We start from the raw sequence: 55972 nt of genomic DNA, 5'->3' as shown, positions 1-55972 counted from the left end.
CGGTCTCTCCCAACGGCGCGGCTTCGCCCGCTTCGAGACGGTGCAGGCCTATTATTCCATCGCCGGCCGCGATCTCGAACGCGACATCGTGCCGATGATGCAGGAGGAAAAGCTCGGCCTGATGGTCTGGTCGCCGCTCGCCGGCGGTCTCTTGTCCGGCAAATATGGTCCCGGCGCGCCCGGTAATGGCGAGGGTCGCCGCGCCAGTTTCGATTTCCCGCCGGTCGACCGGGACAGGGCCTGGGCCTGCGTCGCCGTCATGCGCGAGATCGCCGAAAAGCATGGCGCCGGCGTCGCCACCGTCGCGCTCGCCTATATTCTCGCCAAGCCTTTCGTCACTACTGTCATCATCGGCGCCAAGCGTGTCGATCAGCTCGACCAGAACCTCGCCGCCGTCAGGCTGAAGCTCGACGACGAGGATATGAAGCGGCTCGACGAGGCGAGCGCCCTTGCCCCCGAATATCCGGGCTGGATGCTGTCGCGACAGGCCGCCGGCCGCCGGCCCGCCGATTTCGAGCCGAAGGGCTGAGCAAAATTGTTGCAGAACGCCGGGTATCCCCGGCGTTCTCAGTTTGTTTGGAAACCTTGCTCCTGCGGTCTGGTGTCTCACCATGCGGCAATGACCTTATGCTCGATCCGGTAATCCCGGCTTTCCTCGCCGAGCGGCGCGACCGGCCATGTCCAGGTGGCTTTCGCCGGCGGCGGCAAGACGCCGTGCAGCAGGTCGGCCTCCTCATGCGTCCTGCCGTTGCGGTCGATGACGGCATAGGTGATGTCGGTCACCAGGCAGCTGCGGCAGGGAAGTTCCGAAAGCCCGCCAGATGCGCTCCGATCAGCCTTTCCACCGTGTCGGCAGGCATTCCGGCCTCGTAGCGCCGTTTCACGCCCCGGCCGATCTGCGACAGGAGATTGGCCGAAACCACGAAATCGAGATAGGGCACCGAGCGCAGGAAGCCGAGCGGCTCCGGCTCTCTGCCGGCGGCGAGCTCGTCATAGCCGGAAAGATCGCGCTCGATCAGCCGGATATTGCGATAGGCCTTGGCCGATAGCCGCACCGAGGCGAGATGGACGAGATCGACCAGTACGACGGTGTCGAACGCTCGCGCCAGTTCCGCGATCGGCACGTCGCGCAGCAGGCCGGAGCCGAGCACGACGGCGGTCCGCTTCTGCCTGAGATCGGCCGTCGCCGCACGGATCGCATTGCGGCTCATCTCTTCATGTTCGGCCCATTCGGCGGCGCAACGACCGGCGCGCGACCAGAGATTGACGGAATAGCGGACGAACTTTCGATGCGCCTTGCCGGTCAGCGGCCATGTTGCGGCATAGAGAAGCGCTTCAGCGATCATGATGCATATCCCGCGTTTCGGATGGATACCCTCGTTCCATCGATTCTTGCAGCGACATCAAGACCCCTGCGCCCTTGCCGCTCCCCGCCCAATCCGCTAGGACACCGCCACTGTCACAGTCAGCGGAATTCCCGGAAATGAACGACAAGCAGAAGAAACCGCAAAAGCTCAAGGCCCGCCTGCCGCGCGGCTTCGTCGACCGCACGGCCGGCGATATCCGCGCCGTCAACGAGATGACGGCAAAGATCCGGGAAGTCTATGAGCATTATGGTTTCGACCCCGTGGAAACGCCGCTGTTCGAATATACCGATGCGCTCGGCAAGTTCCTGCCCGACAGTGACCGGCCGAACGAGGGCGTCTTCTCGCTGCAGGATGACGACGAGCAGTGGATGTCGCTGCGTTACGACCTGACGGCGCCGCTTGCCCGCCATGTCGCCGAGAATTTCAACGAGATCCAGCTTCCCTATCGCACCTATCGCGCCGGTTACGTCTTCCGCAACGAGAAGCCAGGCCCCGGCCGCTTCCGCCAGTTCATGCAGTTCGATGCCGACACCGTCGGCGCGCCGGGCGTCCAGGCCGATGCGGAAATGTGCATGATGATGGCCGATACGCTTGAGGCCCTCGGCATCAGGCGGGGCGACTACGTCATCCGCGTCAACAACCGCAAGGTCCTCGACGGCGTGCTCGAGGCGATCGGCCTCGGCGGCGACGACAAGGCCGGCCAGCGGCTCAACGTGCTGCGCGCCATCGACAAGCTCGACAAGTTCGGCCCCGAAGGTGTCGCCCTGCTGCTCGGCCCCGGCCGCAAGGATGAATCCGGCGACTTCACCAAGGGCGCCGGCCTTGACCAGGCGCAGATCGACAAGGTCCTGTTCTTCGTCGGCATCGAGGACTATGCCGAAAGTGCTGCCCAGCTCGCCGACCTCGTTGCAGGAACGTCGAAGGGTGGCGAAGGCGTCGAAGAACTGAATTTCATCGGCGCGCTGGTTAAGAGCGCCGACTACCAGTCCGACCGCATCAAGATCGATCCCTCCGTCGTGCGCGGCCTCGAATATTATACCGGCCCGGTCTATGAGGCCGAGCTGAGCTTCGACGTCACCAACGAGAAGGGCGAGAAGGTCGTCTTCGGCTCGGTCGGCGGCGGCGGCCGTTATGATGGCCTGGTCTCGCGTTTCATGGGCCAGCCGGTTCCGGCGACGGGCTTTTCGATCGGAGTCTCCAGGTTGATGACGGCGCTGAAGAACCTCGGCAAGCTCGGCGCCAGCGAAGTGATCGAGCCGGTGCTGGTGACCGTCATGGACGGCGATGTCGAGGCGATGGGCCGCTATCAGAAGATGACCCAGGAACTGCGCGCCGCCGGCATCCGCGCCGAGATGTTCCAGGGCAACTGGAAGAAATTCGGCAACCAGCTGAAATACGCCGATCGCCGCGGCTGCCCCGTCGCCATCATCCAGGGCGGCGACGAACGCGCAACCGGCGTCGTGCAGATCAAGGATCTGATCGAGGGCAAACGGCTTTCCGGCGAGATCGAGGACAATGCCAGCTGGCGCGAAGCCCGCGTGGCGCAGGAGACGGTCCCGGAAGCCGACCTCGTCGTCAAGGTGAGGGAGATCCTTGCCGCGCAGGCGGAAGATCGGAAGAGGGCGGGCGATGCGCAATAAACCCCTCCCCAACCCCTCCCCACAAGGGGGAGGCGCTTCAAGTGGCGCCGCTGTGCCCAGCTCGAGGTTCGTTTCGCCGACGCCGCTCTCGATTTATATCGACGCTGGCCGCCGGTTAGTCCCTCCCCCTTGTGGGGAGGGGTTGGGGAGGGGACTTTTCCCAGGAGCTACACCATGCCCCTGATCAACCTCCCCGAATTCTCCGCCGAGCTGCTTGCCGAATTCGACGCCCGCAAGGCCGAGCGCATCGATACGCCGGTCATCCAGCCGGCCGAGCCGTTCCTCGATATCGCCGGCGAGGATCTGCGTCGCCGCATCTTCATGACCGAGAGCGAAACCGGCGCCAGCCTCTGCCTGCGTCCCGAATTCACCATTCCGGTCTGTCTGCGCCACATCGAAACGGCGACCGGCACGCCGAAGCGTTACGCCTATCTCGGCGAGGTCTTCCGCCAGCGCCGCGACGGCGCCAATGAATTCTACCAGGCCGGCATCGAGGATCTCGGCGATATCAACATACCGAGCGCTGACGCCCGGGCCATCGGCGATGCCACCGGCATTCTCGCCCGCCTGCTGCCGGGCCGGCGCCTGTCGGTGACGCTGGGCGACCAGGCGGTGTTCGAGGCGGTCGTTCAGGCGCTCGGCCTGCCGCTCGGCTGGCAGAAGCGGCTGATCCATGCCTTCGGCAACATGACGCAGCTGGAAGCGCTGCTGGCCGGTCTCGTCAGCCCGCAATTCGTCACCGGGCTGGACGACGATATCGCCAGGCTTATCGCATCAGGCGACGAACAGGCGCTGATCGCCCATATCGAGCAGGAAATGCAGGCGACCGGCTATTCGACCAATGCCAGCCGCTCGCCGCTGGAGATTGCCCGGCGGCTCAAGGAAAAGCTCATTCTGTCCGAGACGCGCCTCGACGATGCGGCCTTCCATGTGCTGGAAGAGTTCCTGTCGCTCGACGTCCCGCTCGTCAATGCGTCCGCGGCGCTGGCCGGTTTTGCCGATGCCGCCGGCCTGAAACTCGGCAATGCGCTCTCCCGCTTCAATGGCCGCGTCGGCGCCCTTGCCGATGCCGGCGTCGATCTGTCCTGCCTGGATTACCGCGCCGCCTTCGGACGGCCGCTCGATTATTACACCGGTCTCGTCTTCGAGGTGACGGTAGAGGGATCGAGCGCGGTTCTGGCCGGCGGCGGCCGCTTCGATAAACTGCTGACCTTCCTCGGCGCCACGGACCGCATTCCGGCCGTCGGCTTCTCCTTCTGGCTCGACCGCATCGAAACCGAAAGGGCAGCCGCATGACCATCACCATCGCGCTTCCCTCCAAGGGCCGGATGAAGGACGATGCTTCGGCGATCTTCGAGCGGGCCGGCATGACAATTACGGCCGTCGGCAACGGCCGCTCCTACCGGGGCCGCGTGGAAGGCTGGGATGATGTCGAAGTGGCCTTCCTTTCGGCCTCCGAAATCTCCCGCGAACTTGGCAACGGCACCGTTGATTTCGGCGTCACCGGCGAGGATCTGATGCGGGAAGGTTTTGCCGAGGTCGACAAACGCGTCGAATTCTGCGCCCGCCTCGGCTTCGGCCATGCCGATGTCGTCGTCGCGGTGCCGGAGATCTGGCTGGATGTCGAGACCATGGCCGATCTCGGCGACGTCGCCGCCGATTTCCGCGCCCGCCACGGCCGCCGCCTTGCCATCGCTACCAAATACTGGCGCCTGACCCAGCAGTTCTTTTCGAGCCAGCACGGCATCCAGCTTTACCGCATCGTCGAGAGCCTCGGCGCCACCGAGGGCGCGCCGGCCGCCGGCTCGGCCGATATCATCGTCGATATCACCTCCACCGGCTCGACGCTGCGCGCCAACCATCTGAAGGTGCTTCAGGACGGCGTCATCCTGCATTCGCAGGCCTGCCTTGTGCGCGCCCGCAAGGAAAGCCATGCCGACGAACCAGTCGTGCAGGCGATTATCGAAGCGGTGCGCGCCGCCCTCTGATCTCCGCCAGCAATGCACACGAAAACCCGCCGTCAATTCAATGACGGCGGGTTCTGCATGTCTGGGAGGATGTCTGCTGGATCAGGCAGCCGCATAGGCGCCGCGGCGGGCGTCAATCGAATAGGCACCGGCACCGACGGTTGCGAGCAAGATGTACGCGCCCGCAAGCGTGATGTTCTTCATGACCATGATCTGGTTGAGAATATTCACGAGTTCCGCGCCACTTGCATAGGGCAGATGGAAGGCAACGGCCGTGAAGACACAGAAGCCCGCGAGCAGCCAGCCAGCAATACGGACCTGGAAGCCTGTGAGAACCGCAAGGCCGGCGAGCAGTTCGAAAAGGCCTGCGGCATAGGCCAACAGGGATGCTGCCGGCAGGCCGGCACCGGCGATCATGCCCGCAGTACCGGCAGGATCGGTTAGCTTCATGAAGCCGGAAAGGACGAACATGAAAGACAGGAGAATGCGGGCAATCAGGATAAAGGCGTTCGACATGGATGTTGCTCCGTTGAATGGCTCTGGAGATCTTGGTGCCCCCGGGCACGCTGTGGATCTCTGATATCCCTATCTCGCCTATTTCCTTCGTTATGCAAAGGGTGACGAAAGGGGACGCTTCGTTCAATAATATGAAACGATGCCTCGCTTGCGTTTCCGCAGCCTCGTCTCCTATGGTCGGCGCCCAACATGGAGAATCCGATGGCAGATCTTTCCGCTTTTCCGATCACGAGGCGATGGCCGGCGAAAAATCCCGACATCATCCAGCTCTATTCGCTGCAGACGCCGAACGGGGTGAAGGTCTCCGTCGCCCTCGAAGAGCTCGGTCTCGACTATGAGCCGCATTATGTTTCCTTCGCCGCCAACGAACAGAAGTCACCGGAATTTGAATCTCTCAATCCGAACGGCCGCATTCCGGCGATCATCGATCCGAACGGGCCGGGCGGCAAGCCGATCGGCCTTTTCGAATCCGGCGCCATCCTGCTCTATCTCGCGGAGAAGACCGGCAAGCTCATCCCCGCGGATGCCGCCGGCCGCTACGAATGCATTCAGTGGGTGTTTTTCCAGATGGCCGGCATCGGCCCGATGTTCGGCCAGTTCGGCCATTTCTACAAATTCGCGGCCGACAAGGTCGCCAATAATTCCTATCCGGTGGAACGCTATCGCGACGAATCCAAACGGTTGCTCGGCGTGCTCGAAGGCCGGCTGAAGGGTCGGCAGTGGATCATGGGCGATCAGTATACGATCGCCGACATCACCACCTTCTCCTGGGTCCGCGGCGCAGATATCTTCTATGGCGGCCGCGAGGTCCTCGACTATGCAAGTTTCCCAGCCGTTTCCGATTGGCTGGAACGCTGCATCGCCCGCCCGGCCAGCGCCAGGGGGCTCAATATTCCGGTCAAGCCGGAGGAGTTGATGGTTCCGGAAAGCGCAAAGGCCGCTCTCAGGAGCGGCCTCAATATATGACATCCCTCGGCTTCCCCCCGCCAACGTCATCCTCGGCCTTGTGCCGAGGATCTGCTGCCCTATCGGCCCGAGGCAGATACTCGGGACAAGCCCGAGTATGACGAAAGAGAAGTTGGCCGGCTTTTTCAGCAGTCTGACCACTTTCAGCGGAGACCGTTATTTCGCCCGCCCGCCTCTATAGCCGGCTTGCAGTCTGCCTTGCACCTTCGAGCTTGAAGCGCGGAAAGACGAAAACGCCGGCCATGCTGCCGCTGTATTTCTCTTCGAGCCCGTTCAATTCGCCCATGCAGAACAGCGGCTGGCGCAAGCCGTTCGGCATGATGATCGTCGTCGAAAAGCAGAAGGAGGAGCAATGTGTTGCCGCCTGTTCGAACAGTTCCAGCACGTGACTGCGATCTCCGGAATCGTAGCATCGTATCAGGTTCAGCAGTCCGCATTCCTCTGCGGAGAGGCCGTGCAGCATGGCGCTCCACTTGCCGAGACGGAGCACGCCGCTCGACAGATCCCCGGTCCAGCTTTCGGAAACGGAAAACTGCGCCAGCATCTCGTGCAGTTGGTTGTTGTCGTTCATCGAGCCGGGCAGCAACGGCACGGCTGCATTGGCTTTGGCAATCTTGAACACGGGCGTTCCCTCGTTCGCATGCGGCTCCTCCGCCGCACGCTCGGCAAACACTAGACACAGGCTTATGCAGCAGCGGGCATAATGCCCGCGCCCATACCGGCGACAATGCCGCGGCATCCGAGCCTCCGAACCGGAGCCCTTCGAAACCGGCTATTCTGGCATTGCCTTCCCGCGCTCGTCTGACAGCGAAAATGCTCGCCGGGCGCGCCTCAATTGCAGCGCGGATTTATAGGAGCTTTTGCACAAACGGCAACGGCTTTTTAAGGGGCGTTCGCATCGAGATCCTTGGTCGGAGATGTCGGATCTCCGCGCCGTTGGCGAGAATGGAGCCCAATTTTCAGCGCTTTTCCCCGTTTCACCCCACTTGGCGGGAGATATATCGCCGCAAGACGACGATCTTCCGCAGGTTGCGTGGAGAGAAAAACAAGCAGGGGCGCAAGCCTCGGGAAAGCTTGGCCCGCCGGCAAATGCGATGCACGGCACAAAATCGCGCGCAACGGATCGAATCGTTTCGAGCAAGCTCGCGGCAAAGAAAAAGGGCGACCCGAGGGCCGCCCTTCCTGTTCCGGATGCCGGAATGAGTGCAGGCTTTCGCCTATCACATCATGTCCATTCCGCCCATTCCGCCCATGCCGCCCGGCATAGCCGGAGCGTCCTTCTTCGGCAGCTCGGCGATCATGGCTTCGGTGGTGATCAGCAGTGATGCGACGGAAGCGGCATCCTGCAGGGCGGTGCGAACGACCTTGACCGGGTCGATAATGCCCATGCCGATCATGTCGCCATATTCGCCGGTCTGGGCGTTGTAGCCCCAGTTGTCCTGATCCTTGTCGAGGATCTTGCCGACAACGATCGAGGCTTCGTCGCCTGCGTTCTCAGCGATCTGGCGGGCCGGAGCCTGCAGCGCGCGGCGAACGATGTTGACGCCGGCTTCCTGGTCGTCGTTGACACCCTTGGAGGTGATCTTGACGGAGGAGCGCAGCAGGGCAACGCCGCCGCCCGGTACGATGCCTTCCTGAACGGCAGCGCGCGTCGCGTTGAGGGCGTCGTCGATGCGGTCCTTCTTTTCCTTCACTTCGACTTCCGTCGAGCCGCCGACGCGGATGACGGCAACGCCGCCGGCGAGCTTGGCAAGGCGTTCCTGCAGCTTCTCGCGGTCGTAGTCGGAGGTGGTTTCTTCGATCTGGGCCTTGATCTGGGCAACACGGCCTTCGATGTCGGACTTGGCGCCCGAACCGTCGACGATCGTGGTGTTTTCCTTGGAGATCGAAACCTTCTTCGCACGGCCGAGCATGTCGAGCGTGACGCTCTCGAGCTTGATGCCGAGGTCTTCGGAGATAACCGTACCGCCGGTCAGGATCGCGATGTCTTCGAGCATGGCCTTGCGGCGGTCGCCGAAGCCGGGAGCCTTGACGGCAGCGATTTTGAGGCCACCGCGCAGCTTGTTGACGACGAGCGTTGCAAGAGCTTCGCCTTCGACGTCTTCAGCGATGATGAGGAGCGGCTTGCCGGTCTGGACGACGGCTTCGAGAACCGGCAGCATCGACTGCAGGTTCGAGAGCTTCTTCTCGTGGAGGAGAATGAAGACGTCTTCGAGGTCGGCGATCATCTTTTCCGGGTTGGTCACGAAGTAGGGGCTGAGGTAGCCGCGGTCGAACTGCATGCCTTCGACGACTTCGAGTTCGGTTTCGGCGGTCTTGGCTTCTTCAACCGTGATGACGCCTTCGTTGCCGACCTTCTGCATGGCTTCGGCAATGTCGAGACCGACCTGACGTTCGCCGTTTGCGGAGATCGTGCCGACCTGGGCAACTTCTTCCGAGGTGTTGATCTTCTTGGCCTTGGCCTGGAGATCCTTGACGACTTCGGCAACGGCGAGATCGATGCCGCGCTTCAGGTCCATCGGGTTCATGCCGGCAGCAACGGCCTTGGCGCCTTCGCGAACGATCGCCTGGGCAAGAACGGTTGCAGTCGTCGTGCCGTCGCCGGCGATGTCGTTGGTCTTCGAAGCAACTTCGCGGACCATCTGGGCGCCCATGTTTTCGAACTTGTCTTCGAGTTCGATTTCCTTGGCGACCGAAACGCCATCCTTGGTGATGCGCGGCGCGCCGAAGGACTTGTCGATGATGACGTTACGGCCCTTCGGGCCGAGCGTGACCTTGACTGCATCGGCGAGAATGTCGACGCCGCGCAGCATCTTTTCGCGCGCGGTGCGGCCAAACTTGATTTCTTTAGCTGCCATGTTTGTAACTCCTGAATTCGAATTGTTCGGGCAAAAGCCCGTCAGTCATTTCGGGAAAGCGGATCGGCCAATCAGCCGATGATGCCCATGATGTCGGCTTCCTTCATGATCAGAAGGTCTTCGCCGTTGATCTTGACTTCGGTGCCGGACCACTTGCCGAACAGCACGCGGTCGCCAGCCTTGACGTCGAGTGCGACGACCTTGCCGGAACTCGTCACGAGCGCCGGAACCGACGGCGACGATTTCGCCTTCCTGCGGCTTTTCCTTGGCGGTGTCGGGAATGATGATCCCGCCCTTGGTCTTCTCTTCGGAACTCGACGCGACGAACGACGACGCGGTCGTGAAGCGGACGGAAATTGGTGCTTGCCATTGTCTAATCCCTCGATCGAATGACATTCGCGGACCGGAGCGGCCCACATGGATAGGTGTTAGCACTCCCTTGCGGTGAGTGCTAGCGACGTGCATTTAGGGATGGCTCCGAAAGGAGTCAATGAGAGCAATCACGAATTTTTGTGCCGGAATTGTGAAGAGACCGGAGAAATGCCGGAGATTTCGGCCGAACCCTCTATCGCGGCCGAGCCTTGCCGATCACGCGCCCGATTGTCGCGACTGAGCTTTGCGGTGGCTGATGGCGAAGAAAATGCCTTGCCATCCTCCTGCGCCTTTGCAATGTCACCGGTGACTGCAGCAACTCGGGATATTGGAATGGCCAAGCGGATAGAAACCTTCTCTGAGATCACGGATCGCTATGATGTGGTGCTCTGTGATGTCTGGGGCGTCGTTCACAACGGCGTCGATCCGTTCCCCAAGGCTGCCGCGGCCCTTCAGGCCGCCCGCGAGAGCGGCCTCGCCGTCGTCCTCATCACCAACTCGCCGCGCCTTTCCTGGCAGGTCGTCGAGCAGCTGCGTCATATCGGCGTGCCCGACAGCACCTATGACAGGATCGTCACCTCGGGCGACGTCACACGCGGTCTGATTTCCGAAGGGCCGAAGACGGTCTTTCTGCTCGGCCCCGAGCGCGACAAGGCGCTTCTCGAAGGCATCGGCGTCGAGCGGGTGCCGGCCGGCGAAGCGCAATCGCTCGTCTGCACCGGCTTTTTCGACGATGAGACCGAGAAGCCCGAGGATTACACCGACATGCTTCTGGATTTTCAGACGCGCGAAGTGCCGATGATCTGCGCCAATCCCGACCTCGTCGTCGAGCGCGGCCACCGCATCATTCCCTGCGCCGGCGCCATGGCCGCCTATTACGAGCAGCTCGGCGGCAAAACCCGCATCGCCGGCAAACCGCACCGGCCGATCTACGAGGCGACGCTGGCCGCAGCCCGCGAGCTTCGCGGGGACGTCCCCGCCGGGCGCGTGCTGGCGATCGGTGACGGCATGCCGACCGATGTCCGCGGCGCCTTGAATTTTGGCCTCGACCTTCTCTACATCAGCGGCGGGATCCACGCCAACGAATACACCTTGAACGGCGAAACCGACGAGGCAATCCTCAACGCCTATCTCGAACGGGAAAACGCCGCGCCGAAGTGGTGGATGCCGCGCCTTGCATAAAGAGAAGCCAGCCGATGACCGTCTTCCACCGCAATGAAACCCGCGATCCCTTGCCCGCCCATCTCAAGGGCGGGGTGATTGCCATCGGCAATTTCGACGGTGTGCATCGTGGTCATCAATCGGTGCTGAACCGCGCGCTTGAGATCGCAAGAGCGCGCGGCATTCCCGCCTTAGTGCTGACCTTCGAGCCGCATCCGCGCACGGTCTTCCGGCCGCGGACGCCGGTGTTTCGCCTGACACCTGCGCCGCTCAAGGCCCGCATCCTGGAAACGCTGGGGTTCAACGCCGTCATCGAATATCCCTTCGACTACGAATTCTCGCAGCGCTCGGCCGATGACTTCATCCATTCGATCCTGAAGGATTGGCTCGGCGCCTCCGAAGTCGTCACCGGCTTCGATTTCCACTTCGGCCGCAACCGAGAAGGCGGCCCCGCCTTCCTGATGAATGCTGGCCAGACCTACGGCTTCGGTGTCACCCTGATCGATGCCTTCCGTGACGAAAACGCCGACGTCGTCTCGTCGAGCCATATCCGCACGCTGCTGAAGAATGGCAATGTCAGCGAAGTCGCCGGCATGCTCGGCTATCGCTATACCGTCGAAGCAGAGGTGATCGACGGCGAAAAACTAGGCCGCCAGCTTGGCTTCCCCACCGCCAACATGCGCCTGCCGCCGGAGGCCGAGCTTGCCGCCGGCATCTATGCCGTCCACTTCCGCCGCCAGGACGGAACGCTTCATGATGCGGTCGCAAGCTACGGCCGCCGTCCGACGGTGACGGAAAACGGCGCGCCGCTGCTCGAAACCTATCTCTTCGATTTCAGTGGCGATCTCTATGGCCAGCTCTGCGCCGTCTCCTTCTTCGGTTTTCTCCGACCCGAACTGAAATTCGATGGTCTCGATCCGCTCGTCGCCCAGATCAGACGCGACGAGGAAGAGGCGAGGGCGCTGCTTGCAGGCGTTCGCCCGCTCAGCCCGCTCGATGCGAAACTGTGCTTTTCCTGATGCCGTGGTAAGCGCGGCGTCTTTCGGGCGCAAAAACCTCGGCGCCCCGGCGATCGCATCGCAGAATTCTTCTCTTCCTTTTCCGCCGAAAAACGCCTATGAACCGGCCCGATGAGAAAATTTCGGCTGGCGATCACGATGCGAATTATCGGCCCGGCCTTCCGCGCGCGCTAAGCGGCCGGGAGGTCCGGGTTTTCGGCGCTTGGATACGAGCGCTTCCGTCACCAGCTTTTTCATACCCGTTGCGCCCCTTTCTGGGCCGCCAGAAACGATTGTCCCGATATGACCGACACAGCCGAAAAGATCGATTACTCGAAGACCCTCTATCTGCCCGAAACCGATTTCCCGATGCGCGCCGGCCTGCCGCAGAAGGAGCCGGAGCTCGTCAAGCGCTGGCAGGAGATGGATCTCTACAAGAAACTGCGCGCCTCTGCCGCCGGCCGCGAAAAATTCGTCCTGCATGACGGCCCGCCCTATGCCAACGGCAATATCCATATCGGCCACGCGCTGAACAAGATCCTCAAGGACGTCATCAATCGTTCGTTCCAGATGCGCGGCTACGACGCCAACTACGTGCCCGGCTGGGATTGCCACGGCCTGCCGATCGAATGGAAGATCGAGGAGGAGAACTACCGCGCCAAGGGCAAGGCCAAGCCGGATCTCAAGGAACCGGCGGCGATGATAGAGTTCCGCCGCGAGTGCCGCGCCTATGCCGAAAAATGGATCAAGGTCCAGGGCGACGAATTCCAGCGCCTCGGCATCGTCGGCGATTTCGACAACCCGTATCTGACGATGAATTTTCACGCGGAAAGCCGCATCGCCGGCGAGTTGTTGAAGATCGCCGCAAGCGGCCAGCTCTATCGCGGCTCGAAACCAATCATGTGGTCTGTCGTCGAGCGCACCGCGCTCGCTGAAGCCGAAGTCGAGTACCACGACTACGAAAGCGATACGATCTGGGTGAAATTCCCTGTCGGGAAAGGTCCCGATGGCGTGAAGGATGCCTTCGTCGTCATCTGGACGACCACGCCCTGGACGATCCCCGGCAACCGGGCGATCGCCTATTCCTCGCGGGTTGCCTACGGCCTCTATCAAGTCACGGCTGCCGAGAATGATTTTGGCCCGCGCCCGGGCGAGAAGCTGATCTTCGCTGACAAGCTGGCCGAGGAATCCTTCGCCAAGGCGAAGCTGCAGTACAAGCGCCTTGCCGACGTCACGGCTACCGATCTTGCTGCCGTTACCTGCGCCCACCCGCTCAACGGTCTCGGCGGCGGTTATGAATTTGCCGTCCCGCTGCTCGAAGGCGACCATGTCACCGACGATGCCGGTACCGGCTTCGTTCATACCGCACCCAGCCACGGCCGCGAAGACTTCGACGTCTGGACGGCGCATGCCCGCGAGATCGAGGCGCGCGGCATCGAGACCAAGATCCCGTTCCCGGTCGATGACGGCGGCTTCTACACATCGGATGCCCCGGGCCTTGAAGGCGGACGTGTCATCGACGACAACGGCAAGAAGGGCGATGCCAACGACCGCGTCATCAAGTCGCTGATCGAGCGCAGCGCGCTCTTTGCCCGCGGCCGCCTGAAGCACCAGTATCCGCATTCCTGGCGTTCCAAGAAGCCGGTCATCTTCCGCAACACGCCGCAGTGGTTCGTCTATATGGACAAGACGCTGCCGGATGGAACGACGCTGCGCAGCCGTGCGCTCACGGCGATCGACGATACCCGCTTCGTGCCGGCTGCCGGCCAGAACCGCCTGCGCGCCATGATCGAGCAGCGCCCGGACTGGGTGCTTTCCCGGCAGCGCGCCTGGGGCGTGCCGATCTGCGTCTTCGTCGACGAGCACGGCGCCGTGCTGCAGGACGAGGCCGTCAACCGGCGCATCCTCGAAGCCTTCGACGCCGAAGGCGCCGACGCCTGGTTTGCCGAAGGCGCCAAGGAGCGCTTCCTCGGCAACGAGCATGACCCGGCCAAGTGGTCGCAGGTCATGGATATCCTCGACGTCTGGTTCGATTCGGGTTCGACGCACACCTTCACGCTGGAGGACCGCCCGGACCTGAAGTGGCCGGCCGACCTCTATCTGGAAGGCTCCGACCAGCATCGCGGCTGGTTCCATTCCTCGCTCCTGGAATCGGCTGCCACCCGCGGCCGCGCGCCTTACGACACCGTCCTCACCCATGGCTTCACCATGGACGAGAAGGGCGAGAAGATGTCGAAGTCGAAGGGCAACGTCACCGCTCCGCAGGAGGTGATGAAGGACGCCGGTGCCGATATCCTGCGCCTCTGGGTGATGACCTCCGACTATGCCGACGACCTGCGCGTCGGCAAGACGATCATCCAGACCAATGTCGACGCCTATCGCAAACTGCGCAACACCATCCGCTGGATGCTCGGCACGCTGGCGCACGACAACGGCGAGGAGATCGCGCTTGCCGATCTGCCGGAGTTGGAGCAGCTCATGCTGCATCGGCTTGCCGAGCTCGATCAGCTGGTACGCGAAAACTACGACGCGTTCGATTTCAAGAAGATCGCCCGCGCGTTGATCGATTTCGCCAATGTCGAGCTTTCGGCCTTCTATTTCGATGTCCGCAAGGATGCGCTCTATTGCGACGCGCCGTCGAGCCTGCGCCGGCGCGCCAGCCTGCACGTCATCCGCCAGATCTTCGATTGCATGGTGACCTGGCTTGCCCCGATGCTGCCCTTCACCACCGAGGAGGCCTGGCTGTCGCGCAATCCGTCCGCCGTTTCCGTGCATCTGGAGCAGTTTGCCCCTGTTGCAAAGGAATGGCGCAACGATGCCCTGGCCGAGAAGTGGAAGAAGATCCGCGCCGTGCGCTCGGTGGTGACCGGCGCGCTGGAAATCGAGCGCAAGGACAAGCGCATCGGCTCCTCGCTGGAAGCGGCGCCCGTCGTCCACATCGCCGATGCCGAGCTTCGTAAGGCGCTCGAGGGTCAGGACTTCAGCGAAGTCTGCATCACCTCGGGCATCACCATCAGGGCGGACGCCGGTCCGGCGGAAGCCTTCCGCCTGGCCGAAGTGCCTGATGTCGCCGTCGTGCCGAAGCTCGCCGACGGTGTCAAATGCGCGCGTTCCTGGCGCATCACCACCGATGTCGGCTCCGATCCTGATTATCCCGACGTCTCGGCGCGTGACGCTGCGGCATTGCGCGAACTCGGCATCCGCGCCTGAAGATATTTGCCGGGTGAATTGCCTTTATGGCGTTCATCCGGTAAAAGCTGCCTGAAAATGGCCGGATTTTTGCGTCAGGGGGACGGTTGTCCGGTTGGGCAACGATTGCACCGGTGGCTGGAAGGGTTTTCATGTTCGCAACGCATTGGTTCCGTATGGGCGCCTGCCTGTCTGTTGTGGTGGCGGGATGCTCCCTGGTCTCCAGTTGCGCCAGCAGCCCGACCTACGGCACCGACAAGACCGCCATGGAGCAGTTGACCGACGACCTCGGCCAGTCCGTGTCGCTGACCGGGCCGGATCCGAAGAACAAGGGCGTCAAATACACGCCGCGCCCGACGCTGGTGCTGCCGGCCCAGGCGCAGAGGGAGACCCTCGTTCAACCGCAGCAGACGGTTGCCAACAAGGACAATCCGCAATGGCTTGAATCGCCGGAGGAAACCCGCGCCCGCCTGGTTTCGGAGGCCGACGCGAACTCCGACAATCCGAACTACCGCTCGCCGCTCGCCAGCTCCGCCATCGAAGGCGGCCGGCGCACGACGGAAGCCCAGACGCAGGCCTATCGCGAGGCCCGCGCCCTGCAGAAGGGCTCCTACGTCGATCAGCGCCGCTATATTTCCGACCCGCCGCCCGGTTACCGCACCGTCGACGACCCGGCAAAGCTCGAGGATGTCGGCGAGCCCGAGCTCAAGAAGCAGAAGAAGCGCAAGAAGGACGCGGCGGTCGCCAACAGCGGCAAGCAGTGGTGGAACTTCCTGCAATAGCGGCTTGTCCCAGGGCGTAGGACTGCCTACGGCGCCTCTCTCTTTTGCGAAAAGAACGTCCGCAAGATCTCGGCCGACTGAACCTCGTTGAAGCCGGAATAAACCTCCGGGGCGTGGTGGCAGGTCGGCTGCGCGTAGAATCGCACCCCGTTGTCGACGGCGCCGCCCTTCGGGTCCTCGGCGCCGTAATAGAGCCTGCGGATGCGCGCAAAGGAGATGGCTGCCGCGCACATGGTGCAAGGCTCCAGCGTTACGTAGAGATCGGCGCCGGCAAGGCGCTCCTGTCCGAGCGCTTCGCAGGCGAGCCGGATCGCGGCGATTTCGGCATGGGCGGTGACGTCATTGAGCTCGCGCGTCCGGTTTCCCGAGCTTGAAATCGCAATATCGTCGACGACGACCACCGCGCCGATCGGCACCTCGCCGCGTTCGCCGGCGGCGCGAGCCTCTTCGAGCGCCATCTCCATGAAACGATTTGTCTTCACGATCGCAAGAATTTCCACTTAACCGCAGATGCGTGACCTGATAGACAGGCCCAAAAGGCAGGCAAACAGCAAATGACACCCAAAGACAAGCCAAAACGCCCGGGCGCAAAGCCCTTTTCACGCGACGCCGGGGCCAAGGCCGGCCCGAAAGCGGGCGGCGCGAAGCCGGCAAAGGCTACAGCCGCGCGCCCGGCCGCGGCCGAAACCGACGGCGAGGCCAAGGCCGAACGCATCTCCAAGGTGATGGCGCGCGCCGGCGTCGCCTCCCGCCGCGACATCGAACGCATGATCATGGAAGGCCGCGTGACGCTGAACGGCAAGGTTCTCGAAACCCCCGTCGTCAACGTCACGCTTGCCGACCGGATCGAGGTCGATGGCGTGCCGATCCGCGGCATCGAGCGCACCAGGCTGTGGCTCTATCACAAGCCGGCCGGTCTCGTGACCACCAATGCCGATCCGGAAGGTCGCCCGACCGTCTTCGACAACCTGCCGGAAGAACTGCCGCGCGTCATGTCGATCGGCCGCCTCGACATCAACACCGAAGGCCTGCTGCTGCTGACCAATGACGGCGGTCTTGCCCGGGCGCTGGAATTGCCGGCGACCGGATGGCTGAGGCGTTACCGCGTGCGCGCCCATGGCGAGATCGATCAGGAGGCGCTCGACAAGCTGAAGGACGGTATTGCCGTCGACGGCGTGCTTTACGGTTCGATCGAGGCGACACTCGACCGCACGCAAGGCTCGAATGTCTGGATCACCATGGGCCTTCGCGAAGGCAAGAATCGCGAAATCAAGAACGTGCTCGGCGCCCTCGGCCTCGACGTCAATCGCCTGATCCGCATTTCCTACGGCCCGTTCCAGCTCGGCGATTTGCCGGAAGGCCATGTCATCGAAGTGCGCGGCCGCACGCTGCGCGACCAGCTCGGCCCGCGCCTCATCGAGGAAGCCAAGGCGAATTTCGACGCGCCGATCTACAATGCGCCGGCCGTCGCCGCTGAGGAAGAGGTGGAAGCCCCAGTACCGGAAAGGCGCGAGCGCCCGCGCCGCGACGAGGACAAGCGCGAACGGGCGCTGAGCCGCCTCGACACCAAGCGCGACGACCGCCACGGCGGCGGACGCAGAGATGACGATCGCCGCGACGGCGGCCGCAGCAGGGACGACGACAAGCCGAAGCGGCCGCAGCCGCTCGGCCAGCGCCGCAGCGCCAATGTCTGGATGGCGCCGGGCGCTCGGCCGCTCGGCGAAAAGGCGGCGGCGAAAGCCGCCAAGAACGCGCAGACCGCGCGCCGGCGCGGCGAAGAGCGGCCGGCTAAGGGCACTGGTTTCGATCGCATCGAGGATCGTCCGCGCACCCCGATAAATCGCGTGCGCGAGGAGGACGGCGAATGGATCCGCTCGAGCGAACAGCCCCATCGCAAGGATGAGGGCGAACGCTCTGGCCGCAAGCGCTCGTTCGGGGATCGCCCGGCGCGCGGCGAACACCGCCCGCGTGAAGGGGGTGACGAACGCCCGCGTGCCAGAAGTTCCGCCAGCGAAGGCCGTTCGGAACGTCCGCGCGGCGACCGGCCTTTCGGTGACCGTCCCCCGCGTGGCGATCGTCCCTTCGGCGACAAGCCGCGCGGTGACCGCAGGCCGCGCGAGGATGGTGACGAGCGCCCACGCGCAGCCAGAAGTTTTGCTGGTGAGGGCCGCTCCGAGCGTTCGCGCGGTGAAAGATCGTTCGGCGATAAGCCTTCGGGTGACAAACCGCGCGGCAAGGGTTTCGGTGCCAAGCCCGGCGGGTCGAAGAAGTTTTCCGGCAAGCCGAAAGGCGCTAAACCCGGAGGTGACAGGCCGGGCGGTGACAGACCTGCTGGCGGCCCGTCCAGAGGTGGTGCTAGAGGAAAGGGAATGACGCGCGGTGCGGATCGTCGGCGGTGAGTTTCGCGGACGGCCTCTCGCCGTGCCAAAATCCAACGATATCCGGCCGACTGCCGACCGGACGCGCGAGAGCCTGTTCAATATATTGAGCCATGCCTATCCGGAATGCGTCGACGGCACCCGGATCCTCGACCTTTTTGCGGGAACCGGCGCCGTCGGCCTCGAAGCCGTGTCGCGCGGCTGTCGCCATGCGCTCTTCGTCGAAAACAGCGTCGAGGGCAGGGCGCTGCTCTGGGAAAACATCGACGCACTCGGCCTGCACGGCCGCACGCGCATCCTGCGCCGCGATGCCACCGATCTCGGCAGCGTCGGCAATCTCGAAGCCTTCGACGTGCTGTTTGCCGATCCGCCCTATGGCAAGGGGCTCGGTGAAAAGGCGATGGCGGCGGCGGCCCAGGGCGGCTGGCTGAGACCGGGCGCGATTGCGGTGCTCGAAGAGCGCGCCGATATTGTCGTTTCCGTGCATCCTTCCTATGTTTTCCTCGAAGACCGCATCTTTGGCGACACGAGGGTGCATTTCTTCCGGTATCAGCCGCAATAAGCGGGGGCGGGGCGTGCAGCAGGCAGAATTCATCAGCCCGAAACTGCCTGCGATCAGCGACCTTCCGACGGTCGCGGTCGCTTTCGGCGGCGGCGGTGCGCGCGGACTTGCCCACATCCATATCATCGAGACGCTCGACGAACTCGGCATCCGCCCGGTGGCGATATCGGGCTCGTCGATGGGGGCGATCATGGGGGCCGGCATGGCCGCCGGCATGTCGGGGGCCGAAATCCGCGAACATGCGCTGACGACCGTCGGCAACAAGACGGCGGTCGTCGCCCGCATCTGGGGCCTGAGGCCGGCGACGGTGCGCGATGCGGTGGCCAAGGGCATCCGCATCGGCCAGTTCAATCTGGAGCGGATCCTCAAGGCTTTCCTGCCGGCCGAGCTACCGGCCCGCTTCGAGGATCTGCTGGTGCCGATGAAGGTCATCACCACGGATTATTACGGGCAGAACGAGGTCATCATCGAAGACGGCGAGCTGTTTCCGGCGCTCGCCGCCTCATCCGCCATTCCCGCCGTCTTCATGCCGGTGCGCCTACGCGGCCGGGTGATGATCGACGGCGGCATCAGCAATCCGGTGCCCTATGAACCCCTGATGGATCTTGCCGATATCGTCGTCGGCATCGATGTCGTCGGCGCGCCGGAAGGCGACGGCACCCATATTCCGAACCGCATGGAGAGCATCTTCGGTTCCGGCCAGCTGATGATGCAGACGGCGATCTCGCTGAAGCTGAAGCTCTGCCAGCCGCACATCTTCCTGCGTCCGGCGGTCGGCCGCACCGGCGTGATGGATTTCCTCAAGGCCCGCGACGTGCTGGCCATGTCGGTCGGCGTCAAGGACGAGCTGAAATTCGCCCTCGACCGGGAAATCGAAGCGCGGCTGAAGCGCTGAGGCATTATTGGGCGTGGCCTTCATGGCCGCCGCCCGCGCCATCCGATGCTTCGTTCATCATCATGACCGTGCCCTCGAAGCTTGAGAGCAGTGCAAGCGTGGGGGAATCGATGTTCGCCTCGGCATCGCGCAGTTTCGCAGCCAGCGCGGCCGCGTCATTCGCCGAAAGCCCGATCTTCTGCAGCGTACCGGCATCCTTCAGGCTGTCGCCGCTGCAGAGATAGATGCTCCAGCCGTGATGCGTCTTTTTCAACAGGGCGCGGCCGCCACGTCCGTCCTGCCGCCAGCCGACGATCGCCCAATCGGCCTGAACGGCGACGACCGGCGTGAGCTCCAGGGGCTTGTCCGCCGTTTCGAACATCAGCTTCAGCCTTGCCGGGATGACCTGCTGCGGATCGTCGTCTGCGGATGCCATGGATGCGAAGAGCACGCAGGCAAGAAGAGCAATGATCGTCTTCATCTCTTGGTCTCCTTCAGGCGAGAACGCGTTTCAACACGGGCACGAAGCGCACGACGATCTGGTCGAAGGCGATCATGACGACAATGGCAAGCCCGCTCATCGGGAAGGCGACGGCGAAGATTGCGGTAATCACCCACAGGCCGTAGTAGACCGAGCGCCTTGGCGGCATGGGTGGCACGCCGAGCCGGCCCGCCGGGCGCCGTTTCCACCACATGACGACTGCTGTCACGCAGCTGAGCACAATGGCGAGGCAGGTTGCGAGCATCAGCAACTGGTTGAAACGCCCCCATTCCTGTCCCTGGTGGACATTGATACCCCATTCGATCGCCTTGCCGAGGAATGGATATTGGTTGAAGCCGATATCGATCAGCGGTTTGCCGGAATACTGGTCGATATGGATGGTGCGTTCATCGGCGAGATCGTCGGGATAGAGCGAGGCGGTATAGACGCCGGTCTCGTCGGAGGGGATCGCCATGTCGAAACCCGGCGCCATGCCCAGCCGCTTGGCGATCTCCACGGCCCTGTCGAGGCCGATCGGCTTGGCCGATTGCGCTCTAGCAATATCGGAAAGCGGAACCGGCGCGTTCTCGACGATCCAGCCGCTCTTCGGCAGGATGTCCTCGGTGACTTTCTGCGACTTCGGCACGTCGTCCCAGAGCTGGACGGGATAGCCGAGGCCCTGTTCGGTCAGCCAGGCATTGGCATTCGCGCCCCAATAGCCCGACCACGGCATGCCTGTGATCGCCAGGAAGAAGATCAGAAAGCCGGCAAAAGCCCCTGTCACCCCATGCAGGTCACGCCAGAAAACCCGGCGGCCCGGCGTTCCCCGGACGCTGACGACACCGCCCGTCTGGCGGCGCGGCCACCAGAGATAGATGCCGGTCGCGACCAGCACCATGGCAAAGCCGCCGGCAATCTCGATCAGCCGGTTCGCCGCCTTGCCAAAATAGGCGAGGCTATGGATACGCTTAACGACATAATTGAACTCGTCGGTCGATCCGACCACATCGAGCACCTTGCCATCATAGGGGTTGACGAAGACCAGCATCGCGCCGGCATCGCCGGAGAGGGTGACGACGGGCGATCGTTCGGGTCCGGCCGGGTCCTTGTAGGAGATCGCCGTCGAGCCCGGCACGGCGGCGGCGGCGATCTCAGCAACCCGCTCCGCCGACAGCGCCTGGCCGGCCGGCTGGACAATGTAGCGGTGGCCGAAGACGGTGCTGTTGATCTCGTCCTTGAAGAGATAGAGCGATCCGGTCACAGCCAGATTGAGCATGAAGGGAATGACGAGAAGCCCGGCAAAGAAATGCCAGCGCCAGATGGCGCGGTAGAGCGAAACGCCGCTGGCGGCGGCCTCCGCCGGTTCGGCGGCAGTAATGGTCGACATGAGAATGGATCCGTATCCACGGGCGACTGCAGGAGCGCAGCTCGGCCGGCGTTGAAAGGCGTCACGGCGCCTGCCGCAACACGAGGTTCATGCGAGGATCGGATCGGAAGGGGGCGCGCGCGGACCGCTATTGGGCGGGAAAAGCCGGCGGGGGACGCTTTCTGCCCGGATCGGCAGTTCGACCGCAACCGCAAAGCCGATCGGCGCGCCGGCGACATCGGCCGGCGCCGGCAGCAGGATCGACGCGCCGATCCGGCAGGCCTCGCAACCGTGCGAATGGGTTTTGTCGTGCTGGCCCTGGTCGGGCTCGTCGGTGACGGTAACGCAAAGCGTCGGCAGCGTTCCATCGGGCAGCACATATTGGGCGAGTTCAGCGGGACCGGCGTCGCCGGCGGCTGCGATGGGAGCCTGATGGGCGAGCCCGACAAACACCAGTGCGACGGCGCACAGGATGCGCAGTGCCCATTGTTCGATGTGTTTCGCCCGTCTGATCAAGTTTGCCTCTTGGATCGCGCCGATCGCCCGGTTGATAGACGCCGACGAGTGCATATTCAATGCGTCAATTTAACAAGCCAGACAGGGGGCGTTCAGGCCTCGGCCGTAGCGTCCGCGGTGTCCGCCAGCGGATCGTCCTCGAAGGGATCGGCGGCGCGTTTCGGCTTGACCAGCGGTTCGGGGCGTACCGGGTGGGAAAACAGCATGTCGCGCCCGGCCTGCAGGCCTTCGGAGACCTGCAGGGCAAGCCGCGCCTCGTCGCGCTTGCGGATATCCTCGCCGATCTCGTAGGCGTCGACCTCGGCGACGCCAAGCGCCTCCAGCGTCCGCCGTCCGAAGAGCAGGCCCGATTCCAGCGTTTCGCGCAGCTCGTAATCGACGCCCTTATTGCGCAGCTCGATCGAATGGATGCGGTCGTAGGAGCGCACATAGAGCCTGGTGTGCGGATAGTCGGCCTGCACCAGTTCCACCACCTTGTCGGTGATCTCCTTCTTCTGCGTGCAGACGAGCACGATCTTTGCCCGGTCGATGCCGGCCGAGCGCAGCACGTCCTTGCGCATGCCGTCGCCGAAATAGATGCGGAAGCCGAAGGAGGAGGCCTGGCGGATGCGGTCGGCGGAAAAATCGATGACGGTGACGCTGCGCCCGCCGGCAAGCAGGATCTGGGCGGCGATCTGGCCGAAACGCGAGAAGCCGACCATCAGCACGTCGGCGCCCGCACCTTCGAAATCCTCGTCCAGCTCCTCCTGGGCGTCGCCACTGAGCAGCCGCTTCGAAAGTGCCGCTCCGATCGGTGTCAGCGCCATCGAGAGCGTGACGATCGCCACCAGCAGCGATGCCGTGCTCGTCGACATCAGCCCGGCCGCACCCGCCGTTGTGAACAGCACGAAGCCGAATTCGCCGCCCTGCGGCAGCAGGAAGGCAATGCGGATCGCGTCATCGTGCGGCGAGCCGGAGATCCGGCAAAGCCCATAGATGATGATCGCCTTGACGGCCATGACGATCGGCACGGCGACGATGACGAAGAGCGCGTTGTCGAAGAGAACGTCAAGCTCCAGCGACAGGCCGACGGCGATGAAGAAGATGGCGAGCAATACGCCGCGGAACGGCTCGATATCGGCTTCCAGCTCGTGCCGATAGGAGGATTCGGCCAGCATCACGCCGGAGAGAAAGGCGCCCATCGCCATTGAAAGTCCGGCAAGCTGCATCAGGCTTGCCGATCCCATGACGACGAAGAGGGCGGCCGCGATCATTGCCTCGCGCGCGCCGGTGCGGGCGATGACCTGGAAGAGCGGCGTCAACAGGTAGCGCCCGGCGACGACCATCGCCGCCACCGCGCCGACGGCCACCGCGAAATCGGTCAGCGGTGCGTTGCTGCCTTTGTCGCTACCGTCGAGAACGGTGATCAGCGCCAACAGCGGCACGATCGCCAGGTCCTGGAACAAGAGCATCGAGAACGAACGCTGCCCGTATCTCGTATTGACGTCGCCGTCGCCCTCGAGGATCTGCATGGCGAAGGCGGTCGAAGACAGCGCCAGGCCGAAGCCGGCGACGATGCTGCCGCGCCAGTCGAGCACTTCAGAAAACCAGGCAAGCGCGGTCAGCGCCAGCCCCGTCACCACCACCTGCGCCGTGCCGAGACCGAAAATGTCGCGCCGCATCTGCCAGAGGCGGCTGGGCTTCAATTCCAGCCCGATGATGAACAGCAGGAAGACGACGCCGAGCTCGGCGACGCCGAGGATCTGTTCGCCGTCGGTGATGCCGTGGAAAACAGGACCGATGACGATACCGGCAGCGAGATAGCCGAGGACGGTGCCGAGCCCGAGCTTCTTGAAGATCGGAGCGGCGACCACCGCGCCGCCGAGCAGCAGGATCGTTTCGGAAAAAAGGTCATTGGGTGCTGACATGCTGGCGATTTCTTTCAGGTGGCGGGAAACATCCGGCAGCCCTGATAAAGAATCGGCGGCGGCGGCCTTGATGCTTGGGAGAGAGCACAATAAATGGAAGCCGAAGGAAAGGCCAAATCATGTCCTCTGAAATCGATTCCTCGACACTTCTTTCCCGCGCAAGTCAATTGATCGATCTGGCAAGGAAGGCAGGGGCCGACGCCGCCGACGCCGTCGTCGTTCGCTCGCGGTCGCAATCGGTCAGCGTTCGTCTTGGCAAGGTCGAAGGAACGGAATCCTCCGAAAGCGACGATTTTTCCCTGCGCGTCTTCATCGGCAAACGCGTCGCCAGCGTTTCGGCCAATCCGGGCTTCGATCTGCAGGCGCTTGCCGAACGCGCCGTCGCCATGGCCAGGGTTTCCCCGGAGGATCCCTTCGCCTGCCTCGCCGATGAGGCGAGCCTTGCGAAATCCTATCCCGACCTACAATTGTTCGATGCCACCGAGGTGTCCTCCGAGATGCTGCGCGAGGCAGCCCTTGCCGCCGAGGCGGCGGCCCTTGCGGTCAAGGGTGTGACCAATTCCTCCGGCGCTGGCGCATCCGCCGGCATGGGCGGGCTTGTCCTCGCCACCTCGCACGGTTTTGCGGGCAGCTATATGGGCTCCCGTTTCGGCCATTCCGTCAGCGTCATCGCTGGCGAAGGCACCGGCATGGAACGCGACTATGATTTCGACACCCGCCTCTATTATGCCGAGCTCGACGACCCCGCCGACATCGGCCGCCGTGCCGGCGAACGGGTGGTGAAGCGTATCAATCCGCGCCAGGTGCCGACCGGCAAGAACGTCACCGTCATCTTCGACCCACGTATCGCCCGCGGCTTCGTCGGCCATATCGCCGGCGCGATCAATGGCGCCGCCGTCGCCCGCAAGACCAGCTTCCTGCGCGACAGGATGGGTCAGCAGGTGCTGAAGTCGGGCCTATCCATCACCGACGATCCGCTGATCGTGCGCGGCCCCGCCTCGCGACCCTTCGACGGCGAGGGTGTGTCCGGCGAGCGGCTGGTGATGATCGAGGACGGTATTCTGAAGCACTGGTTCCTTTCGACCTCGACCGGCCGCGAGCTCGGACTTCAAACCAATGGCCGCGGCGTGCGCGGCGGCACCGCCGTTTCGCCGTCCTCCACCAACCTCGCCCTCGAACCCGGCGACATCTCGCCGGAGGAATTGATCCGCAGCGTCGGCAATGGCTTTTACGTCACCGAATTGATCGGCCACGGCGTCAACATGATCACCGGTGAATACAGCCGCGGCGCCACCGGCTTCTGGATCGAGAACGGCGAACTCACCTTCCCGGTGTCCGAGGTGACGATCGCCTCGAACCTCAAGGACATGTTCATGCGTCTGACGCCGGCAAACGACATCGACCGCAAGTTCGGCGTCGCCGCACCCACCTTCGCCATCGAAGGCATGACGCTCGCAGGACAGTGAAAAAGGGCAGAAGGAAACGATTGACGCGATGAGCGATAGCGAAAAGCTCCGCTGGCAGGGCGATCTCGCCTTGATCGCCGAGGCTGCGAGGGAGGCCGGCGCGGTCGCCTTCGGCTTCTTCAACCAGTCTCCCGAGGTCTGGTGGAAGAATGACGATCGCTCTCCCGTCAGCGCCGCCGATTTCGCCGCCAACAAGACGCTGGATTCGATCCTGCGCAAGGCGCGGCCGGATTATGGCTGGCTGTCTGAAGAAACCGACGACGATGCCGACCGCCTGGGGCGCGAGACGCTGTTCATCATCGATCCGATCGACGGCACGCGCGCCTTCCTCGGCGGGCAGAAGGTCTGGTGCGTCAGCGTCGCGGTCGTCCATCGCGGCCGTCCGGTCGCCGGCGTGCTCTACGCCCCGGCGCTCGAAGAGCTTTACGAAGCCGTCGAGGGCGGCCCGGCGCTGAAGAACGGCGTACCCATGACCGTTTCGGCCGCCCTGCCGGAGGAGATGCGCCGGCTGGCGATCGGCGAAGATCTGCTGAAGACCTTTCCACCGGCGTTTCGCGATCGAGTGAGGCGCGAGAAATACATTCCCTCGCTTGCCTATCGCATTGCCATGGTGGCGGACGGACGGCTCGACGGCACGTTCGTCAAGGGCAACTCGCATGATTGGGACCTTGCCGCCGCCGATCTGATCCTGGCCTGCGCCGGCGGCCGCCTCGTCGACCTCGACGGAAATCCGATCGTCTACAATCGCGCCGAAGTCACCCACAAGGTGCTGTGTGCGGCGCCGGCGCCGCGCATCGATGAGTTCCTCGCGGCCTTTGCCGGGCGATGAGACAGTTGACGTTTCCGTCAAAATCCCGCAGATGGGGTGGCGGAGGAGAATGGGCAGAAAGAGAACAAGAAAATGACTGAGTCCGGTGACAAGAAGCAGCTTTTGCATCTCGTTTTTGGCGGCGAACTGGAAAGTCTCGATGACGTCCAGTTCCGTGACCTAAAGGGTCTCGATATCGTCGGCATCTTTCCCGATTATGCCACGGCGCTGACGGCCTGGAAGGCGAAGGCGCAGCAGACGGTCGACAATGCGCATATGCGCTATTTCATTGTCCACATGCATCGTTTGCTCGATCCGCAGGAAAAGGCCGGCGGCCACTGACTTCGGACATCGATTCTGCGCCAAGTGGCGGCGGCGGCCATCGGTCGCGCCAGGCTTCGTGCATCGGCCGTCCGTCGATCCGGATCGTTTGACGCATTCTGAACAAATTAATCGGCCATTTCGGCCGCAACGATAATCAGGGAATGGGTTTGATGTCGATCGTCTTGGATCGGAGGCTGGCGCAATGAGCTCCCGGATGGCGCGGTTCGGTCTGAGCGCATATCGTCTGGCGGGAACCGTAGCCTCTCCTGTCGTCGGCCTCTATATCACCTATCGCACGGCCAAGGGCAAGGAAGACCGCGCGCGCCGCCTGGAACGCTTCGGCTATCCGAGCGCCAACCGACCGCAGGGCCCGCTCGTCTGGTTTCATGCCGCAAGTGTGGGCGAAACCAATGCCGTCATTCCGCTGATCCGCGAAATCCGCCGCCGCGATATCCACGTCATCCTGACGACCGGCACCATCACCTCGGCCAGGCTCGCCGCCGAGCGCCTCGGCGATGAAGCGATCCATCAATATGTGCCGCTCGATCTGAAACCGTCGGTCAGCCGCTTTCTCGATTATTGGCAGCCCGACTGCGCCATCATCGCCGAATCCGAGATCTGGCCGGCAACCGTGCTGGAACTCGGCCGCCGCCGCATTCCGCAGATCCTGATCAATGCCCGCATGTCGGACCGCTCCTTTGCCCGCTGGCGCCGCCGCCCATCGATTGCCGAAGCCCTGTTCGAAAATCTCGCCCTCGTGATCGCCCAGTCGGATATCGATGCCGAACGTTTCCGCGATCTCGGCGCCGTTCCCGTCATCACCTCGGGCAATCTCAAGGTCGATACCGACGCTCCGCCCTATGACAGCGCCGTCCTCGCCCGCTACAAGAAGCAGATCGGCGATCGCAAGACCTGGGCGGCGATTTCGACCTTCGACGGCGAGGAGAATGCCGCCGGCATCGTCCATCGCGCCCTGAAGGAACGTGATCGCCAGTTGACGATCATCGTGCCGCGCCATCCCGAACGCAGCGACGAGATCGAGGCGGCTCTGGTCAAGCAGGGCCTCAAGGTCGCCCGCCGCACCCGCGACGACGTCCTGTCGGCGGATGTCGATATTTTCCTCGGCGATACGATCGGTGAAATGGGCCTTTATCTTCGCCTGACGGAGATCGCCTTCGTCGGCCGTTCGCTGTTTGCCGAAGGCGGCCAGAACCCGCTGGAGCCGGCCATGCTTGGCTGCGCCATCCTCTCCGGCGGCAATGTGCAGAATTTCCGCGAGGCCTATCAGAAGCTCGCCCGCAGCGGCAGCGCCCGCATGGTGCGCGATACCGAAATGCTGGCCAAGGGCGTGCATTACCTTTTGATCAACGACGAAGCCCGCCGCAAGATGATCGAAGCCGGCATCGCCACCGTGCACGAGATGCGCGGCGCGCTCACGGCGACGGTGAAGGGGCTGGAACCCTATATCAATCCGCTGACGGTCAAGGCGCGCCTGCTGCCCAAAGCCGTCGCGCAGCTCTGAGGAAGCGCGATGTCGGGCTCGGCGCTTATCAAAGGCATCCTCTTCGACAAGGACGGCACGCTGCTCGACTATGACGAGAGCTGGTTGCCGGTCAATCGCGAGCTTGCCCGCATCGCCGCCGAGGGCGATCCGCTTCTCGCAGACCGGTTGCTTCTGGCTTGCGGCATGGATCCTCAGACCGGCCATATCGTTCCCGACAGCCTGCTCGCTGCCGGCAATACCCGACAGATTGCCGAGGGGCTTGTCGCCGCCGGCTCGATGGTCGATGTCGGCGAACTCACGACCCGCCTCGACGATCTCTTTTCCGGCGCTGCCGAATTTTCCGTGCCGGTGACCGACCTCGCCGGCTTCTTCGCAAGGCTGCACCAGCGCGGCTTCAAGCTCGGCGTCGCCTCCAGCGACAATGAACGCTCGATCCGCCAGACGGCCGAACGCTTCGGTTTTGCCCGTTACGTCGATTATATCGCCGGCTACGACAGCGGCTTCGGCGTCAAGCCGGAGCCCGGCATGGTGCTCGGCTTCTGCGCCGCGACCGGTCTTTTGCCGGAAGAGGTCGCGATCGTCGGCGACAACAATCATGATCTGCACATGGGCCTGAATGCCGGGACGGGGCTCAGGATCGCCGTGCTGACCGGCACCGGCTCGCGGGCTTCGCTTGCCGCCGCTGCCGATCATGTGCTCGACGATATCACCGCCATCGAGACATTGCTACCGGACCTGCAGCCGGCCTAAACCGCGTCGCGATCTTTGCAAGGACTTGCATTTTCACCGGTTTTGGCTTCTCAATCCGGCCGGTCGAAAAGCAAGGGGCCGGTTCTGAAGCCGGGCAGGGGAGCGGGACGGCAAGATGATATCCGAAGCGCCGCCGTTCTGGTGGAGGAAAGCCGATTGGCGGGCCTGGATGCTGGCGCCGCTTTCCTTTCTCTACGGCCGTGTCGCCGGCTACCGCATGGCCCATGCGCGCCGTGCCTCCGTTTCCGTTCCCGTCATCTGCGTCGGCAATTTCACCGTCGGCGGCGCCGGCAAGACGCCGACGGCGCTGACGATCGCCCGCGCCGCCACGGCGAAAGGCCTGAAGCCCGGCTTTCTCAGCCGGGGTTACGGCGGTTCCCTCGACGTGACGACAGTGGTCGATCCTCATCATCACCGGGCCGTCGCTGTTGGCGATGAGCCGCTGCTGCTTGCCCAGGAGGCGTTGACGGTGATTTCCCGGCGGCGCATCGAGGGGGCTCGGCGTCTGGTCGCGGAAGGCGCCGACCTCATCATCATGGATGACGGTTTCCAGAGTGCCCGGCTGGCGATCGACTATGCCCTGCTCGTCATCGACGCGACGCGCGGCCTCGGCAACGGCCATATCGTGCCGGCCGGCCCGGTCCGCGCGCCGATCCGCCAGCAGCTGCGCTCGGCGACGGCCCTGCTGAAGGTCGGGGGCGGCCATGCCGCCGACAGGATCGTCCGCATGGCGGCGCGCGCCGCAAAGCCCTATTTCACCGCATCGCTCAAGGTGCGCGGCGACGACAGGCTCGCCGGCATCAGGGTGCTGGCCTTTGCCGGCATCGCCGATCCCGGCAAATTCTTCCGTACCGTCGAATCGCGCGGCGCCGAAATCACAGTCGCCAAGACCTTCGGCGATCACGAGCACCTGACCGAGGAGGAGATCGGCGACATCCTGACGACCGCCGAGCGCCAGGATCTTCTGATCGTCACCACCTCGAAGGATTTCGTCCGCCTCGCCGGCCATCACGGCAAGGCGGAAGAGCTCGCTGAAAAGTGCCGGGTGATCGACGTCGATATGGTCTTCGACGATCACCTGGCCCCAAGCCTGATCATCGACCGGGCAATTGTCGCCTGCCGCGAGCGGCGCCTGCGGGAGATGAAGGCCGGAAACCCGTAAAGCGCGTCGCGTCAAATATGATTCATGCGACGCGCTTTAGCCCTTTGTTTTGATGCATGTCGTTATCCCGGAACCGCGGCACACTTCCGGGCGACATGCATTAAACCGGGATTGGACGGATAGCGGCCTGTCCGTCTCCTGCGCGCGGATGCGGCAGGCGGCCGTCGAACGGCGCTATTTCAGCGGCAAAAACAGTTCCGCGACCGCCTCATGCTCCGCCACTTCAGGGAAAAAGCGCAGCCGCTGGCAATAGATCGGGAAGTCGCGCGCTTCCTCGCCGCTGGCCGGCAGCCAGTCGCGATAAAGGTAGAGCGCGGCGGGCTCCAGGTTGTCGGTGTTGCCGACGACGCGCAGCACCGCGCATCGTCCGCCGGGAATCTCGCCGGCTTTGATCTCACCGCCGTCCGCCTCGATTGGTTTGTCCACCCGACACAAAGGTCCAAGCTATAATCGGCGGGCGACGCGGGACGCCGCTCGGAGCGCCAGATATTGAAGGTTGGATTTGTCTTGGGGTGCAGGCCGGCCCCCTGGCGCCAGGCGATGAAGCGCTGGATGGTGGCGCCGAGCGTTGCGGGATCACCCCGATGGTCCATGATCGCCACTGGCGTGGGAGGCACATCGCGGATCGTCACGTCGTCAATGGTAAAAGTCTTCTGCATGAGCTTGCTCCTGGCGTTGTCGAGAGGCCCGAAGGCCACAAGCCACGGCTCCCAGTCGGGAGACTTCCGGAAAGACGAAGGCGATTGGCCGAACCGTTGCCGAAAGGCGCGGGCGAAGCCATCAGGTCCGTCGTAGCCGGCTTCCATCGCAATATCGGTGACGCTTTGGCCATCCCTGTAGGCTAGCTGGTATGAAGCGCGCTTCATCCTGGCGAGCTGGATATAGCGATGCACGGACAGACCGAAGGTCGCCGTGAACTGCCGATGGAAATGATATTTCGAGTAGGCTGCGACATTGCTCAGCGCATCCAGGTCCAGATCATCGTCCAGATGCCGGTCTATGTGATTCAGCACCCGCTGCATGCGGGCATGGTAGTTTTGAAGCGCCGCCTTCATCATCCCGTCCTCCGTGGCGGCACCAGCTAAACCTTGGCGGACATGACGCGCTCGACCGATCTTGCGGTTTTGTCACGGGTCGCAGAACAGCCAAAGGCCGTTTGGGGTCACGCCAATTACAGGAGGAACGGCGAGAATTGCTCTAACGCCGCTGGTTCGGCAGCACGCCGGCGCGTTTGTCGGCTTCGATCGCCGAGATCACGTCGGCATAGGGCTCCTGGCGGGCGACGCTCCAATAGCGCAGCTCGTCGAGCGGGATTTGCTTTCCGGTCATCGCGCAGATGACATAGGAGCCGGGCGAGAGAATCTGGAAATCGCCGTCGAGATAGCGGATCTTCGCCTCGCGGTTTCCGTGCCCTTCGAACAAATTCATGCGCTCCGTTCCCTACTGCCTGTCATGCGTCTGCCATACTCCCGCAACAGCGGCTTTGCCAGCTTTTTTAGCTTCTGCCGAAAAGCCGCTCGATATCGCTGAGCTTCAATTCGATATAGGTCGGCCGGCCGTGATTGCACTGGCCGGAGCCGGGCGTCACTTCCATTTCTCTCAGCAGCGCGTTCATTTCCTCCGGCCGCAGCCGCCGTCCGGAGCGCACCGATCCATGGCAGGCCATGGTCGCCGCCACATATTCGAGCTTGGCCGACAGGCCGGACGCCGTGTCCCATTCGGCGATCTCGTCGGCAAGCTGACGGATGAGGCCATGCGCGTCGACCTCGCCGAGCATGGCCGGCGTTTCGCGCACGGCAATCGCCCCGGGACCGAAGCGTTCGATCGCCAGTCCCAGTTCCGAAAGCTCGGCCGCATGCTGCATCAGCCGGTCGCAATCCTCCTCGGGAATATCGATGATCTCAGGGATGAGCAGCACCTGCGAGGCCAGCCGCTTCGAATGCAGCGCCTTACGCATCGCCTCGAAGACCAGACGCTCATGCGCGGCATGCTGGTCGACGATGATGAGCCCGTCCTCGGTCTGGGCGACGATGTAGTTGGCGTGGATCTGGGCCCGCGCGGCGCCGAGCGGAAAGCGTCCGGTTGCTTCGGGAGAGGCCGGTTCGGAAGCGGCCGGCTGGGCCGAAGGCGGCGGCTCGGCCCGCGCCGTCGGCATTGATAGCCCGTCGAAGGACGCCTGAGGCCGTTCACTGAGACCGCTTGCCGGCTGGTAGGGCCGAAACGGCGAGGTTTCGGCCGACCATGGCGCTTGCGGCCGCTGCGCATAGGATTGGAAGCCGGGGCGGAAGGCGCGCAGCATGTCGCTCGCTCCTGTCGTCGCCGCCCGGCTGCCGTCGCGCGCCAGGGCCTCGCGGATGGCGCCGACGATCAGGCCGCGCACCAGGCCGGGGTCGCGGAAGCGCACGTCGGATTTTGCCGGATGCACGTTGACGTCGACGAGAGCCTGATCGAGGGTGATCGACAGCACCGCCACCGGATAGCGCCCTGAAGGAATCGTCTCGGCATAGGCGCCGCGGATCGCCGAGAGGATCAGCTTGTCCTGCACCGGCCGGCCGTTGACGAAGGCATATTGATGAGCGGAGTTGCCGCGGTTGAAGGTCGGCACGCCGGCAAAGCCGGTCAGCGCGATATCCTCGCGCATGGCGTCGAGGAGAATGGCGTTGTCGCGGAATTCCTTGCCGAGCACCTGCGCCATGCGCGCCAGATGATCGTCGCCGGTCGCCGGAAATTCCAGCGTCGTGCGGTCCGACCCCGACAGCACGAAGCGCACGGCGGGAAAAGCGATCGCCATGCGCTTGACGATCTCGGTAATAGCGCCGGCCTCGGCCTTTTCGCTCTTCAGAAATTTCAGCCGCGCCGGCGTGGCGAAGAACAGGTCGCGCACTTCGACAATGGTGCCGGGATTGGCGGCGGCCGGCCTGAGATGCACGATCTTGCCGCCGGCAACAGTGATCTCGTGGCCGCCGGCGCTGTCGCGCCTGCGGCTGGCGATGCTGAGCCTGGCGACGGAACCGATCGACGGCAGCGCCTCGCCGCGGAAGCCGAGCGTGCGGATATCCTCAAGCGTCTCGGAAATCTTCGAGGTGCAGTGGCGCCGGACCGCCAGTTCCAGATCGGCCGCCTCCATGCCGGAGCCGTTGTCGCTGACCCGCAGCAGCGCCTTGCCGCCGCCTGCCGTGGCGATCTCGATGCGCGTCGCCCCGGCGTCGAGCGCATTTTCGATCAGTTCCTTGGCAGCGCTCGCCGGCCGTTCGATGACCTCGCCGGCGGCAATCTGGTTGATGAGCGTTTCGGAAAGCTGTCTGATGGCCATAGGCTATTTTCGGGGATTCGCGGGCTGGAGGGAAGGGGATTTCATAGGCTTTACAGAAGCGTGATCTGCCACTCCCCAGTTTCGACGGTCGGCAGTGTTAAGCCGGTTTTAACAGAAAAATGGCATTTTTATTCATATACCTCCGGAAGCTGCGAAAATCGAACAGATGTGGGACGCAATAGAATGAGTGCCGGCTTCGAAAAGGCGGACACGTCATCGGAAATCGACGGGACTCCCGCCGAGGCCGATCTGCAGACGGCGCTTTTCGATGTCGTGTGCGACGGTCTTTCGGCAGCCTTCATCATCTACGACAAGAACGATCACCTGATCTTCGCAAGCCGCCAGATCCTCGAGTTCTTCCCGCTGCCGGCCGAGATGCTGAAGCCGGGCACGCGGCTGCGCGATTTCCTGGGCGCGATCTACGATACCGGCGTTCGCCAGCAATATGACGTCAGGCAGGGCGGCTCGCTCAGCCGCGAAGACTGGCTGTCGCAGAAGATCGCCTCGCATTGGCGCGAGCGCTTCGACGCGGTCGAGCGCCATGGCGCCGACAGCTGGGTCCGCTTCGTCAAGCGCAGGCTGCCGGGCGGTTACGGCGTTACCATCGTCTCCGACATTTCCGAGGACAAGAAGCGCGAGGAGCAGTGGCGCTCGGATCTGGAACGGGTGCAGCTCACCGAGGACATTCTCGACAATCTGCCGTTCCCGCTTTTCGTCAAGGACCGCAACCTTATCTATGTCGCGGTCAATCTCGCCTTCTGCGAGAAGTACCAGACCACCGCCGACGAGGTGCTCGGGCGCAAGAGCGGCGACCTTTTTCCCTCGAGATCGCCAAACGCTTCGAAGAGAGCGACCGCCACGTGCTGGAGACCGGCGAAATGTCGATCTCCCGCCAGCGACAGATCTCCCGAGACGGCATCGAGCGCGACATCGTCAGCCGCAAGCACCGTATCGGCAAGCCCGGTCGCTATTTCCTGGTGTCGACGACGCAGGACCTGCCGCGCGACGGCGCCGATCTCGAGGAGTTCGACCGCGCCTCGGCGATCACTACCTCCGCCAACCAGAGCTATCGCCGCGCCTATGTGCCGGTGCCGAGCGCGGTGGAGCGCCGCGAGCCGGCGGCGATGGAAGCGATCGTTCCGGAGAATTTTTCCGGCCGCAAGATCCTCGTCGTCACCGCTGACCTCGCCGCCGAGGCCGCGGCCTTGCGCACGCTGTCGAAATACGGTTTCGAATCCTGTTCGGTGCGCGGCGAGGACGAGGAGGAGCGCTTTCTGGAAATCGCCACCTCCTCCGGCATCTCGCTCGATCTCTTGATCATCGACAATCAGATGGGCATGCGCTGCCTCGAGCTCTCCGAGCAATACGGCATCCCGGCGCTCGTCATGGACGGCTTCCAGATCGCCAACGAACTCACCTTCCAGATCGCCCGCCATTTCAATCGCAACAGCCGCAACAACGGCGCCGGCACCGATGCCGATTGGGAAATCAGTATCTCCGACGACACGGTCGGCCTGCAGGTTCTCGTCGCCGAAGACAATGATATCAACCAGATCGTCTTCACACAGATCCTCGAGGGCCTCGGTTATCGCCATATGATCGCTGCGACCGGCGACGAGGTCGTGCGCCTCTGGGCCGAACACAGGCCGCAGGTGGTGCTGATGGATATTTCCCTGCCGGGCTTCAACGGCTTCGAAGCCGCGCGCCTGATCCGGCAGATGGAGGAAGCCGGGGTCGCAGCCCGCACCCCGATCATCGGCGTGCTCACCCAGGCCTTCGAGCGCGATCGAGCCGAATGCGTCAAATCGGGCATGGACGACGTCATCATGAAACCCGTCAGCCCCGACATGCTCGAGGCGGTATTTCAGAAATATCTGGTGGAAGAGGGCGTTCGGGTTCGAACGAGCGCGTGATACTGAAAAATATGGCCGTCTTCTCGTGACGGCATCCGGCTCTCGCCGATAGCGTCAACCCCTTAAATTTGGGACGGATTGGGCTGTCAGGGCGGCTGATTTACTAGCGAATTGTTAAGAAATGCCGGTCATTCTTTGCTCGGCTGCGGAGGAAAGCTCGGGTTTAGATGATGAAATCGGCGGACATGGCTTCCTTGACCGTGAGTCACAATGAGCTTCAGGCGATGGCCTATACCGATCCGCTGACCGGATTGGGAAACCGCAATCGCATGCGCGAGAAGGTCCTGCAGATTTCCGCCGAGCGCGCCAGCGATCCGGCTCCCTTCACCATCGGCATTGCCAATCTCGACAGCTTCAAGCCAATCAACGATCTTTTCGGCTCCTCGGCCGGTGATGAAATCCTCTGCCAGGTCGCCCATCGCCTCAAGGCCTGCATTCCGGACGGCGCGCTGGTCACCCGTCACGACGGCGACGAATTCGCCTTCGTGCTGCCGCTGATTTTCGAGCGGGCGAGCGCGGAGAAATTCGGCCAGATGATCCGCGAGGTGCTGTCGGCGCCATATGATCTCGGCGACCGCAACGTCCGTCTCTCCGCCTCCTTCGGCTTTGCCATCTACCCCTTTGCCGGAGAGGACTGCGAGGAGCTGCTGAAGAGCGCCGAAACGGCGCTCTATCGGTCCAAGCGCCGCGGCCGCGGCCAGATCACCGTCTATTCGCGTGAGATCGCCCAGGAGATGAAGCGCGCCACGCAGCTGGAGCAGGCGCTGAGAAACGCCATCATATCGGACGCGATCGACGTGCATTTCCAGCCGATCGTCTCGTTATCAAACAATCAGGTCGTCGGCTTCGAGGCGCTGGCGCGCTGGAACGATCCCGATCTCGGCTTCGTTTCGCCCGGCGTCTTCGTGCCGCTCGCCGAAGAGCGCGGTTTCATTGACGCCCTGTCGGAAACGCTGCTGCGCAAGGCCGCGGAAGCAGCGCTTTCCTGGCCGCGCGAACTCTTCCTGTCGTTCAATCTTTCTTCGGCGCAGCTGATGGATCCCGGCACGAGCGGCAGCATTCTGTCGATCCTCGGCCGGGTCGGCTTCGATCCGCATCGTCTGGAACTGGAGATCACCGAGACGGCGGTGATGGGGTCGGCCGACACCGCCCACCGTATCATCGCCGATCTGCGCGCCGCCGGTGTGCGCATCTCGCTCGACGATTTCGGCACCGGCCAGTCGAGCCTCGGGCGCCTGCGTGACTTTATCTTCGACAAGATCAAGATCGACCGTGCCTTCGTCTCGCGCATCAATTCCGACCGCGCCTCCGAACACATCATCAAGGCGATCCTTGCCATGTGCGACGGCCTGGAACTGGAAGTCGTGGCCGAGGGGATCGAGGATTACGCCGAGGCGGTGAAACTGCGCACGCTCGGCTGCGGCATGGGCCAGGGCTATCATTTCGGCCGCCCGGCCGATGGCATCGCCACGCTGCGTTTCCTGCACGAGAACTACTACGACACGACGATGACCGAGCGCGTCAGCGCATAAGCAATTCCGCTTGCAATTGCGTTCAATAAAACCGCTAACAAAGCGATGGCGCCCCTAGGAGCGCCATCGCCTACGCTATACTACCGCGCGCGGTTTACTTAGGCGTGGTCGAGCCGGTTGCCGTTGTATCGGTACCGGGTGCGGCCGGGGCCTTTTCTGCAGACTGCATTGCCAGCGTCTTGAACTCAGGCGCAGCCTTCAGCGATTCAGCCGTCTCGGTGGTCGTCAGCTTGAGGCTGCCGTCCTGGGTGTTCTGAGCGATGGCAATCTTATCCATCGGCACCGCGACGTTCTTTTCGCCGATGCCCAGGAAGCCGCCGACGCCGACGATCGCAGCAACGATGCCGCCGTCCTTCTTGAGGATGAGGTCGTTGATGCTGCCGATGCTTTCATTGTTGGGGTTATAGACCGACTGGCCGATATAGGTGTTGGCGCTGATCTGATCCGCAGCCTGCTCCGTCAGGTAGCTGCCCTCAGCCACATCCGTGCTCGGTGCTGCGGCCGGAGCCTGTGCGGCATCGCCTGCGGGTTTCGTGACGTCAGGGGTTACCGGCTTGGGGGCAGCCGGATCAGCCGGCGCTGTCTGGGTCGGAGCGGCGGGATCCGCAGGCTGCGGCGCGGTCTGCGAGAATGCCGCCGGTGCGAAAGCCGTGGCAAACAACGCGCCAGCGGCAACGGTCGTCAAAAGTTTGCGTGTCATTTCGAACCTACTTTCATTTCCCTAGAGTGAGCGCTGACCCGGCAATGCGTATTCCTTGCCGCGCCGGTTCGTAGGGAAAATGAGCGGTGCGCCGATTGGTTCCGATTGAAAACACGTAAAATTTCTCGATTCTCACGGAACTTTTATCGCGGCATGGCCGCCGAAACGAAAAAGCGCCCCCACTCGGGAGCGCCTCGCATGGCGGTCGTCAGACGCCGTCTTCAGATGACATAGACGGGATCGAACACACCCTTGACCCCGATGCCGAGTTCGAGCAGCGCGCCGGCTGAGGGCTGGGCCGAACGGGCGTCCTCGTCGAGCCCTTCCCAGGCTGTCGTCACCGCCAGCCGGTCGGCATTGACGCCGATGAAGGCGGGGCAGGATGGCTGGACGGCGGGAACCTTGTAGCGTGAGATGCGCAGACCGTCGGGATTGTAACGATCGACGACGCCGGCGCCCCAGCGGGCGTTCCAGATATAACCGTCGGCATCGACTACCGAGCCGTCGATGTCGCCGGGCTCGTTCATGCTGTCGACGAGCACGATCGGCTCGCCCGCCGGCAGGCCGGTATGCGGGTCGACCATGACGCGCATCAGCCGGTTGATGCGGGAGTCCGTATAATAGCCGATCGTGCCGTCGGGCGAGAAGCAGATCGAATTCGGAATGCTGATACCGTTGAAGATCTTCGTCACCTTGCCGCCAGCGACATGATAGATGGCGCCGGCCTGGTTTTCCGCCCGTTTGCTCATCGTGCCGATCCAGAGCGCACCGCAAGGGTGGGTGCGGCCATCGTTCGAGCGGTTTTCCGGCCTGTCGTTTTCGAGCGCCGCGTAGAAGGTGAGGTTGCCGCTTGCGAGATCGCGCACGAAAAGCCCTTCTTCCGTCGCGATCAGCTGCCGGCCGGCGTCGATGCGGGCCAGCACGCTTGCCATCACCGGCAGCGGGTGCACCTTTTTCTCCCCGTCCCCAGTCTGAGTTCGTGCAGCTCCTTGCCGAGGATGTTGAACCACCAGACCGTATTGCTGTCCGGATCATAGGTCGGCCCTTCGCCGAGGACGGAATTGGTGTTGCAAAGGGTCTTGCCTTCGAACTCGTAAATGTCGGTCATACGCTCACGCTCCCATGGCTGCATCATAGGCGTAAATGGTCGTCTTGGCACGCTCGGCAACCTCTGCCGCGGTCATTCCCGGCTTGTAGAGGCTGGTGCCGAGGCCGAAGGCGAGGATGCCGGCCCTGGTGTAATCGGCGAAATTCTTGTCCGATACGCCGCCGACGGCGGCAATCGTCAGTTCCGGCGGCAGGATCGCGCGGATCGCCGTGATCCCGGAAGGACCGAGCACGCTGGCCGGAAAGAATTTGAGCCCGGTGGCGCCGGCCCGGGCTGCGGCCAGCGCCTCGGTCGGCGTGAAGACGCCGGGCATCGTCACCATGTCATATTGGCGCGCCCGGATGATTACCTCGGGCTCGACATTCGGCGTCACCAGCAGCTTGCCGCCGGCCGCATTCAGGCTGTCGACCGCCTCGACCGTCAGCACCGTGCCGGCGCCGATCAGCACCTCGGGCGGCGCCATTTTGGCGGCGATCTCGATCGATTTGAACGGCTCCGGCGAGTTGAGCGGAATCTCGATCGCCGTCAGGCCGTTGTCGATCAGCGCGCCGACGACGCTTTCGGTCTCGTCCGGCCGGATGCCGCGCAGGATGGCGATCAGCGGGCGCTTCATGTCGGGGAAGGGGATACGGTTCATCATGTCAGCTTTCTCAATTCGGCCAGATGGCTTCGGCGGCGGCCGACAGCCCGCGGCGCACGGCGGCATCCGCATCGATGGCGGTGAAGGCAAGGGAAAGGGTTTTGAAGGCCCGTTCGTAGAGCGCCTGCAGGCGTCCGGAGGCGACGAGGGTGATGCCTGAGTTGGCGGCATCCTGCAGCGCGCCGGCGATTTCGAGGCCGATCAGCGTGCCGGAGAGCCGGGCTTGGGCGGCAGCGGCGGAGATCCCGTGCAGCAGCTGGCCGGAGCGGGCGGTAAACAGCAGGTTGGAGGCAAGGGCCGGCCGGGCGAAGGCGGCCGAGACCGCCGCCTCGAAGGCCGCCGCATCGGCCGGCTGCGCCTCGGCTCCGGCAACGGCATGCGCAAGGATCGTATGTTTGCTGATGGCGTCGAAGAGCTCGCCGGTCATGAAGGTGGAAAAGCCGGTGACCTTGCCGTCGCTGACATGCACCCATTTCGAATGCGTACCGGGCATGCAGACCGCGTGGGCGCCGGCACTTGTGCTGCCGAGCGCGCCGAGAAGCTGGGTTTCCTCGCCGCGCATGACGTCGGGTGTCGCCGCCTGCCGCTGGGCAAGGCCCGGCAGAATGCGGATATCGCGGCTTTCGCCGGGCACGGAAACCGCGCCGGTGAGGATGGCGGCAAGTGGCGTGGGCACGTCGATATAACCGGCCTCGATCCAGCCCTGCCTGGCGCCGGCCATGCCGCAGACGATCACCGGCAGGTTTTCCGGTGCCTCGACAGCGGCGAGATGGCTGGCAAGCACGGCGGAGAAGCCGGTTTTTGCGGCGTTCGTCATGCCTTCGCCGCTGCGGCGCTCGGCAAGGACGCTGCCGTCCCGGCCGATCAGCCACAGCCGGAAGCTGCTGGTGCCCCAGTCCACCGCGATATAAGCGGGATTCGTCATTACAGAATGCCTCCATCGACAATCAGGGACTGGGCGGTCATTCCGGCCGCGCAGTCGGATGCAAGAAACAGGCAGGGACCGACGATCGCATCGGCTTTGAGCGCGACCTTCAGGCATTGCTGCTCGACCGAGTGGGCGATGCTCTCCTCGGTCAGCCAGAGCTGCATCTGCCGTTCGGTGACGACCATGCCGGGCAGGACGCAGTTGACCCGGATATTTTCCGGGCCGAGCCTGCCGGCCATGCTCTTCGTCAATCCGACGACCGCGGCCTTCGCCGCCGCATAGGAGGGAAAACCGCCCATGTTGAGCTTGAAGGCGATCGACGACATATTGATGATCGCGCCGCCGCCGCCGGCCCGCATCGATGGCGCCACAGCCTGCGAGGTGAAAAACACATGCCGCAGATTGACCGCCTGGTTGTTGTCCCAATAGGCCTCGGTGACCGCGTCGAATTCGTGGCGGTCGTCCCAGGCGGCATTGTTGACGAGCACGCGGATCGGCCCTGAAGCGGCAACGACGGTATCGACGGTGCGCCGGATCGCCTCGATGTCGCGCAGGTCGGCATGATAAAAGAAAACCGGATGCGCCGTCTCCCGCGACAGCCTCTCGGCAAGTTCGCGGCCGGCGGTCTCGGCGATGTCGATGAAGGACACCTTGGCGCCCTGGCGCGCAAAACCTTCAACGATCGCCGCACCGATGCCCGATCCGCCGCCGGTTACGAGCACGGTTCGGTCTTTGAACTCCGGAAACTGGGCTGACGTCGCGGTCATCGTCTTCTCCCGAAGAGGTGATGTTCCATTATTTGGAACTGAATTTGACTATATGGAATTATCGAATTATGCTGCCCTTTCTGTCAAGGGCGGATGAGACGATGAATGCAAACGGCGACGGCATGGCGCAGGCCCGCGAGACCGGCACACTCGGCAAGCTGATGGTGCTGCTCGATCTCGTCACCCATGCTGATGCGCCGCTGCGTTTTACCGATATCCTGTCGCTTGCCGGCCAGCCGCGCGGCACGCTGCATCGCCAGCTCAGCCACCTGGTCGAGGAGGGGCTGCTCGAACTCGACGGCGATGGCCGCTATGCGCCGGGCCTGCGCCTGCTCGATTTCGCCGCCCGCAGCTGGGCGCGCAACGAATTCCGCCTGATCGCCGAACCGCATCTTATCGAGCTGCAGCAGGCGACCGGCGAAACCGTGCATCTCGGCGTTCTCAGGGGGCAGTCGATCATCTACCTCGACAAGGTCGAGGGCCGCCAGCCGGTGCGCATGTATTCGCAGATCGGCAATGCCTCGCCCTGTTACTGCACCGGCGTCGGCAAGGCCGCCCTTTCGCTGCTTCCGGCCGAAAGCCTGGTCGATCTTCTCGCCGGCGTGAATTTCACCCGCTTTACCGCCGCCACCCACGCTTCGCCAGCAAGTCTGCTCGCCGAAATCCGTGAGATCACCGAGCAGGGCTATGCTTTCGATCGTGAGGAGCATGAGGCCGGCATCCGCTGCGTCGCCGCACCCCTCTGGTCGGAGGATCGGACTTTTCTCGGCGGCGTCTCGATCACCGGCCCGGCCTACCGCCTGTCGATGGAACTTCTCGCCCAATGGGTCGTTCCGGTTCAGCGCGCAGCCGGAAGGATCATGGAAGGCATGCGCATCCGCCTCGGCCCGCGTCGCTAGATGAGGCGATGAGCAGCGGTCCGGGGACGCATGTATAAGACAAAAGACTGAAACGGAAAAAATTGAGATTTGCCGGCGAATCACGACAACTGGAAATAGTCCGCGAAATTGACAACACCACCGGCCGAATGCGTAAACGCCGCGGCCGGTTGTATTGACCCATGGCAATCGTCATTCCCCGATGCAAGCGAACGGCCGCGGCGCGCCGAAGATGAAGAAATGTGATGGAACCCTTGTCGCAAACATCCACGGAAGAAGAAGACGATTACATCAAGGAAATTGCGGGCCTGAAGACCCAGTTCGACATTTTCCGGTTCATGAAACGCGTGACCGAAGCCTATCGCTGCCGCGCCTTCATGGTTCTCAATCTGCCGCCGATCACATCCCTCGATCTTCAGGGCAACACCGTCATCACCAGCTGGCCGGCTGAGCTTCTGGCGCTCTACGACCAAGAGGGGTTGATGGTGAACAGCCCGGTTCTGCGGCGGCTGCGAACATCGGCGCGGCCCTTCTTTTACGACATGTCGCGACAGAACTGGCCGCGCGACGACGGCAAGTCCGCCCTCGTCGTCGGGCTGTTCGAACGTTTCAGGATGACGCGTTGCGCCTATTTCCCGACGCATGAGCCCTCCGGCCTGCGCGGCGCCGTCTCCTTCGCCGGCGATCGCGAACCCTTCAGCCCGGCCGAGATGCGCGAGCTTTGTTATATCGCCATCCATGTCTTCGACAGGCTAGCCGAGATCCGCAATCTCGATACCCGCATAACCGATGCGCTCACCGACCGCGAGATCGATTGCCTGAACTGGACTGCGGCCGGAAAGACCAGCGCCGAGATCGCCGAAATCCTGGCGCTGTCCGAGCATACGGTCAATCATTACCTCAACCGCGCCACCAAGAAGCTCGACACCGTCAACCGCACCCAGGCTGTCGCCAAGGCGCTGCGGATCGGCCTGATCAAATAAGTTGCAAAGACGCCGATCCGCTCTAGCCGGCCGCCCAGCATGTAGGCAGATCGGAGCGTCGTCCCGGCGCATTCGACCGCGTTTCCCGCTTTTTCCATCTGGCACGCTTTCTGCATCTCTTCTGCCAGAGGTCCGGAGGGGACTTTAATGACCAGCGCCAGCAAATGGCGCGGCCGACACACCACCGCGCGACGCCGATGCCGCTTCTCTCCCGGCTCTCGGCGTCGGCGGCGGTTGTTGCCTTTCGGCACCGCTTCTTGCGCAGCTGTTCACGATTTCCTGCTGCCGATCACTTTTTTTCTGGCCTTTTTTTCGGCTTGCGCTAGTTCGCCCCGCATTGCGCCGGTTCTCGGGGAAAGAGACCGTTGCGGCCATCAGGGCGAAAGCCCGGCGGACTTGATGGCCGCAACGGATTTCGAATCCCGGCCGGCGTTTTTCAAAGCCGGCAAATCGATTTTCCTCCCGATGATTTTGTTTGGCGAAGACGTGCGCCTCCACTATCTGTGATCCAAGAAGAAGCAGTGAGGGTGGAATGACCGACGTCACCAAGGAAAAGGTTCTCGAAACGCTGACGACCGTGCGCGGACCGGATCTCGAGCACGACATCGTCGCGCTCGGCATGGTCTCGGATGTCTTCATCTCCGACGGCAAGGTCTATTTCTCCATCACCGTCCCGGCCGAGCGCGCCAGGGAGCTGGAGCCGATGCGGCTCGCCGCCGAGCGCGTCATCAAGGAAATGCCGGGCGTCAAGGGTGCGCTCGTCACGCTGACGGCGGACAGGAAGGCGGCGGCCGCAGCACCTGCTGCCCGCCCCGCGCCGAACCCGCCGCACGGCCATGCCGGTCATGATCATGGCGGCCACGATCACCAGCATCACGCCCATGCGCCCCAGCAACAGCCGCCGCGGGCCGGCAAGATCGGCGTTCCCGGCATCGGCGCCATCATCGCCGTCGCCTCCGGCAAGGGCGGGGTCGGCAAGTCCACCACCGCCGTCAATCTGGCGCTCGGTCTGCTCGCCAACGGCCTTCGCGTCGGCATTCTCGATGCCGATATCTACGGGCCGTCCATGCCGCGGCTTCTGAAGATATCCGGCCGCCCGACGCAGATCGACGGCCGTATCATCAATCCGATGGAGAATTACGGCCTCAAGGTCATGTCGATGGGCTTCCTCGTCGACGAGGAGACGGCGATGATCTGGCGCGGGCCGATGGTTCAGTCGGCGCTGCTGCAGATGCTGCGCGAAGTCGCCTGGGGCGAGCTCGACGTCCTTGTCGTCGACATGCCGCCCGGCACCGGCGATGCGCAATTGACCATGGCCCAACAGGTGCCGCTTGCCGGCGCCGTCATTGTCTCCACACCGCAGGATCTCGCCTTGATCGATGCCCGCAAGGGCCTCAACATGTTCCGCAAGGTCGAGGTGCCGGTGCTCGGCATCGTCGAGAACATGAGTTATTTCATCGCGCCCGACACCGGCACCCGTTACGATATTTTCGGTCACGGCGGCGCCCGCAGGGAGGCCGAGCGCATCGGCGTGCCCTTCCTCGGCGAAGTGCCGCTGACGATGAATATCCGTGAAACCTCCGATGCCGGCACCCCGCTCGTCGCCTCCGACCCGAACGGCGTCGTCGCCGGCATCTATCGCGGCATCGCCGCCAAGGTCTGGGAGCAGCTCGCCGGCCAGTCCCGGCGTCCGGCGCCGGCGATCGTCTTCGAATAGCGCTGGCCTGCCGGAACCGCACGGCGGCGCCGGCGTAAGGATATAGCGGAAGGCCAAGCGCCGAATCACCGCCGCGATCACCCCAATTGTGGGGGAAACGTGGTGAAAAGCCGCGCTTCACGGAAGATGTCTTGATTATTTCACGGCTTTGCTGCATATGCCGCGGCGCCATGATGGCGTTGCTGCAGATGCTCAATGACGGCCGCCTTCGTTTCGAAGGTTCTGGCCCGCCTGCAAGATCGAAGGATTGGTAACTGCGATGCGGTGGAGCACAATGCGCATGCTGGCCTTGAAGGCCGGATGCAGCCGGAGTTTTATGAACTTTCTTGATCCGCTTCCGTTTGGACCTGGGACGAGCGACCTTCGCGGCGCCGCGATGGCGGCCGCATGGAAAGGCTTTCGATGAAAATGGCGATGGCCACCAAGCGTCGTGAGCATCGGAGACACTGCCGGTGATCACCGCTTACTGCTCCAATTGCAAATCGGTCGAGATTCGCGATCTTTCACAGCCGGCATCCTTTCCCGAGGATGTCGTCTGGATCGACATGGTCGAGCCGAGCCGCGAGGAGGAGCTTTATGTCGAGAAGGTTCTCGGCATTGAGGTTCCGACCCGCGAGGATCTCAAGGACATCGAACCTTCGGCTCGCCTTTACATCGAAAACGACGCCGTCTTCATGACCGCTTCGCTCGTCTGGAAGGCGGAGACCGACGCGCCGACGCTCACCGATGTCGCCTTCATTCTGGCCGGAAACCGTCTGGTCACCATCCGTTACGCCCATCCAAAATCCTTTGCGCTGTTCATCGCCGCCCTTCACCGGCTGCCGGAAAACTGGCGCAGCGGCGCGGCCCTTCTCGCCAAGCTCTTGGAGACGATCGTCGACCGCACCGCCGAAATCCTCGAAACATCCGTCTCGCGCATCGACATTTTGTCGACGCATGTCTTCGGCCGGGCGAAAAAGGTGCGCAAGCCGTCGAACTACCTCGAACAAAAATTACGCGATATCGCCGGTCATCACCGCATGATCAGCAAGCTGCGCGATAGTCTCGGCTCGCTTTCCCGGCTTCTGACGTTCTTTCACACGATCCCGGCGATTCAGCAGGACCACGAGGCGAAGGAGCTCTGCCGCACCATCTCGCGCGATATCCAGTCGCTGTCGGAGCATGCCTCCTTTGTCGCCGCCAACATCACCTTCCTGCTCGACGCCTCGCTCGGCCTGATCAACATCGAGCAGAACTCGATCATCAAGATCTTCTCGATCGCCTCGGTCGTGTTCCTGCCGCCGACATTGGTCGCCTCCGTCTATGGCATGAACTTTCAGGTCATGCCGGAGCTGGCCTGGACGGCGGGTTACCCCTTCTCGCTGGCTTTGATGGTGATATCAGCCGTGATCCCCTTTTTCTTTTTTCGCTGGAAAGGCTGGCTCTGAGAAGCCTGTTGAAATTTCATGTCCGAAGAGAGCCATCCGCACGAACGCCAAATGACGCCGCGCAAGCTTTTTTATCTCGCGCTCGGTTCCGTCGGCGTCGTCTACGGCGATATCGGCACCAGCCCGCTCTATGCTTTTCGCGAGGCGCTAAAGCCCGTCGCCCATGACGGCGTCACCCGTTTTGAGATCATCAGCCTGATTTCGCTGATGATCTGGGCGCTGACGATCATCGTCACCATCAAATATGTGCTCTTCCTGCTGCGCGCCGATAACGAAGGGGAGGGCGGCACGCTGTCGCTGCTTGCCCTTCTGATGAAGACCGCCAACGGCCATACCGCCATACTGATGCTGCTCGGCCTGATGGGGGCTGCCCTCTTCCTCGGCGATGCGATGATCACGCCGGCGCTGTCGGTGCTATCGGCGGTTGAGGGCCTGAAGCTCGTCACACCAAGGCTGTCGGAATATATCGTGCCGATTTCGGTGGTGATCCTGGCGCTGCTCTTCGTCGTGCAATCGCGCGGCACCGGCGCCGTCGCCAAGTTCTTCGGCCCGATCACCGCCGTCTGGTTCCTGGTCATGGCCGCCGCCGGCATTTCCCATATCTCCGATGACTACGGCATCCTCGCCGCCTTCAATCCCTATTATGCTGTCAGCTTCCTGCTGCATGAGGGTTTTTACGGCGTCGTCGTGCTCGGCGCCGTCTTCCTGACGGTGACGGGCGCCGAGGCGCTTTATGCCGATCTCGGCCATTTCGGCCGCCGCCCGATCCAGTGGGCCTGGTTCCTGCTGGTATTCCCGGCGTTGACGCTGAACTATCTCGGCCAGGGCGCCCTCGTTCTCGGCAATCCGATGACGATGTCGGATCCCTTCTATCTGATGTATCCGAAATGGGCGCTGCTGCCGGTCGTCATCCTGGCGACCGCCGCGACGATCATCGCCAGTCAGGCGGTCATCACCGGCGCTTTTTCGATGGTGCGTCAGGGCATCAATCTCGGTTTCCTGCCGCGCATGGAAATTCTCTTCACCTCGGAAACCAATACCGGGCAGATCTTCGTGCCGTCGGTCAATGCCGTGTTGTTCTTCGGTGTCATCTTCCTGGTATTGGGCTTCAAGACCTCGGACGCGCTGGCGACCGCCTACGGCATCTCGGTCACCGGCGCCATGGTCGTCACCTCGATCATGGCCTTCGAATTCGTCCGCGCCCGCTGGAACTGGTCGTTTCCCCTCGCGGTGATCGCGCTTGCGCCGCTGGTCGTGCTCGAATTGATCTTCCTTGGCGCCAACCTGTTGAAAATTCACGACGGCGGTTATATCCCGATCCTGATCGCCACCGCCTTTACCGTCGTCATGTGGACCTGGCGCCGCGGCACCGCGATCCTGCTGGAAAAGACCCGCCACACCGATATTCCGCTTGCCTCCTTCGTCAGTTCCATCGAGCGCAAGAGCGAGCATTCGCCGGCCCAGGTTCCCGGCACGGCGATCTTCCTGACCAGCGATCCGGAATCGGCTCCCGCCGCCCTCTTGCACAATCTCAAGCACAATCACGTGCTGCACGACCGCAACGTCATTCTGACGATCCGCACGGTCAACAAGCCGCGTGTGCCGAGCCACGACCGTTATAAGGTCGAACCGATCTCCGAGCGTTTCTCGCGTGTCGAGCTGCTGTTCGGCTTCATGGAATCGCAGAACGTTTCGCAGGCCCTGGCGACGCTGCGCAAGACCGGGCTGAAGTTCGACATCATGTCGACGTCCTTCTATCTCGGCCGCCGTAAGCTGGTGCCGGACGCCAAGTCCGGCATGCCATATTGGCAGGACCGGCTCTACATCGCGCTCGCCAACGCCGCCACCAACCCCTCGGACTATTTCCGCCTGCCGGCAAACCGCGTGGTGGAGCTGGGGTCGCACGTTATTATTTGATGGGTGGGGACGACAATCCTCACGCGGGTGTCCGCGCTTTGACTTCTTCCGCCATCTCATCCTCCGTCATGCTCGGCCTTGAGGCCGAGGATGACGGAGCCCGGATGCGTTCCCGCCAAACGGATGGTCACATTCCGGCACGGCTTGTTAACCGGACGTCAAGGTTAATAAGGGATTTTCGATGGAATGTTCCCGCGTTCCATGCCCGGAGTTCGTGTTGCGTCGAAAGAGTCCTTCCCGTAGCAAGCTGCGTCTTCTTCCCGAGAACTGGGTGTCACCTGTCATCTTCGGGCTCGCCGGCTGGCTGATCTTCCCGAGCGTTGCCTCCCACGCCGATCTCGCCACCATGCTCGCCGGTCTCGATCGTGAGGGCGAGAGCTGGCGCATGGTCCTGACCAATTCTCCGGCCGGCTCCATTCATCAGGCCGAACTCGCCTTTGCCGATCCGAACGTGACGGGCTCGATCTCATCGGGCGCCGGCATGGTGCTGCCCGACGGTCGCAAGGTCGCTTTCACCGCCAAGGACAAGGGCACCGCCAAGGACAAGGGCGCCGCCAAGGAGAAGGGCCACGAGGACACGCCGGACGAGGATCGCGTCAACCGCGGCATGAAGAAGGGCCGAATCGTCGCGGTGGAAAAGATGCAGCCGCCGAAGGATTTTTCCGCCGGCTCCATTCTCGAGCGCACGAAGATGCTCTTCACCCCGAGCTTCGACCTCAAGGACCGATCGGCCTTCGTCAAGCCGAAGATCCAGGGCAAGGAAATCGAGATCGCCACATCTTTCTATAAGAAGCAGCCGGTGATCGAGGAGAGCGGCGTGCCGGCGATGCTCGCAAGCCTGATCACCAGCAACAAGGCCGATGTGCTGGCCACGGCTTACGCGCCGGCCGCACCCGACTATGCCCGCCAGTCCCCGTTCGATTCGATCCTGACCGAGCCGGACAGCGGCCGCTTCATCCCCGAGATCGGCCCGCGTGATCACGCCTGGGCCGCAAGCGTGCTGCCGCCGAGCGTCTTTTCCGCCCGCGAGCAGCAATGTCTTGCCTCCGGCATCTATTTCGAGGCGCGCGGAGAATCGGTGAAGGGGCAGGCGGCCGTCGCCCAGGTCATCCTCAACCGCGTCCGCAATCCCGCCTATCCGAAGAGCATCTGCGGCGTCGTCTATCAGAACGAGGATTGGCGCAATCGCTGCCAGTTTTCCTTCGCCTGCGACGCCATCAAGGACAGGGTGAATTCGGAATATCACTGGCGGGTCGCCCGCGACGTGGCGATGGCGGTGACATCAGGCAAGATCTGGCTGCCGCAGGTGGGCTCGGCGACGCACTACCACGCCGTCTACGTCCGCCCGAAATGGGCAAAGACCATGGAAAAGGTCGGCCGCATCGGCCTCCACGTCTTCTACCGCACCTATGGCGGCGGCTGGAGCTGAGATAAATCGTCCGGGCCGGCCGATTTCCGGCCCCGAAAAGCGGATTCTTTCCGTCGAATTTGCCCGATCGACCCATGATCGCTTTATCCCTTTGATTCGACGTGATTATTTTCTCGCTGGACAGAAGCTGTCTACGCCTTGACTATACCAATCCCTAAAACTATGTTGCGCGCGACTTCAGAACGGGCCGGAAGGATCTCAACCTTCGCGTCCGGGGTCCGAATGACCGGGGTAGCGGGAGTGCGGGCGACGGGCAGGCGAGGAGAGAGCAATGACGGACGACCGCGAGGAAAGTCTTGAGAAGCGCCGTGCGCAGCTGGGAGCGGAACTCGCGACCAAGCGCGTCGAGGCAAAAGTGGACGAGGCAAACGAAGCTCGCGCCGAGGTAAGCCGCAAAGGTTATGCCCAGGCGATGAAGCTTTCCAGCGAGTTCATTGCCGCCATCGTCGTCGGTGCCGTCCTTGGCTATCTCCTCGACCGTTTTGTTGGCACGGCGCCTTGGGGGTTGATTGTTCTTCTGCTTCTCGGATTCTGTGCCGGCGTTCTGAACGTGTTGCGTTCTGCGGGGGTGGTGGCCCATCCCCTGGACGACAAGGACGACAAGAAATAAGGACCGGTCCCGGTCCAGTGCAATGACCCCGCGTCCTGCGGGCCAAAGAGAGAGAACAAGCGGTGTCTAACGATCCGACTCATCAGTTCCTGATCCAGAAGATTGTCCCGATCGAAATCGGCGGAATTGATTTTTCGTTCACCAACGCATCGCTCTTCATGGCCGCTTCGGCTGCCGTTGCCGCAGGCTTCCTCTATTTCGCGACCTCGAACCGCGCCATCGTGCCGGGCCGTTCGCAGTCGGTCGCGGAAATGTCCTATGAATTCATCGCCAATATGCTGAAGGAAGGCGCGGGCAAGCAGGGAATGAAGTTCTTCCCGCTGGTCTTCTCGCTTTTCATGTTCGTCCTGACGGCGAACCTGCTCGGCATGTTCCCCTATTTCTTCACGGTGACGAGCCAGATCATCGTCACCTTCGCGCTGGCGATCCTCGTCATCGGCACGGTCCTGGTCTACGGCTTCTATAAGCACGGCTTTCACTTCCTGAACGTCTTCGTGCCCTCGGGCGTGCCGGGCCTTCTGCTGCCGCTGGTCGTCCTGATCGAAATCATTTCCTTCCTGTCCCGTCCGATTTCGCTCTCCGTTCGTCTTTTCGCAAACATGCTCGCCGGTCACATCACGCTGAAGGTGTTCGCAGGCTTCGTTGCCTCGCTTGGAGCCCTCGGTGCAGTCGGTATCGGCGGAGCCGTTCTTCCCCTCATCATGACCGTCGCCCTGACCGGTCTCGAGTTCCTCGTTGCCTTCCTCCAGGCTTACGTCTTTGCGGTGCTGACTTGCATGTACCTCAACGACGCGATCCATCCGGGCGGGCACTAAGGATAACGACATCGACGTCAAAGGGCGTCAGTCATTCGCCGCAACAACCATTTCAAAGGAGTTCAACATGGAAGCGGAAGCAGCAAAGTTCATCGGTGCAGGTCTGGCTTGCTTTGGTATGGCCGGTACGGCTCTCGGCCTCGGCAACATCTTCGGCAACTACCTCTCCGGCGCTCTGCGCAATCCGTCTGCCGCTGACAGCCAGTTCGGCCGTCTGGTATTCGGCTTCGCCGTTACGGAAGCTCTGGGCATCTTCTCGCTGCTCGTCGCTCTCCTCCTCCTCTTCGCCGTCTGATATCGGCGGATAGATGGATCACGGCCTGCGACCGCAAGCCGTGATCCTTTGCATTTGCAGTCCACCTGGAGGTGAGCATGTTTTTTGTGACCCCGGCTTACGCTGAGGAAGCACCGGCGGCAGCGACCGGCACGGATGCGCATGGCGCTCCGGCCGCAGGCGAGGTCCATACCGAGACCGGCGTAGCCGAAGGCGAACACGCCCGTGGCCCGTTCCCGCCCTTCGATTCGACGACCTTCGCGTCCCAGCTGCTCTGGCTGGTGATTACGTTCGGCGTCTTCTACCTCCTTATGCAAAAGGTCATCGCGCCGCGCATCGGGGCCATTCTCGATCAGCGCCACACGCGCATCTCCCAGGACCTGGAAGAAGCAGGCCGCCTGAAGGCGGAAGCTGACGCTGCCGTCCAGACCTATGAAGGCGAACTGGCCGCTGCCCGCGCCAAGTCGAATGCGATCGGCTCCGCCGCTCGCGACGCTGCCAAGGCCAAGGCCGAAGAGGAACGCCGCGCGGTCGAGACGAGCCTGTCGGAAAAGATCAAGGCTGCCGAAGCCCGCATCGCCGACATCAAGGCGAAGGCTTTCGCCGATGTCGGCACCATTGCCGAAGAAACGGCGGCTGCCGTCGTCGAACAGCTGATTGGCGGCAATGCCGCCCAGGCTGATGTCGCCGCCGCCGTCGCGGCCGCCAAGAAGGAGGCTTGATCGATGGAATTTGCTTTTGACGCGACTTTCTTCGCCTTTGTCGGCCTCATTCTCTTCCTGGCGCTGGTTGTCTACTTGAAGGTTCCCGGCATGATGGCACGGTCGCTTGACGACCGCGCCGACCAGATCCGCAACGAGCTGGCCGAAGCCAAGCGCCTTCGCGAGGAGGCCCAGCACCTGCTCGCCGAATACCAGCGCAAGCGCAAGGAAGCGGAAGCCGAAGCGGCGCACATCGTTGCCGCCGCCGAGCGCGAAGCCGAGATGCTGACTGCCGAAGCGAAGAAGAAGACGGAAGAATTCGTCGCCAATCGCACGGCGCTCTCCGAGCAGAAGATCCTGCAGGCCGAGGCCGAAGCGATGAAGGCGGTTCGTTCCGCCGCCGTCGATCTGGCGATCGCGGCCGCCGAAACGGTGCTCGCCAAGAAGGCGGATGGCAAGGTCCAGTCCGAACTCTTCGGCAATGCCGTCGGCCAGGTCAAGACACGGCTCAACTGAGCGGTATCGAATGGAATGAAGAAAGGCCGGGCATGTCCCGGCCTTTTCTTGTTGATGAATACTCAATCTCGGGTCGAGGGCATGCCGCTCCCTCTCAATTCCCTCTTCTCCCCACCGGGGAGAAGAGGATATGCCGCGGCCTCTCTTTTCCTCGCGCGCCTCTTACAGTGCTCGTCCGGCTTCTCATTGCCCAGTTTTCTTTGCGTGACCTATTCCGGTATCAACTCGTCCGTCTCAGGCCCGTCCTCGCCCTTGCGCAACGGCCGAAAACTCATCCGGTGCAGGGAGCAGGGGCCATGCTTCTCGATGCCGGCGCGGTGCTGTGCCGTGCCGTAGCCGGCATGCGCGGCAAAGCCGTAATCTGGAAAGACATTGTGGGCGCGCGCCATCATCCGGTCGCGCGTCACCTTGGCGACGATCGAGGCGGCGGCGATCGAGACCGAGCGGGCGTCGCCCTTGACCACGGCCTGGCCGGGGCATTCGAGGCCGGGCGGCACGTCGAGCCCGTCCGTCAGAACGTAGCTTGCCGGAACGGCAAGGCTGCAGATGGCGCGGCGCATGGCGTCGAGGCTTGCCTTGCGGATATCCGTCTCGTCGATGCGCGTCGAGCTGGATGAGGCGATCGAGACGGTCGCGGTCGCGAGAATCTGCACGAACAGTTCCTCGCGCCGCTGCGCCGAAAGTTGCTTGGAATCGTTGAGGCCCTCGGGGATGCGCTTCGGGTCGAGGATAACGGCGGCGGCGACGACCGGCCCGGCGAGCGGCCCGCGGCCGGCCTCGTCGGCGCCGGCGACCGGCCAGTGGCCGGCCTTGCGGGCTTTGAGTTCCAGGCGGAAATCCGGCACGAGCGGAGCCGTGTCGAAAAGCAGGGGAGAATCGGGTGGCGTGCGAGGTTTCATGCGGCTGAACCTCGCACGCCAACCCGATTTCCCGCAAGTCCCCGGATCAGGGCGGCGGCCGGGGACGGTCCGGCGGATGGTGGCGGTGAAGGCCATCCGCGGGAATTGCGCTCGGGCTCGAAAACAGGGCGGTTTCTCGATGGGCCGATGCGCAAATTCTATAAATCAGAGCAGCGACAGCTGGACGCCGCTGCCATCAGGCGGCACGAACAGATCGTCGCGCAGCGGCAGACCCCGCCGCGTCAGGCCGAAACGCCTCGCCGCCATTTCGAAGCGCCGGGCGATCTGCCACGCATAGGGACCGGCGCCCTTCATGCGCTTGCCGAATTCAGCATCGTAATCCTTGCCGCCGCGCATCGAGCGCACCAGCGACATCACATGCCGGTAGCGATCGGGATAATGCTGCAACAGCCAGTCGCGGAAGAGCGGGCTGACCTCGAGCGGCAGCCGCAGGATGACATAGCTCGCCTCGACGGCGCCGGCTGCCTTGGCCGATTCGAGGATGCGCTCCAGCTCGTGATCGTTCAGCGCCGGGATCAGCGGCGCGGCCATCACTGCCGTTTGGATTCCTGCTTCCGACAGTGTGTGAATGGTCTCCAGCCGACGCGGCGGCGTGGCGGCGCGCGGCTCCATCGTCCGGGCAAGCTTGCGGTCGAGCGTGGTCACGGAGATGCCGACGCGCACCAGGTTCTTCGCCGCCATCTCCTGCAGAATGTCGAGATCCCGCAAGATCATCGCCGACTTGGTGACGATCGAGACCGGATGGTTCGCCTTGTTCAAAACCTCGAGAATGCCGCGCATGATGCGCCATTCCTTCTCGACCGGCTGATAGGGGTCGGTATTGGTGCCGATTGCGATCGCCCGCACCTTGTAACCCGGCTTGGCGAGCTCCCGCTCCAGCAGCTTAGCCGCATCCGGCTTGGCGAACAGTTTCGTCTCGAAATCGAGCCCCGCCGAAAGCCCCATATAGGCGTGTGTCGGCCGGGCGAAACAATAAATGCAGCCATGCTCGCAGCCGCGATAGGGATTGATCGAGCGGTCGAAGGCGACGTCGGGCGATTCGTTGCGGGTGATGGCCGTGCGCGGCTTTTCGATCTGCACCTCGGTCTTGAACGGCGGCAGCTCTTCCAGCGTCTGCCAGCCGTCGTCGAAGGTCTCCCGCTGCAGCGCCTCGAACCTGCCGGTCGGGTTCAGTCCGGCCCCGCGCCCGCGCCGACGGTCGACCTCGACCCTCAGCCCGGAGGAGACGATCATCGCATCGGCAATATCTGCCGTATTGGCAGGCGCGAATGCGGCCTGCCCTGCCAGGGACTGCTCTCTCATCGGATTCTCCCGCAGCGGGAAGCCATCGCTCCGCTCGTTTTGATGATTAAATTCCTATCGGCAAATAGAGAACAATGCAAGAACAAAATGCGGAAAACGCCGCTGGCAAAAATTTGTGCGGCGCATTATGACTAGGCAATGTTGACGGTTGTTCTCGAATGTCAGGATCAGGAATCTGAGCTGGCCCAGACCTTATCGGTCTTGGTGGCAGGCGCGGTGGAGGGGCTCGTCGGCGATGTGGTCGTGCTCGATCACGGCTCGCGCGACGGCAGCTCGCGGGTCGCCGACGCGGCCGGCTGCCGGTTTCATTCGCAGTGGGATATCAAGGACATCGTCGCTTCCGCCCGCGGCGACTGGCTGCTTTTCGTCGAGCCGGGTGCACGCCCGCAGGTGGGCTGGATCGACGAGATTGCCGAATATATCGCGCTCAACAAGGCGCCGGCGCGCTTCACCGCTTCGCGCGGCTACCGGCGCCCATTTTTCGAGCGCATCGGCCGCGCCGCGCCGCCGCTGGAGCTTGGTCTGCTGATGCCGAAGAGCCAGGCGCTGGCCGCCGCCAGGAGCGGCATGCGGCTTGCCGAATTCGCCAAGGGCCAGAAGCCGCGTAAACTAACAAGTGAATTGATTCCTTCCTGGGTGGCGCGCGCGGCGCGGTAAGCATTTTCACTCCCCCGCACCGAAGCAGCATCACAACCCTTCCCACATCGCGCAAAAAATGGCGCCCAATCAGATTTCGCGCTATAATTCGCCCATGGCGCCGCCGAAGCCGCGCTTCGCAACGGGTGGCCATGAATGCCGGTGGACGGCAGAACAGGTCGGCGAAAATCTCCTCTTCTGCCGGGTTCCGGCGAAAGGAGGTGCGTCATGATCCGCCATACGCTTTACGGCCTTGTGGCAGTCATATTGGCGACGTTGATGATCGCGCATCCGCATTCGGCAGCATCGCAGGCGATGCTCAGTTGCGCAGGCCGATCCGACGTCGTCAAATTCCTGGACAAGAATTTTGCTGAGAAGCTGACGGCGGTCGGGCTGGTCAATCAGAACGCCGTGCTGGAGGTCTACACCGCCGAAAGCGGCACCTGGACGCTCGTCGTCACGGATGTTCACGGCATCAGCTGCATCCTGCTATCGGGTGACAGCTGGGAAACGATGCCGTCTCTGCCGGGCCTTGCCACCTAATGCATGTCGCCCGGAACTGTACAGCGGTTCAGCGACAACGATTATGCCTAAAAATAACGGGCTAAAGCGCGCCGCGATCGTTCGGATTGGCTTCTCGCGAAATTCTATTTCTGTGCGCCGCGTTTCAGATGCTCGTCGAGACGCGGCATGATCTCGACGAAGTTGCACGGCGTGCTGCGGTAGTCGAGCTGCCCCTTCAGAATGCCGTCCCAGGCATCCCGGCAGGCGCCGGGCGAGCCCGGCAGGGCGAAGATGAAGGTGGCATTGGCGACACCTGCCGTGGCGCGCGACTGGATCGTCGCCGTGCCGATCTTCTCGTAGGAGATGCGGTGAAAGACGGCGGAAAAGCCGTCCATGCGCTTTTCGAACAAGGGCTCCAGCGCTTCCGGCGTCACATCACGGCCGGTAAAGCCGGTGCCGCCAGACGTGATGACGACATCGATGTCGTCCCGCTCGGTCCAGGCCTTGACCTGCGCGGCGATTTTGTCG

The 55972-nt window shown here is 63.1% G+C and carries 52 protein-coding genes and 5 pseudogenes (2 of these 57 only partly in view); 36 read left to right on the top strand and 21 right to left on the bottom strand.

Annotated elements, in window-relative coordinates; genetic code table 11:
• Positions 1-529, top strand: the 3' portion of a protein-coding gene (locus tag MHI61_RS19505) for an aldo/keto reductase (protein WP_239790154.1). It extends 521 nt beyond the left edge of the window; the window shows 529 of its 1050 coding nt (coding positions 522-1050); its start codon lies off the left edge, out of view; it ends in the stop codon at positions 527-529.
• Positions 530-606: 77 nt separating this feature from the next.
• Here MHI61_RS19505 and MHI61_RS19500 read toward each other — a convergent pair.
• Positions 607-1346 (bottom strand): annotated as a pseudogene (locus MHI61_RS19500) (hypothetical protein).
• A 137-nt stretch (positions 1347-1483) separates the two neighbouring features.
• Between MHI61_RS19500 and hisS the strand changes: the two are divergent.
• From hisS to hisG, 3 genes are all read left to right on the top strand, one after another.
• Complete coding sequence (gene hisS / locus MHI61_RS19495; RefSeq protein WP_239790153.1) at positions 1484-3007, top strand: histidine--tRNA ligase; 1524 nt, start codon at positions 1484-1486, stop codon at positions 3005-3007.
• Between the two features lie 174 nt (positions 3008-3181).
• Entirely contained in the window at positions 3182-4303 is a 1122-nt protein-coding gene (locus MHI61_RS19490) for an ATP phosphoribosyltransferase regulatory subunit (RefSeq protein WP_239790152.1), read from the top strand.
• Positions 4300-4995 carry an ATP phosphoribosyltransferase gene (hisG, locus tag MHI61_RS19485; RefSeq protein ID WP_239790151.1) on the top strand — a complete coding sequence of 232 codons (696 nt, stop codon included), beginning with the start codon at positions 4300-4302 and terminating at the stop codon, positions 4993-4995. The genes MHI61_RS19490 and hisG overlap by 4 nt, the downstream gene beginning before the upstream one ends.
• A gap of 81 nt (positions 4996-5076) precedes the next feature.
• Here the strand turns inward: hisG and MHI61_RS19480 are convergent, their stop codons facing one another.
• Positions 5077-5490, bottom strand: coding sequence for a DoxX family protein (locus MHI61_RS19480; protein WP_239790150.1), 414 nt, complete (start codon positions 5488-5490; stop codon positions 5077-5079).
• A gap of 201 nt (positions 5491-5691) precedes the next feature.
• Here MHI61_RS19480 and MHI61_RS19475 point away from each other — a divergent pair, with 201 nt between their 5' ends.
• Positions 5692-6456 carry a glutathione binding-like protein gene (locus tag MHI61_RS19475; RefSeq protein ID WP_239790149.1) on the top strand — a complete coding sequence of 255 codons (765 nt, stop codon included), beginning with the start codon at positions 5692-5694 and terminating at the stop codon, positions 6454-6456.
• A 175-nt stretch (positions 6457-6631) separates the two neighbouring features.
• On the opposite strand, the gene MHI61_RS19470 is transcribed toward MHI61_RS19475, so the two are convergent.
• The 3 genes and pseudogenes from MHI61_RS19470 to groES all read right to left on the bottom strand — a co-directional run bounded on the left by MHI61_RS19470 (position 6632) and on the right by groES (position 9684).
• A complete protein-coding gene (locus tag MHI61_RS19470) occupies positions 6632-7078 on the bottom strand; it encodes a hypothetical protein (protein ID WP_239790148.1) in 447 nt (148 codons plus the stop codon).
• Positions 7079-7676: 598 nt separating this feature from the next.
• Positions 7677-9314: a chaperonin GroEL gene (gene groL, locus MHI61_RS19465; protein ID WP_239790147.1), complete on the bottom strand. Its 1638-nt coding sequence runs from the start codon at positions 9312-9314 to the stop codon at positions 7677-7679.
• Between the two features lie 71 nt (positions 9315-9385).
• Positions 9386-9684: pseudogene (gene groES, locus MHI61_RS19460) on the bottom strand (co-chaperone GroES).
• Positions 9685-10019: 335 nt separating this feature from the next.
• Between groES and MHI61_RS19455 the strand changes: the two are divergent.
• From MHI61_RS19455 to MHI61_RS19440, 4 genes are all read left to right on the top strand, one after another.
• Positions 10020-10868, top strand: coding sequence for a TIGR01459 family HAD-type hydrolase (locus MHI61_RS19455; protein WP_239790146.1), 849 nt, complete (start codon positions 10020-10022; stop codon positions 10866-10868).
• A 14-nt stretch (positions 10869-10882) separates the two neighbouring features.
• A complete protein-coding gene (locus MHI61_RS19450) occupies positions 10883-11866 on the top strand; it encodes a bifunctional riboflavin kinase/FAD synthetase (RefSeq protein ID WP_239790145.1) in 984 nt (327 codons plus the stop codon).
• Between the two features lie 282 nt (positions 11867-12148).
• Positions 12149-15055: an isoleucine--tRNA ligase gene (gene ileS, locus MHI61_RS19445; protein ID WP_239790144.1), complete on the top strand. Its 2907-nt coding sequence runs from the start codon at positions 12149-12151 to the stop codon at positions 15053-15055.
• A gap of 131 nt (positions 15056-15186) precedes the next feature.
• The gene (locus MHI61_RS19440; protein ID WP_239790143.1) at positions 15187-15816 is read left to right on the top strand and encodes a hypothetical protein; all 630 of its coding nucleotides are present in this window, start codon (positions 15187-15189) and stop codon (positions 15814-15816) included.
• Between the two features lie 26 nt (positions 15817-15842).
• Here the strand turns inward: MHI61_RS19440 and MHI61_RS19435 are convergent, their stop codons facing one another.
• Complete coding sequence (locus MHI61_RS19435; RefSeq protein WP_239792879.1) at positions 15843-16280, bottom strand: nucleoside deaminase; 438 nt, start codon at positions 16278-16280, stop codon at positions 15843-15845.
• Between the two features lie 90 nt (positions 16281-16370).
• Here MHI61_RS19435 and MHI61_RS19430 point away from each other — a divergent pair, with 90 nt between their 5' ends.
• From MHI61_RS19430 to MHI61_RS19420, 3 genes are read left to right on the top strand one after another with little or no spacing between them, the layout of a single operon-like run.
• Complete coding sequence (locus MHI61_RS19430; RefSeq protein WP_239790142.1) at positions 16371-18215, top strand: pseudouridine synthase; 1845 nt, start codon at positions 16371-16373, stop codon at positions 18213-18215.
• Positions 18196-18756, top strand: coding sequence for a 16S rRNA (guanine(966)-N(2))-methyltransferase RsmD (gene rsmD, locus MHI61_RS19425; RefSeq protein ID WP_064686105.1), 561 nt, complete (start codon positions 18196-18198; stop codon positions 18754-18756). The genes MHI61_RS19430 and rsmD overlap by 20 nt, the downstream gene beginning before the upstream one ends.
• A 13-nt stretch (positions 18757-18769) precedes the next feature.
• On the top strand, positions 18770-19651 hold the full coding sequence (locus tag MHI61_RS19420; protein ID WP_097605528.1) for a patatin-like phospholipase family protein: 882 nt from the start codon (positions 18770-18772) through the stop codon (positions 19649-19651).
• Positions 19652-19655: 4 nt separating this feature from the next.
• On the opposite strand, the gene MHI61_RS19415 is transcribed toward MHI61_RS19420, so the two are convergent.
• From MHI61_RS19415 to MHI61_RS19400, 4 genes are all read right to left on the bottom strand, one after another.
• On the bottom strand, positions 19656-20111 hold the full coding sequence (locus MHI61_RS19415) for a copper uptake system-associated protein (RefSeq protein WP_239790141.1): 456 nt from the start codon (positions 20109-20111) through the stop codon (positions 19656-19658).
• Positions 20112-20124: 13 nt separating this feature from the next.
• A complete protein-coding gene (locus MHI61_RS19410) occupies positions 20125-21498 on the bottom strand; it encodes a PepSY domain-containing protein (protein ID WP_239790140.1) in 1374 nt (457 codons plus the stop codon).
• A gap of 87 nt (positions 21499-21585) precedes the next feature.
• Complete coding sequence (locus tag MHI61_RS19405) at positions 21586-21993, bottom strand: hypothetical protein (RefSeq protein WP_239790139.1); 408 nt, start codon at positions 21991-21993, stop codon at positions 21586-21588.
• A gap of 92 nt (positions 21994-22085) precedes the next feature.
• Positions 22086-23900 carry a monovalent cation:proton antiporter-2 (CPA2) family protein gene (locus tag MHI61_RS19400; RefSeq protein WP_239790138.1) on the bottom strand — a complete coding sequence of 605 codons (1815 nt, stop codon included), beginning with the start codon at positions 23898-23900 and terminating at the stop codon, positions 22086-22088.
• Positions 23901-24019: 119 nt separating this feature from the next.
• Between MHI61_RS19400 and MHI61_RS19395 the strand changes: the two genes are divergently transcribed.
• The 6 genes from MHI61_RS19395 to lpxK all read left to right on the top strand — a co-directional run bounded on the left by MHI61_RS19395 (position 24020) and on the right by lpxK (position 29914).
• On the top strand, positions 24020-25366 hold the full coding sequence (locus tag MHI61_RS19395; protein ID WP_239790137.1) for a TldD/PmbA family protein: 1347 nt from the start codon (positions 24020-24022) through the stop codon (positions 25364-25366).
• Between the two features lie 28 nt (positions 25367-25394).
• Positions 25395-26195 (top strand): 3'(2'),5'-bisphosphate nucleotidase CysQ, encoded by an 801-nt coding sequence (locus tag MHI61_RS19390; RefSeq protein ID WP_239790136.1) that lies wholly within the window; start codon positions 25395-25397, stop codon positions 26193-26195.
• A gap of 72 nt (positions 26196-26267) precedes the next feature.
• A complete protein-coding gene (locus MHI61_RS19385) occupies positions 26268-26516 on the top strand; it encodes a DUF4170 domain-containing protein (RefSeq protein ID WP_004673745.1) in 249 nt (82 codons plus the stop codon).
• A 184-nt stretch (positions 26517-26700) separates the two neighbouring features.
• Complete coding sequence (gene waaA / locus MHI61_RS19380; protein WP_239790135.1) at positions 26701-28020, top strand: lipid IV(A) 3-deoxy-D-manno-octulosonic acid transferase; 1320 nt, start codon at positions 26701-26703, stop codon at positions 28018-28020.
• Positions 28021-28029: 9 nt separating this feature from the next.
• Positions 28030-28752, top strand: a complete 723-nt coding sequence (locus MHI61_RS19375) for an HAD family hydrolase (RefSeq protein WP_239790134.1) — start codon at positions 28030-28032, stop codon at positions 28750-28752.
• A 115-nt stretch (positions 28753-28867) separates the two neighbouring features.
• Positions 28868-29914: a tetraacyldisaccharide 4'-kinase gene (gene lpxK / locus MHI61_RS19370; protein ID WP_239790133.1), complete on the top strand. Its 1047-nt coding sequence runs from the start codon at positions 28868-28870 to the stop codon at positions 29912-29914.
• A 174-nt stretch (positions 29915-30088) separates the two neighbouring features.
• On the opposite strand, the pseudogene MHI61_RS19365 reads toward lpxK, so the two are convergent.
• A pseudogene (locus tag MHI61_RS19365) lies at positions 30089-30876 on the bottom strand (GyrI-like domain-containing protein).
• Here MHI61_RS19365 and MHI61_RS19360 point away from each other — a divergent pair.
• Positions 30802-30999 carry a hypothetical protein gene (locus MHI61_RS19360; RefSeq protein ID WP_239792922.1) on the top strand — a complete coding sequence of 66 codons (198 nt, stop codon included), beginning with the start codon at positions 30802-30804 and terminating at the stop codon, positions 30997-30999. The pseudogene MHI61_RS19365 and the gene MHI61_RS19360 overlap by 75 nt on opposite strands.
• A gap of 112 nt (positions 31000-31111) precedes the next feature.
• Here MHI61_RS19360 and MHI61_RS19355 read toward each other — a convergent pair whose 3' ends face one another.
• Together MHI61_RS19355 and mutL are read right to left on the bottom strand one after the other, a co-directional pair.
• Positions 31112-31342, bottom strand: coding sequence for a DUF2093 domain-containing protein (locus MHI61_RS19355; protein ID WP_183605853.1), 231 nt, complete (start codon positions 31340-31342; stop codon positions 31112-31114).
• 67 nt (positions 31343-31409) lie between these two features.
• The gene (gene mutL / locus MHI61_RS19350; RefSeq protein WP_239790132.1) at positions 31410-33227 is read right to left on the bottom strand and encodes a DNA mismatch repair endonuclease MutL; all 1818 of its coding nucleotides are present in this window, start codon (positions 33225-33227) and stop codon (positions 31410-31412) included.
• Positions 33228-33410: 183 nt separating this feature from the next.
• Here mutL and MHI61_RS19345 point away from each other — a divergent pair.
• Together MHI61_RS19345 and MHI61_RS19340 are read left to right on the top strand one after the other, a co-directional pair.
• A pseudogene (locus MHI61_RS19345) lies at positions 33411-35140 on the top strand (response regulator).
• Between the two features lie 167 nt (positions 35141-35307).
• Complete coding sequence (locus tag MHI61_RS19340; protein WP_239790131.1) at positions 35308-36672, top strand: EAL domain-containing protein; 1365 nt, start codon at positions 35308-35310, stop codon at positions 36670-36672.
• A gap of 94 nt (positions 36673-36766) precedes the next feature.
• Here the strand turns inward: MHI61_RS19340 and MHI61_RS19335 are convergent, their stop codons facing one another.
• From MHI61_RS19335 to MHI61_RS19315, 5 genes and pseudogenes are all read right to left on the bottom strand, one after another.
• A complete protein-coding gene (locus tag MHI61_RS19335) occupies positions 36767-37372 on the bottom strand; it encodes a PRC-barrel domain-containing protein (RefSeq protein WP_239790130.1) in 606 nt (201 codons plus the stop codon).
• Between the two features lie 221 nt (positions 37373-37593).
• Positions 37594-38480 (bottom strand): annotated as a pseudogene (locus MHI61_RS19330) (SMP-30/gluconolactonase/LRE family protein).
• A gap of 4 nt (positions 38481-38484) precedes the next feature.
• Positions 38485-39117: a 2-dehydro-3-deoxy-6-phosphogalactonate aldolase gene (locus MHI61_RS19325; RefSeq protein WP_239792878.1), complete on the bottom strand. Its 633-nt coding sequence runs from the start codon at positions 39115-39117 to the stop codon at positions 38485-38487.
• Positions 39118-39130: 13 nt separating this feature from the next.
• Positions 39131-40045 carry a 2-dehydro-3-deoxygalactonokinase gene (locus MHI61_RS19320; RefSeq protein WP_239790129.1) on the bottom strand — a complete coding sequence of 305 codons (915 nt, stop codon included), beginning with the start codon at positions 40043-40045 and terminating at the stop codon, positions 39131-39133.
• Positions 40045-40815 (bottom strand): SDR family oxidoreductase, encoded by a 771-nt coding sequence (locus MHI61_RS19315; protein ID WP_239790128.1) that lies wholly within the window; start codon positions 40813-40815, stop codon positions 40045-40047. The genes MHI61_RS19320 and MHI61_RS19315 overlap by 1 nt, the downstream gene beginning before the upstream one ends.
• A gap of 101 nt (positions 40816-40916) precedes the next feature.
• On the opposite strand from MHI61_RS19315, the gene MHI61_RS19310 reads away from it, so the two are divergent.
• The 13 genes from MHI61_RS19310 to MHI61_RS19255 all read left to right on the top strand — a co-directional run bounded on the left by MHI61_RS19310 (position 40917) and on the right by MHI61_RS19255 (position 52082).
• The gene (locus tag MHI61_RS19310) at positions 40917-41714 is read left to right on the top strand and encodes an IclR family transcriptional regulator (RefSeq protein WP_239790127.1); all 798 of its coding nucleotides are present in this window, start codon (positions 40917-40919) and stop codon (positions 41712-41714) included.
• A 224-nt stretch (positions 41715-41938) separates the two neighbouring features.
• Positions 41939-42676, top strand: a complete 738-nt coding sequence (locus MHI61_RS19305) for an autoinducer binding domain-containing protein (protein ID WP_097580032.1) — start codon at positions 41939-41941, stop codon at positions 42674-42676.
• Positions 42677-42823: 147 nt separating this feature from the next.
• Complete coding sequence (locus tag MHI61_RS19300; protein WP_141507414.1) at positions 42824-43183, top strand: hypothetical protein; 360 nt, start codon at positions 42824-42826, stop codon at positions 43181-43183.
• Positions 43184-43208: 25 nt separating this feature from the next.
• Positions 43209-44393 (top strand): Mrp/NBP35 family ATP-binding protein, encoded by a 1185-nt coding sequence (locus tag MHI61_RS19295; RefSeq protein ID WP_239790126.1) that lies wholly within the window; start codon positions 43209-43211, stop codon positions 44391-44393.
• 195 nt (positions 44394-44588) lie between these two features.
• A complete protein-coding gene (locus MHI61_RS32655) occupies positions 44589-44723 on the top strand; it encodes a hypothetical protein (RefSeq protein ID WP_275593074.1) in 135 nt (44 codons plus the stop codon).
• Positions 44724-44845: 122 nt separating this feature from the next.
• Positions 44846-45820 (top strand): magnesium transporter CorA family protein, encoded by a 975-nt coding sequence (locus MHI61_RS19290; protein WP_239790125.1) that lies wholly within the window; start codon positions 44846-44848, stop codon positions 45818-45820.
• Positions 45821-45838: 18 nt separating this feature from the next.
• The gene (locus MHI61_RS19285) at positions 45839-47737 is read left to right on the top strand and encodes a potassium transporter Kup (protein ID WP_239790124.1); all 1899 of its coding nucleotides are present in this window, start codon (positions 45839-45841) and stop codon (positions 47735-47737) included.
• Between the two features lie 181 nt (positions 47738-47918).
• On the top strand, positions 47919-49166 hold the full coding sequence (locus MHI61_RS19280; protein WP_239790123.1) for a cell wall hydrolase: 1248 nt from the start codon (positions 47919-47921) through the stop codon (positions 49164-49166).
• A 271-nt stretch (positions 49167-49437) separates the two neighbouring features.
• Positions 49438-49776 (top strand): AtpZ/AtpI family protein, encoded by a 339-nt coding sequence (locus tag MHI61_RS19275; protein WP_097580027.1) that lies wholly within the window; start codon positions 49438-49440, stop codon positions 49774-49776.
• Positions 49777-49838: 62 nt separating this feature from the next.
• A complete protein-coding gene (locus MHI61_RS19270; protein ID WP_064686134.1) occupies positions 49839-50591 on the top strand; it encodes a F0F1 ATP synthase subunit A in 753 nt (250 codons plus the stop codon).
• 67 nt (positions 50592-50658) lie between these two features.
• Positions 50659-50886, top strand: coding sequence for a F0F1 ATP synthase subunit C (locus tag MHI61_RS19265; RefSeq protein ID WP_010026583.1), 228 nt, complete (start codon positions 50659-50661; stop codon positions 50884-50886).
• Positions 50887-50963: 77 nt separating this feature from the next.
• Complete coding sequence (locus MHI61_RS19260) at positions 50964-51587, top strand: F0F1 ATP synthase subunit B (protein WP_097580026.1); 624 nt, start codon at positions 50964-50966, stop codon at positions 51585-51587.
• A 3-nt stretch (positions 51588-51590) separates the two neighbouring features.
• Positions 51591-52082, top strand: a complete 492-nt coding sequence (locus MHI61_RS19255) for a F0F1 ATP synthase subunit B (protein WP_239790122.1) — start codon at positions 51591-51593, stop codon at positions 52080-52082.
• A gap of 209 nt (positions 52083-52291) precedes the next feature.
• Here the strand turns inward: MHI61_RS19255 and MHI61_RS19250 are convergent, their stop codons facing one another.
• The gene (locus MHI61_RS19250) at positions 52292-52981 is read right to left on the bottom strand and encodes a ribonuclease HII (RefSeq protein ID WP_222138920.1); all 690 of its coding nucleotides are present in this window, start codon (positions 52979-52981) and stop codon (positions 52292-52294) included.
• A gap of 165 nt (positions 52982-53146) precedes the next feature.
• Positions 53147-54304 carry a PA0069 family radical SAM protein gene (locus tag MHI61_RS19245; RefSeq protein ID WP_168297625.1) on the bottom strand — a complete coding sequence of 386 codons (1158 nt, stop codon included), beginning with the start codon at positions 54302-54304 and terminating at the stop codon, positions 53147-53149.
• Positions 54305-54442: 138 nt separating this feature from the next.
• Between MHI61_RS19245 and MHI61_RS19240 the strand changes: the two genes are divergently transcribed.
• Together MHI61_RS19240 and MHI61_RS19235 are read left to right on the top strand one after the other, a co-directional pair.
• Positions 54443-54961, top strand: a complete 519-nt coding sequence (locus MHI61_RS19240) for a glycosyl transferase (protein ID WP_239790121.1) — start codon at positions 54443-54445, stop codon at positions 54959-54961.
• Between the two features lie 207 nt (positions 54962-55168).
• On the top strand, positions 55169-55483 hold the full coding sequence (locus tag MHI61_RS19235; RefSeq protein WP_239790120.1) for a hypothetical protein: 315 nt from the start codon (positions 55169-55171) through the stop codon (positions 55481-55483).
• A 104-nt stretch (positions 55484-55587) separates the two neighbouring features.
• On the opposite strand, the gene moaB is transcribed toward MHI61_RS19235, so the two are convergent.
• On the bottom strand, positions 55588-55972 hold the 3' portion of the coding sequence (moaB, locus tag MHI61_RS19230; RefSeq protein ID WP_239790119.1) for a molybdenum cofactor biosynthesis protein B. 167 nt of this gene lie beyond the right edge of the window; the window shows 385 of its 552 coding nt (coding positions 168-552); its start codon lies off the right edge, out of view — the gene reads right to left on this strand; it ends in the stop codon at positions 55588-55590.

Source organism: Rhizobium sp. K102 (assembly GCF_022385315.1).
Classification (GTDB): domain Bacteria; phylum Pseudomonadota; class Alphaproteobacteria; order Rhizobiales; family Rhizobiaceae; genus Rhizobium; species Rhizobium croatiense.
The sequence above is the reverse complement of the archived record's forward strand: the minus strand, read 5'-3'. Positions and strand labels throughout refer to the sequence as shown.

Coding starts and splice junctions, on each gene's coding strand:
- MHI61_RS19255 (WP_239790122.1), top strand. CDS start 51,591: ATGGAATTTGCTTTTGACGCGACTTTCTTCGCCTTTGTCGGCCTCATT.
- MHI61_RS19440 (WP_239790143.1), top strand. CDS start 15,187: ATGTTCGCAACGCATTGGTTCCGTATGGGCGCCTGCCTGTCTGTTGTG.
- MHI61_RS19260 (WP_097580026.1), top strand. CDS start 50,964: ATGTTTTTTGTGACCCCGGCTTACGCTGAGGAAGCACCGGCGGCAGCG.
- MHI61_RS19315 (WP_239790128.1), bottom strand. CDS start 40,815: ATGACCGCGACGTCAGCCCAGTTTCCGGAGTTCAAAGACCGAACCGTG.
- MHI61_RS19455 (WP_239790146.1), top strand. CDS start 10,020: ATGGCCAAGCGGATAGAAACCTTCTCTGAGATCACGGATCGCTATGAT.
- MHI61_RS19340 (WP_239790131.1), top strand. CDS start 35,308: ATGATGAAATCGGCGGACATGGCTTCCTTGACCGTGAGTCACAATGAG.
- MHI61_RS19280 (WP_239790123.1), top strand. CDS start 47,919: ATGGAATGTTCCCGCGTTCCATGCCCGGAGTTCGTGTTGCGTCGAAAG.
- MHI61_RS19325 (WP_239792878.1), bottom strand. CDS start 39,117: ATGAACCGTATCCCCTTCCCCGACATGAAGCGCCCGCTGATCGCCATC.
- MHI61_RS19415 (WP_239790141.1), bottom strand. CDS start 20,111: ATGAAGACGATCATTGCTCTTCTTGCCTGCGTGCTCTTCGCATCCATG.
- MHI61_RS19245 (WP_168297625.1), bottom strand. CDS start 54,304: ATGAGAGAGCAGTCCCTGGCAGGGCAGGCCGCATTCGCGCCTGCCAAT.
- MHI61_RS19375 (WP_239790134.1), top strand. CDS start 28,030: ATGTCGGGCTCGGCGCTTATCAAAGGCATCCTCTTCGACAAGGACGGC.
- groL (WP_239790147.1), bottom strand. CDS start 9,314: ATGGCAGCTAAAGAAATCAAGTTTGGCCGCACCGCGCGCGAAAAGATG.
- MHI61_RS19335 (WP_239790130.1), bottom strand. CDS start 37,372: ATGACACGCAAACTTTTGACGACCGTTGCCGCTGGCGCGTTGTTTGCC.
- MHI61_RS19295 (WP_239790126.1), top strand. CDS start 43,209: ATGACCGACGTCACCAAGGAAAAGGTTCTCGAAACGCTGACGACCGTG.
- MHI61_RS19410 (WP_239790140.1), bottom strand. CDS start 21,498: ATGTCGACCATTACTGCCGCCGAACCGGCGGAGGCCGCCGCCAGCGGC.
- MHI61_RS19320 (WP_239790129.1), bottom strand. CDS start 40,045: ATGACGAATCCCGCTTATATCGCGGTGGACTGGGGCACCAGCAGCTTC.
- hisS (WP_239790153.1), top strand. CDS start 1,484: ATGAACGACAAGCAGAAGAAACCGCAAAAGCTCAAGGCCCGCCTGCCG.
- MHI61_RS19360 (WP_239792922.1), top strand. CDS start 30,802: ATGCACGGACAGACCGAAGGTCGCCGTGAACTGCCGATGGAAATGATA.
- MHI61_RS19310 (WP_239790127.1), top strand. CDS start 40,917: ATGAATGCAAACGGCGACGGCATGGCGCAGGCCCGCGAGACCGGCACA.
- MHI61_RS19275 (WP_097580027.1), top strand. CDS start 49,438: ATGACGGACGACCGCGAGGAAAGTCTTGAGAAGCGCCGTGCGCAGCTG.
- MHI61_RS19480 (WP_239790150.1), bottom strand. CDS start 5,490: ATGTCGAACGCCTTTATCCTGATTGCCCGCATTCTCCTGTCTTTCATG.
- MHI61_RS19250 (WP_222138920.1), bottom strand. CDS start 52,981: ATGAAACCTCGCACGCCACCCGATTCTCCCCTGCTTTTCGACACGGCT.
- waaA (WP_239790135.1), top strand. CDS start 26,701: ATGAGCTCCCGGATGGCGCGGTTCGGTCTGAGCGCATATCGTCTGGCG.
- MHI61_RS19300 (WP_141507414.1), top strand. CDS start 42,824: ATGACCAGCGCCAGCAAATGGCGCGGCCGACACACCACCGCGCGACGC.
- MHI61_RS19285 (WP_239790124.1), top strand. CDS start 45,839: ATGTCCGAAGAGAGCCATCCGCACGAACGCCAAATGACGCCGCGCAAG.
- MHI61_RS19385 (WP_004673745.1), top strand. CDS start 26,268: ATGACTGAGTCCGGTGACAAGAAGCAGCTTTTGCATCTCGTTTTTGGC.
- MHI61_RS19240 (WP_239790121.1), top strand. CDS start 54,443: ATGTTGACGGTTGTTCTCGAATGTCAGGATCAGGAATCTGAGCTGGCC.
- MHI61_RS19430 (WP_239790142.1), top strand. CDS start 16,371: ATGACACCCAAAGACAAGCCAAAACGCCCGGGCGCAAAGCCCTTTTCA.
- MHI61_RS19450 (WP_239790145.1), top strand. CDS start 10,883: ATGACCGTCTTCCACCGCAATGAAACCCGCGATCCCTTGCCCGCCCAT.
- mutL (WP_239790132.1), bottom strand. CDS start 33,227: ATGGCCATCAGACAGCTTTCCGAAACGCTCATCAACCAGATTGCCGCC.
- MHI61_RS19390 (WP_239790136.1), top strand. CDS start 25,395: ATGAGCGATAGCGAAAAGCTCCGCTGGCAGGGCGATCTCGCCTTGATC.
- MHI61_RS19235 (WP_239790120.1), top strand. CDS start 55,169: ATGATCCGCCATACGCTTTACGGCCTTGTGGCAGTCATATTGGCGACG.
- ileS (WP_239790144.1), top strand. CDS start 12,149: ATGACCGACACAGCCGAAAAGATCGATTACTCGAAGACCCTCTATCTG.
- MHI61_RS19435 (WP_239792879.1), bottom strand. CDS start 16,280: ATGGAGATGGCGCTCGAAGAGGCTCGCGCCGCCGGCGAACGCGGCGAG.
- MHI61_RS32655 (WP_275593074.1), top strand. CDS start 44,589: ATGACGGCCGCCTTCGTTTCGAAGGTTCTGGCCCGCCTGCAAGATCGA.
- hisG (WP_239790151.1), top strand. CDS start 4,300: ATGACCATCACCATCGCGCTTCCCTCCAAGGGCCGGATGAAGGACGAT.
- MHI61_RS19400 (WP_239790138.1), bottom strand. CDS start 23,900: ATGTCAGCACCCAATGACCTTTTTTCCGAAACGATCCTGCTGCTCGGC.
- MHI61_RS19395 (WP_239790137.1), top strand. CDS start 24,020: ATGTCCTCTGAAATCGATTCCTCGACACTTCTTTCCCGCGCAAGTCAA.
- MHI61_RS19475 (WP_239790149.1), top strand. CDS start 5,692: ATGGCAGATCTTTCCGCTTTTCCGATCACGAGGCGATGGCCGGCGAAA.
- MHI61_RS19265 (WP_010026583.1), top strand. CDS start 50,659: ATGGAAGCGGAAGCAGCAAAGTTCATCGGTGCAGGTCTGGCTTGCTTT.
- MHI61_RS19355 (WP_183605853.1), bottom strand. CDS start 31,342: ATGAATTTGTTCGAAGGGCACGGAAACCGCGAGGCGAAGATCCGCTAT.
- MHI61_RS19490 (WP_239790152.1), top strand. CDS start 3,182: ATGCCCCTGATCAACCTCCCCGAATTCTCCGCCGAGCTGCTTGCCGAA.
- lpxK (WP_239790133.1), top strand. CDS start 28,868: ATGATATCCGAAGCGCCGCCGTTCTGGTGGAGGAAAGCCGATTGGCGG.
- MHI61_RS19305 (WP_097580032.1), top strand. CDS start 41,939: ATGGAACCCTTGTCGCAAACATCCACGGAAGAAGAAGACGATTACATC.